The sequence below is a fragment of the Belnapia sp. genome (assembly GCF_059504005.1).
In genome coordinates this window covers 1-57,532 of record NZ_JCACHU010000118.1, presented here as the reverse complement: position 1 = coordinate 57,532, position 57,532 = coordinate 1, and the positions used below count along the sequence as shown (strand labels likewise).

The window sequence follows — 57,532 nt, the reverse complement described above, 5'->3', positions numbered from 1 at the left end:
ATCCGCACGATCAGCCCGCCGAGGATCGAGGGATCCACCTGCTCCGTAAGCTTGATGCCGGAATAGCCGGCTTCGGTCAGGCGAGCGGCGATCTGCGCCCGCTGCGTGTCGGTCAGCGCATGGGCGCTGGTGACCTCGGCCACCTGCTGGCCGCGGCGCGCGGAAAGCTGGGCACCGAAGGAGGCGGCGACCTGCGGCAGCAGGGCGAGGCGGCGGTTGCCGATCAGCACGCCGACCATGTTCCGCACCTCGGGCCCCGTCCCCGCGCGGTCGAGCACGGCGAAGGCGCCCTTGCGCTGGGCGACGGAATCGAGCCGCGGATCGGCGATGAAGCCGCGGAAATCCGCATCCTGGCTCCAGAGCGAAGCGAGGGCTTCCAGATCCGTGGCGATGCGGTCGAGCGTGCCGGGGTCGGTCGCACGCCGGTCATCGGCGAGACCGAGCAGCGCCAACGCGTAGCGCGCGGCGAGGCCGGTCGGGGTGGGCGCCTTGGGCGCGTCGGAGGCGATGGTCTCAGCAGAGGCCACGGGCGATCCCGGTCCTGTTCCTGGTGATGCGCAAGCGCGGGTCCGCAGGAGGGCTCCCCTTGCGGCGGGCGGGCTTTACCATGGGGTTTACAGCCCCGCAATCCGCGCTGGCGGGCCGAATTCACTCCATCGCACAGCATTTTACGGCAGCCCGGCGCCTGGTGCGAAGCCGTACGCCACCCTTCGCCCGGCGCATCGGCTGCGCGGGCGCCCGGCCTGCCGGGATGCGGCTGCCGTCAGGCGTAGCCGATGAGCATGGTCTTCGCCGCGATGGCCGCGAGCGCCGCGGCGACGGCCGCCGTCGTCACCCCGCGGGAGGCGAGGACGGCATAGGCCACGGCGCCGGCGATCAGGGCCCAGGCGGCGATCTCGGTGGCATCGAGGATGGGCATGGCGCAGTCCTCCCTGGGACGGATTACTTGAAGGTAATTCCGATACCATGTCCCGGCCATGCCGCGCGAGCGGAATTCAGAGGAAGCTCACCGGGTCGACATCGACCTGGACGCGGACGCTGTTCGGCACCGGGACGCGGGCGAGCCAGTCCCGCAGGATGGGCTGCACCGCGACCTCGCGCCGGGTCTTCAGCAGCAGCCGCCGGCGGTGCCGGCCGCGCAACAGGGCGAGCGGCGCCGGCGCCGGGCCGAGCACCTGCACCCCCTCCCCGCCCGGCGCGGCGAGGCCGAGGTCGCGGGCGGTGCGGTCCGCCTCCCGCTCGTCCTCGGAGCTGACGATCAGCGCGGCGAGGCGGCCGAAGGGCGGCCAATGGCCGGGCCGGCGGATCGCCGCCTCCTCCGACATGAAGGCGTCGAGGTCGCCGGAGATGAGCGCCCCCATCACCGGATGCTCCGGGCTGAAGCTCTGCAGCAGCACGCGGCCCGGCGCCTCGGCCCGGCCGGCGCGGCCCGCGACCTGATGAAGCAGCTGCACCGTCCGCTCCGCGGCGCGGAGATCGCCGCCGGCGAGGCCGAGATCGGCATCGACGACGCCGACCAGGGTAAGATGCGGGAAGTGCCAGCCCTTGGCGACGATCTGAGTGCCGATGATGAGATCCACCTCACGGTCCTGGATCTGCTGCGCCGCCATCCCGGCCGCGGCGGGGCCTGGCAGCGTGTCGCTCGCCATGACCAGGCGCCGCGCCTCTGGCCAATGCGCGGCGGCCTCCTCCAGCACCCGTTCCACGCCGGGGCCGACGGCGACCAGGCTGTTGGCGGTGCCACATTCCGGGCATTCGGCGGGGGGCGCTTCCTGATGCCCGCAATGGTGGCACTGGAGCTGGCGGCGGGCGCGGTGCTCGACCAGCCAAGCGGTGCAGTTGGGGCAGCGCATGCGGTGGCCGCAATGGCGGCAGAGCGTCAGCGGCGCATAGCCGCGGCGGTTGAGGAAGAGCATCGCCTGCTCGCCGCGCTCCAGCGTCGCGGTCACGGCCTCGATCAGCGGGGGCGAGAGGAAGCGGCCGCGCTCAGGCGGGGTGCGGCGGAGGTCGATCGTCTCCACCGCCGGCAGGCTGGCGCCGCCATGCCGCTCCGGCAGGTTCAGCGCCTCGTAGCGGCCGGTCTCGGCATTGGTCAGGGTCTCGAGCGAGGGCGTCGCCGAGACCAGCACGCAGGAGGCGCCTGCCAGCCGGGCGCGGACCACGGCCATGTCGCGGGCGTTGTAGACGACGCCGTCCTCCTGCTTGAAGGCGGTCTCGTGCTCCTCGTCGACGATGACCAGGCCGAGATCGGGGAAGGGCAGGAAGAGGGCGGAGCGGGCGCCGACCACGACCGGCGCCTCCCCCTCCGCCACGGCCCGCCAGGTGTCGCGGCGGGTGCGCGGCGTCACCTCGGAATGCCAGAGGGCGGGTGCGACGCCGAAGCGGGACTTGAACCGCTCCAGCCACTGGGCGGAGAGCGCGATCTCCGGCAGCAGGACCAGCGCCTGGCGGCCCTGGCGCAGGGCTTCCGCCACCGCATCTAGATAGACCTCGGTCTTGCCGGAGCCGGTGACGCCGGTCAGCAGCGTTACGCCGAAGCTCCGCGCGGCGACCTTGGCGACGAGGCGCGCCGCCGCCTCGGCCTGGGCGCCGCCGAGCTTCGGGCCGGGATGGTCCGGGTTGGGCCGGCTGAAGCGGCTGGCATGGGGCAGCAGCGCCGGCCGGATCAGCCCGTTATCCGCCATGCCGCGCAGCACGCCGAGCGAGACGCCGGCCGCCTCGGCGAGCGGCGCCCCGGCATAGACCCGGCCGGGCTGCATCTCGGACAGCACGCGCTGCCGCTCCGGCGTCATCCGCGGCTGGCGGTTGGAACCGGGGCCGGCCAGCGTCCAGCCGGCCTGCTGCGTCGGCGGCTCGAGCGCGGCGGTGGAGCCCATCGCCATGCGCAGCACGGCGCCAGGGGGGCTCAGCGTATAGGCCGACACCCAGTCGATGAAGCGGCGGAGGCTCGGCGTCATCGGCGGGGCGGGCATGACGCCGGTGATCGGCTTCAACCGATGGTCGGCCACGCCCGGCGCCTCACTCCCCTCGTCGGCATCCCAAACCACGCCGATCATCGGCCTGTGATTGAGTGAGGCAGTCACAAAATCGCCTGGATGGATATCCAACTCCGCCGGCACGCGGTAGTCGTAGGCTCCCGCGAGAGGGAGTGGCAAAAGAACCTTGACCCGTTGCACGGAAAACACAGGTAGCGTGTCCTTCATATCGCGCCGCTTCCCCGACCCGGCCTGCATCGGCTATCCTGATCCTAAGCAAATACGCAACGATTTCAGGTCCTTGAGTCCCTTCGGCCGGATCGGCCGAGCCCACATCCAACGCAGCCCCGCCTGGGGCCTGCCTGAGGGCCCATTCGCATGAAGTTCTTCGTCGACACTGCGGAGGTGAACGATATCCGCGCCCTGGCCGAGGCCGGGCTGGTGGATGGCGTGACCACCAATCCGAGCCTCATCGCCAAGTCCGGGCGCAGGATGGCGGAGGTGATCGCCGAGATCTGCGACATCACGCCGGGCCCGGTCTCCGCCGAGGTCACCGCGACCGACTTCGACACCATGCTGGCCGAGGGCCGCTTCCTCCGCAGCATCGCCAAGAACGTCGCGGTGAAGGTGCCGCTGACCGAGGCGGGGCTCAGCGTCTGCCGCAGCCTCGCGGACGAGGGCACGCCGGTCAACGTCACGCTCTGCTTCTCCCCGGCCCAGGCGTTGCTGGCCGCCAAGGCGGGCGCCAGCTACATCTCGCCCTTCGTCGGCCGTCTCGACGACATCGCCTATGATGGCATGCTCCTCATTGCGGACATCCTGAAGATCTACCGAAACTACTCCTATATTAAGACAGAAGTCCTGGTCGCGTCCATCCGCCACCCGGTCCATCTGGTCGAGGCGGCGAAGCTCGGCGCCCAGGTGGCGACGCTGCCGCCGAATGTCATCCGCCAGCTCTTCAAGCATCCGCTGACGGATCGCGGGCTGGATAGCTTCCTCGCCGATTGGCGCAAGACGGGCCAGAGCATCCTGTGAGCGCCAGCCCTATGCCCGGTGCCGAGCTGGTGCTGCTTCCGGCACCCGAAGCCGCCCCGCTGCCCGCCGCCCCGGAGGCGGTCATCGCCTTCCTCCAGGCCAACCCGGACTTCCTGGCGGAGCGGCCGGACCTGTTCCGCGCGCTCACGCCGCCGAAGCGCATCCATGGCGAGCGCCTGGCCGACCACATGGCGGCGATGCTGGCGGCCGAGCGCCGCCGCGTCCGCTCGCTGGAGGCGGAGGTGGATGCCGCCGTCACCGCCGGGCGGGCCGGGCATGGTCTCTCCATCCGCGTCCGCCTGGCCGTGCTGGCCTTGATGCGGGCGCAGGACGTGGTCGAGACGGTGACGGAGGAGCTGCCGGCGCTGCTCGGCGTCGAGAGCTGCACCCTGCTCGGCGAGACGCCGGACCGCCGCGGCGTGCCGAAGCTGCCGCGCGGCATGGTGGCGGCGTTGCTCGGCCCGGGGAAGGATGCGGTGGTGCGCCCGGCGCCGACCGATATCGAGCTGCTGCACCAGGAGGCCGCCTCCCTCGTCATGCGGGATGCGCTGGTGCGGGTGCCGGTCTGGACCGGGCACCCGACGCTGATGGCGCTCGGCGCGCGGGACCCGCAGGCCCTGCCGGTCCGGCAGGCGACGGCGACCCTCGCCTTCCTCGGCCGCGCTGTGGCGGCCGCCCTGGCGCGGTAGGCCCTTGGCGGAAGCCCGCGCCCTCGCCGCCTCCTATCTCGATTGGCTGGCGCGGGAGCGCCGGGCTGCCGCCAATACGGTCGAGGCCTATGGGCTCGACCTCCGCGACTTCCTCACCTTCCTCGCCGGGCATCTGGGGGAGGAGCCGGACCTCTCGGCGCTGGCCGCGCTGCGCCCGGCCGATATCCGCGCCTTCCTCGCCGCCCGGGCCAATGCCGGGGCGGGAAATGCCACGCGGGCGCGCCAGCTCGCGGGCATCCGTGGCTTCCTCCGCTACCTGGCGAAGACCCGCGGGCTGGCGCCGCTCGCCATCGCCAATATCCGTGGGCCGCGGGCGAGGCCGCCGGTGCCGCGGGCGCTGACGCCGGAGCAGGCGAAGGAGGTGGCGGCACGGACCGGCAGCATCCACCAGCCCGGCCATGCCGAGCGCCCGTCCGAGCAGGCGGCGCGGGATACCGCACTCTTCACCCTTCTCTATGGCTGCGGGCTGCGGATCAGCGAGGCGCTCGCCCTCGACGTGCGGGACGCCCCCCTGCCCGGCGGCCAAGCGGCGCTCCGCGTCCTCGGCAAGGGCGGCAAGGAGCGGCTGGTGCCGGTGCTGCCGGCGGTGCGGGAGGCCATCGCCGCCTATATGCGCGAGCGGGGCGACCCGCCGCCGGAGGCGCCGCTCTTCCGCGGGGCGCGCGGGGCGCGGCTCAGCCCCACCGTGGCGGAGCGCTGCATGCAGCATTACCGCCGCCTCGCCGGCCTGCCGGAGCATGCGACGCCGCATGCGCTGCGCCATTCCTTCGCCACCCACCTGCTCGGCGGCGGGGCCGACCTGCGCGCGATCCAGGAACTGCTCGGCCATGCCAGCCTTTCCACCACCCAACGCTATACCAAGGTGGATGCGGCGGCGCTGCTCGAGACCTGGCGACGGGCGCATCCCCGCGCGGGGTGACGTGACGCAGGGGCCGCCCGCGACTATGGTGCGGCCGACCTGCCTTCCCCGATGAGGAGCGCCGATGCGCGACGGCAAGATTACCCAGTACACCCCGAAGCTCGTCGAGGGCGTCACCCCCATCCAGAAGATCGAGGTGACGAGCCGCAAGGTGCCCTGCGACGGCGAAGTGGCGGGCCCCGGCCTCGGCCATCCGCGGGTCTGGCTGCCGATGAATCCGAACCAGGATCAGGTGACCTGCCCCTACTGCTCCATCACCTATGTATTGAAGGCGGGTGCGGGTGGCGACGACCATCACTAAGCCCGAGGGCACTAAGCCCGAGGGCACCGAGGACGCCGTCCCGGTCGCGGCGCCCGGGACCCGGCACCTCGTCCTCGTCGACGGCTCGGGCTACATCTTCCGCGCCTATCACGCCCTGCCGCCGATGACGCGGCCGGACGGCACGCCGGTCAATGCCGTCTTCGGCTTCACCCAGATGCTCTCGAGCTTCCTCGCCGAGCATCGCGGCAGCCACCTGGCGGTGGTCTTCGATGCCGCCCGCACGACCTTCCGCAACGAGATCTTCCCCAACTACAAGGCCCACCGGCCCGACCCGCCGGAGGAGCTGGTCCCGCAATTCGCCCTGATCCGCGAGGCGACCGAGGCCTTCGGCGTCGCCCGGGTGGAGCATCCGGGCTTCGAGGCGGACGACCTGATCGCCGCCTATGCCCGCGCCTTCCATGAGGCGGGCGGCGAGGTCACCATCGTCTCCTCCGACAAGGACCTGATGCAGCTGGTGCGGCCGGGCGTGCAGATGCTCGACCCGATCAAGCGGAAGCCGATCCGCGAGGCGGAGGTGGTCGAGAAATTCGGCGTGCCGCCGGGGAAGGTGATCGAGGTCCAGGCGCTGATCGGCGACCCGGTGGACAATGTCCCGGGCGTGCCGAAGATCGGCCCGAAGACCGCGGCCGAGCTGATCCTCGCCTATGGCGACCTCGAGACCGTGCTGGCCAACACCGCCCAAATCAAGCAGCCGATGCGGCGGCAGAATCTCGAGCAGTATGCCGAGCAGGCGCGGCTGTCGAAGCGGCTGGTGACGCTCGACGACCAGGCGCCGCTGACGGTGCCGATCGAGGCGCTGGCGGTCCGCCCGCCGGAGCCGGCGGCGCTCTCCAAATTCCTGGCCGACCAGGGCTTCCGCAGCGTCATCGCCCGGATGGGCCTCGGCGAGGCGGCGGGCGATGCGGCGACGCGGGCGCGGAACAGCGCCATCAGCGCCGCCCAGGCCGCGGCCGCGGCGCCTGCCGCCCCGGCGAATGCAGCAGCCATTCCCTTCGGCCCCTATGAGACGGTGACGACGCCCGAGGCGCTCGCCGCCTGGATCGCCGAGGCGCGCGCCGCCGGCATCGTCGGCCTCGACACCGAGACGGACAGCCTCGATGCGCTCAAGGCCAACCTCGTCGGCGTCTGCCTCGCCACGGCGCCGGGCCGGGCCTGCTACATCCCGCTGCGGCATGTCTCGCCGGGGACCCACCAGGGCGACATGCTGGCGGAGCCGGGGAAGGTCGAGGCGCCGCCCCAGCTCCCCTTCGCCGAGGCGATGGCAGCGCTGAAGCCGCTGCTGGAGGACCCGGCCGTGCTCAAGGTGCTGCAGCACGCCAAGTACGATCTCGAGGTGCTCGGCCGCGAGGAGAATGGCGGCATCGCCGTCGCCCCGGTCGACGACACCATGCTGATCTCCTACGCCATGGAGGCGGGGAAGCATGGGCATGGGATGGATGAGCTGTCCCGCCTCCATCTCGACCATGCGCCGGTCCCCTACGACCAGGTGACCGGCACCGGCCGCGGCCGGATCAGCTTCGCCGCCGTCCCCCTCGACAAGGCGACGGCCTATGCCGCCGAGGATGCGGACGTGACGCTCCGCCTCTGGCACGTGCTGCGGCCGCGCCTCAGGGAGGACGGCGCGCTCGCCGTCTACGAGCAGGTGGAGCGGCGGATGATCGCCGTGCTGCGCGACATGGAGGTGGAGGGCATCAAGGTCGACGGCGTCGAGCTGGCCCGCATCGGCGAGGATTTCGCGGCGCGCATGGTGGTGCTCGAGCAGGAGATCCACGGCCTCGCCGGCCGGCCCTTCGCCGTCGGCTCGCCGAAGCAGCTCGGCGAGATCCTGTTCGACGAGATGCAGCTGCCGGGCGGCCGCAAGGGCAAGTCCGGCGCCTGGGGCACCGATGCCGCGGTGCTGGAGGAACTCGCCGCCCAGGGCGTGCCGCTGGCCCGCAAGGTGCTCGACTGGCGGCAGCTCTCGAAGCTGAAGTCGACCTATGTGGACGGGCTGACGGCGCAGCTCGACCCGCGCACCGGGCGCGTCCACACCGACTTCTCCATGGCGAATACCAGCACCGGGCGGCTGGCCTCGACCGAGCCGAACCTGCAGAACATCCCCGTCCGCAGCGAGGAGGGCCAGCGCATCCGCCGCGCCTTCGTCGCCGATCCGGGCCATGTGCTGATGTCGGCCGACTACTCGCAGATCGAACTGCGCCTGCTCGCCCACATGGCCGACGTGCCGGCGCTGCGGGAGGCCTTCGAGACCGGGCAGGACATCCATTCCCGCACGGCGGCCGACATCTTCCGCCTCGCCCCGGAGGCGGTGGACCGCGAGGCGCGGCGGCGCGCCAAGACCATCAATTTCGGCATCATCTACGGCATGTCCGCCTTCGGCCTCGCCTCCCGCCTCGGCATCGGCGCCGGCGAGGCCAAGGGCATCATCGATGCCTATTTCAGCCAGTATCCCGGCATCCGCGCCGCCATGGAGCGGCTGAAGGAGGAGGCGCGGCTGCGCGGCTACGTCTCCACCTCCTTCGGGCGGAAGCTCTGGATCCAGGATATCGGCACCAAGGACCCGGTGCGCCGGGCCGGGGCCGAGCGCGCCGCGATCAACGCCCCCTTCCAGGGCGGGGCGGCGGAGATCATCAAGCGCGCCATGGTCCGCCTGCCGCGGGCGCTGCGCGAGGCAGGCCTCCGCGCCCGCCTGCTGCTGCAGGTGCATGACGAGCTGGTGCTCGAAGTACCGGAGGCGGAGGTGGAGGCCACCGGCACGCTGGTCCGCCAGGTGATGGAGGGCGTCGCCACCCTGCGGGTGCCCCTCGCCGTCGAGGTCGGCACCGGCCGCAGCTGGGCAGAGGCACATTGAATCTCTAGGTTACGAGACGATATCCCGGTAACGTGATATCACGCCTGGCATGCGGTACCGCGCAAGCCGAGGGTCGTTTCGGAGATCTGGTGATGAAGGACGCGGCCAGCCTGGCGCGGCGGTTCGGTCTGCCTGGACGGCTGCCGCTCTCGCTGCGGCTGCTGCTGGTGGCCTCCCTGGTCGTGCCGCTCGGCGTCCTGGGCGGGGTTTCCTGGTATGACCGCCACCGCCTCCATGGCGAGGCCTTTGCCGACCTCACCCGCCTCTCCGCTGTCGCCAAGGAGCAGGCGCAGAAGGTGGCCGAGACCAATGCCCTGGTGCTCGACCGCATGGAGGAGCACGTCCGCGGCCTGAGCTGGGACGAGATCGAGGCCCGCGGCGGGGAGATCCACCGTTGGCTGAAGGGCCTGGACGAGGGGCTGGCGCAGATCACCTCGCTGCATGTCGCCCGGCCCGATGGGCGGGTGGCCGGGATCAGCATCGCCTGGCCGACGCCGCCCCTCTCGGTCGAGGGGCGCGACTATTTCCGCCGCCTGCGCGAGGGGGAGCGCGGCCCCGTCTTCGGCGAGCCGGCGCTGGCGCGGCTGACCGGCATCGTCGCCTTCAGCGTCGCGCGGCGCCGGGAAGGGGCGGATGGGCGGTTCGACGGCGCCCTGATCGGTTCCATCCTGCCCGGCTATTTCCAGGCGCAATGGCATGCGATGGACCCGGACGGCCGGGCAAGCTTTGCCCTGCTGCGGACGGATGGGCAGGTGCTCGTCACCCACCCATCCGTGGGCGACGGCTTGTTCGGCCCGCCGGATCCCGACGCGGTGCCGGAGGCCGTCCGCCGCCCGAGCAATACCGGGCCGCTCATCGAGCGGTTCGGCGAGCGGGGGGAATGGCTGACCGCCTTCCGCCAGGTGGGCGAGTTTCCGCTGGTCGTCTCCGTCACGCTCTCGCTCGACGAGCTGCGGGCCCAATGGCTACGGGACACGGCCTGGACTGCGGCGATCTGCCTGGCCGTCGCCCTGGCGCTCGGCTTCACCACCCTGCTGGCGATCCGCGGCTGGCGGTCGGAACAGGCGGTGCTGCACCGGCTGAGCCGGAGCCGCGACGCCTTGCACGCCGAGATTGCCCGGCGGGAGGCGGCGGAGGCGGGGCTGCTGCAGGCGCAGCGGCTGGAGTCGCTCGGCCGGCTGACCGGGGGCGTGGCGCATGACTTCAACAACCTGCTGACGGCCATCCTCGGCACGGTTCACCTGCTGGAGCGGCATCTCGGCACCGGCGCGGATGAGCGGGTGCGGACCTATCTCGGCCTGGCGCGGGATGCGGTGCAGCGCGGCGCCCGGCTGAATGCCAGCCTCCTGGCCTTCGCCCGGCAGCAGAGGCTCCAGGCCGCGAGCCTCGACGCGAACGGGCTGGCGCGGGGCTTTGCCCCGCTGGTCCAGCGGGCGCTCGGCGAGGCGGTGACCCTCGCGCTGGAGCTCGACCCGGACCTGCCGCCCTGCCGGGCCGATGCCACGCAGCTCGAGGCGGCCCTGCTGAACCTCGCCATCAATGCGCGGGATGCGATGCCGCGGGGCGGCACGGTGACGCTCTCGACCCGCCCGGCCTGGCTGGAGGCGGAGCAGCTGGCCGGCAATGCGGATGCGCGGCCGGGGCTGCACGTCGCCATCACCCTCCGCGATGCCGGGACGGGCATGCCGCCCGAGGTGCGGGAACGGGCCTTCGAGCCCTTCTTCACGACGAAGGCGCCGGGCAAGGGCACGGGGCTCGGCCTGTCGCAGGTCTTCGGCTTCGTGCGGCAGCTAGGCGGGCATGTGGCGATCGACAGCGCGCCGGGCGAGGGCACGGCGGTGACGCTCTTCCTGCCCGCGGCGGCCGAGGCGCCGGCGCAGGCGCCTCATCAGCCTGGCCGGGTGCCGGAGCGCATGGACGCCGGCCCCCGCGCGAGGGTGCTGGTCGTAGAGGATGACGAGCAGATTCGCGGGATCACCGCCGAAACGCTGCGCGACGCCGGCTTCCATGCGACCGTGGCGCAGGACGGGCAGGAGGCGATGACCCTTCTGGCCCGCCGCGAACCCGTCGACCTGCTGTTCAGCGATATCGTCATGCCGGGCGGCATGACGGGAACCGAGCTGGCGCAGGCGGCGAGGCGCCTCCGCCCGGGCCTGCCGGTGCTGCTGACGACGGGCTATGCCGGACCGGTCGAAGGCTTGGCCGATCATGGCTTCGAGGTCCTGGCGAAGCCCTATGATCAGGCCGCCCTGGCGTGCCGCATCGCCGAATTGGTGATGGAGCGGCGGCGGGCCGCGTGAGGGCGTTGCGCTCCGCGCCGCGGCCGATTATAGGGCTGCGCTCGACCGGGAGAGGTGGCGGAGTGGTCGATCGCATCGGTCTCGAAAACCGAAGTACTCGCAAGGGTACCGTGGGTTCGAATCCCACCCTCTCCGCCAGTACCTGGCTCCCCGATTGTTCCGCCTTGTCCCCTGAAGAGTAGATTGGCCTTTCGGTATCAGCGGTTTCTGCCACTGAATGACGCTCTGCTTGTCCCCACACGTCCCCCGACGTATGCTCCCGTTTCATGAGCACGCGTGGGACCAAACGTGGGGCCAGCCCCTAGACGCCACGCTGATGTGGGGACGGGCAGCATGGCGGGCCGGACGGAAGGCCTCACGGCAGCCGGCGTGAAGCACGCCGGCCCCGGCGTGTACGGCGATGGCGGCGGCCTCTATCTACGGGTCAAGCCTGATGGTCGGGCATCTTGGACCCTCCGCTACCAAATCGCGGGCGTGCGACGCGACCTCGGCCTCGGCCGGGCACGGGGGCCGGGGGCCGTCAGCTTGGCGGACGCTCGCGGCAAGGCCGCGGAGGCGCGCCGGCTGCTGGCTGCTGGGCGCGACCCGCTGGCCGTGCGAGAAGCCGACGAGGCGGCACGCCGGGACGTCGAGGCGGTCCGCGCACGGCAGGCCCGGAGCAGCTTCCGTGACGTGGCTGCCGCCTGCATCGCAGCGCGCGAGCCGGAGTGGCGCAACGCCAAGCACGCGGCGCAGTGGGGAGCGACGCTCGCCACCTATGCCCACCCGGTCATCGGAGACACGGCGGTCGACACCCTTAGCGTTCCAGACGTGCTGCGGGTGCTGCAACCCATTTGGACGACCAAGCCCGAGACGGCCGCGCGGGTGCGCGGGCGGATCGAGGCAGTGCTGTCCTACGCCGCCGCCACCGGATTGCGACCTCGGGGCTTCAACCCGGCGAGTTGGCGCGGCAACCTCGATGCCATCCTGCCGGCCGCAGCCAAGGTCAAGCGCCGGGTCCGTGAGGCTAACGGCCAAGCCGAGCACCACGCCGCCCTCCCATGGCGGCAATTGCCGGCCTTCATGCGAGCGTTAGCGGCGCGCGACGGTGCCGCCGCGCTTGCGCTACGCTTCGCCATCCTCACGGCCGCCCGCACTGGGGAGGTCGTAGGCGCGGGATGGCGGGAGATGGACATAGACGGCGCTGTGTGGACGGTGCCGGCCGGCCGTATGAAGGGCGAGCGGGAACACCGCGTCCCGCTCTCCCCGGCCGCGCTAGACGTGCTGCGCGAGGTGGCGGAACGCACCGGCGGTTGCCAAGGCGCCGTGTTCCAAGCGGTCGGCAAGCCGCTGTCAAACATGGCGTTACTGATGGCGTTGCGGCGGATGAACGCCACAAGGCCGGGAGAGCCGGCCCGGTGGGCGGACGCTGACGGGCGACCCGTCACGCCGCACGGCTTCCGTAGCGCCTTCCGTGACTGGGCCGGCGACTGCACCAACGCACCGCGCGAGGTAACCGAGGCCGCATTGGCGCACACGGTGGGCAACAAAGTGGAACTGGCCTACCGGCGCGGAGACGCCTTGGACAAACGACGGGCCCTCATGGACGCATGGGCCGAGTGGTGCGCCGGGCGTGGAGAGGTCGCAGAGAATGTCGTGCCGCAGGACGTCAGCTTGGCGGCCACGTGAACAGGGCCATCCCGCCACTGCTAATACCAACCGGCCTGGTGAATGAACGGTCACTACCGATTCTGCTGAAAAAGGCGCTGTTCGGACCTGCCGGATCGAGGCCCCGCGACCGTGGCAGATGAAGACTGCCGCCCCCGGCGTTCAGCCAGCGGGCGCTGGCGTTGGTAGCGGGATCAGCTTGGCCAGCTTGCGGAGGTTCTGGGCCGCCGCCGCCAAATGGAACTCGTCGCGGGCACCGTTCGGGCCCCGCAGTCGCAGGCGGGCCAGACCACGGATGCGCTTGAGGTGGGCGAATAGCATCTCGACCTTCTTTTGCGGCCGCCTCGAGACCGCGTAGGCCTCGATCTCGGCGATGTCGCGCGCCATGTCGCGGGCGCCTTCGTGGATGGAGCGCAGGATCTTGCGGGCTGGCCGGTTCGGACGGCAGCGGGGCTTCAGCGCGCAGGCGCCGCAGTCGTGCTTGGTGGCACGATACCGCATGAGGCCGTCGGCATCGACGCCGAGACGGGGCCGCGCGACCTGGCGCCGGTCGTGCAGCAGCTCCTTGCCGGCCGGGCAGATAGCGAGGTCGCGCTTGCGGTCATAGGTGAAGCCGGAGCGGCTGAAGGTGCCGTCCTTGCGCTCCGACTTGTCGAACACCGGGATGTGCGGCTCGATGCCCTGCTCGTGGACCAGCCAGCCCAGCATGGCCGCCGAGCCGTAGCCGGTATTGGCGATCAGGCGCTCGGGCCAGAGGCCGAAGGTCTCGGCGGTGCGGTTCAGCATGGTTTGCGCGGCACCGACCTCGAGCTGGCGCACCGCTGTGGTGGCCTCGACGTCGACGATCACGGCGTGCTCGACGTCGATCAGATAGTTGTCGCAGGAGGCGTAGCAGGCCGGGCCAACGGCCGCTGCCGTCCAGCGCGCGGCCGGGTCGATGGGCGAGACGAACTTCGGCGGCACCTCGGTCGCCGTACCGAAAGCGGTGTCGTCGAGCACGGCCAGGTACTCGTCCACAGCGCGGCTGGCGTCCGCTGTGTTCAGCTCCTCGCGGCGGGCAACGCCCTTCTGCCGGTTCGCGTCCGCCCGGATCATGCTGGCATCCACCACGAAGTCCTGGCCGGCAACAATGCCCTTTGCCATGCAGCGGCGCACCGTTGCCTCGAACGACTGGAGCAGCAGGTTGCTGTCGCGGAAGCGGCCATGCCGGTTCTTGGAAACGGTGGAGGGGTCCGGGACGGCGCCGTCCAGGCCAAGGCGGCAGAACCAGCGATAGGCGAGGTTCAAATGAACCGCTTCGCACAGCCGCCGCTCGGACCGGATGCCGCAGCGGTAGCCGATCAGCAGCATGCGGGCCATCAGCTCGGGGTCGACCGAGGGACGGCCGATTGCGCTGTAGTAGGGCTCGAGCTGCCGACGGATGTCGCTCAGCGCAACGAAGCGGTCGATCGAGCGCAGTAGGTGATCGGTGGGGACGTGCTCCTCCAGGCTGAAGCCGTAAACAGCGCCTCCTGCCGGACCTGCCGCTCGCCCATCATGGCCGTACCCTCCGCCACCAGGAGGACTGAACAGCGGCAGCGCAGCGCCTCAACCGACTTTTTCAACAGAATCGACCCTCAACGGACATTCGCACCGGACTCTTGCATTGGGTGAACCCTTCACCCGCTGGCCCCCGATGTCAGTACCAAAATCCTAAGTTCTGGAGGCGGGCTGGGCTGGGTGGCACTCCTAATCAACGGAAGCGGCAACTCCTATGATTGTCGCTCCTTCGTCTGGGATGATAAGGCGAGGACTTGAAACAGCGCAGGTCTACTCTCACCAAGAGAATAATTCTGATTATGTAAGAAAATCGCGCGGAAGTTCCGCAAGTAGGGAGTTCTAACATGGTTGATCCCATTCAACTTGCGACAGCTACGTCAGCGCTGACTGTTCTCGGCCACGAATGCCTCAAGGGCATCGCCTCCGAAGCAACCAAGGAAGTCTGGCGCAAGGTAAAAGAGTTGTTTGATTGGACGAGCGAGCCTAAGCAAGCCGAACTCGCGCAAGGGATCGCTACGAAACTGAACGATGATCCGGCGCTGATGAGCGAGTTAATCAAGCTCCTTCAGACTCATACCGGGGCGGGCGACACCATTAGCTTTGCCGGTTCCTTAGTCGCCAATTTAAAGGCAAAAAACGCAGTCGTCAGCACCCATGTTAATGTAATTAACATGGGAAGGAATGAATAACATGCCTGCTCCCCGTAGAGGCAGAAGACCCACACCACTGGCTGAAGCCATCGACGCACAGAATGTGGTGGTTGCGAAGAATATAGAACACCTATTTGTCGGACATTGGAAGCAAAATGAAAAAGATGTGGCTTCGCAGATCATAATGAGGCTGGAAGACAAAAGAGCCTTGTTTAATGACTATGCGTTTGAAGTACCTGAACATGTTGTCAGATCTATACTGGATATTCGCCAATTCCTGACCGACAAGTTGCTGGAGGTTAGCAATGAGGAGGGTCTCGCGAAACACATTCGCGCGATGCGAGCCGCATGCCGAAAATTCTTAGATAGCTCTGCACAGTTCTCTGGCGGTTCAGTAATCAGTACGTCTCATTTCTCTGGGCCGGATGCGTGGAAATTTCTCACAGCGCTCGGAGAATTACGGTCAATGTTCGGCGTATGCCTGGCCGTGATTATGAGCAAGTACAGCTTAACTTGTGAATCCGATCTGGCGCGCATCCTTCCCGCCGACCCATCCCGGGATGAGTAGAAGCACACTGGAGGGAAGGTTTAGCAGCTCCGCCTACTGCTTACCGACTAGACCCAAGTTGCCCGGCACCTTTGCAAAGGTTTTGATCTCCGCGCCACTCTGCGGTGGCTCTATAGGTCTGCTTTCCGCCCTGAGCGGTCATTCATCAGGGCGGTTGGTATAAACCTGCGAAGGCTGCTAAAGCACAGCATCGGCGCATGGTCCTGCATGCTAAAGCTTCCGGTGGAAGTTGCGGATGTACTGGAGGACAGCCGGATGAGGCCCCTCCAGCGCCGTCCGCAGCGGGTAGGTTTACGTCGGCGGGGCGGGGCCAGCCAGATCGCGCGGACCTCCGGACGCGCAGCCCCACCGCTTCCTCACCGGAGAGCGCGGAGGCGCCTGCGTGAAGCCCGCAGACGAAAACAGCGAAAGTGGATCTGCGTCTGACACCGGAGAGCCGCAACACGTCACCCGTACCTACTACCGCTCGAACGCCTTGATGTTCGTTGGGGAGAGCGCGGCGCGTCGCCAGTTCCACCATACCGTAGCCCAGATGGCAGCCGCGGAGTTCAAGGTGACAGGCAATCCGGTATTTGCCTGGGGTGCGGTTCAGGCTTGCCTTGCGCCCGATATCGAACCGTTGCCCCTACCTCCGAATGTGCAGCTTTACCTCTATGATGCGGCCACGAAGATCGTCGACGCGGCGACTGAGCACCACGAGGCCTTCGCAGCCTCTGCCCTCAAGGCACTCGCCTTCGCCGGCAGGCAAGGCGCATCGCGTGCGAGGGAGTACGCCAAGCTGCAAGGCCAAGAGATCCTTATCGGTGTCTACAACGCCCTCAAGGAGCGGCATGGATCGGCGCGGGCCGAACACATGATCGCTGAAACCGTTCGCATCACCCCCGATCGTGTGCGCGCGAGGTTGGGCGAAGCGCGACGCACTCGCGTGAGGGTCAGAAAGGAGGCGTTCGGAGACCCCGGCACACAGTACCCCTTAGGTGCGCAGGTATCCCCAGAGCTACCCGATGCTCTGCTGCTAAATCTCGCGTCGGGGCTGCCCGATCTGTTCTGGAAACGGCATCAGCGGCCGGAGCGGGCGGAACCTCGGCCGAAGTAGCGCCCGGTCGCAACTTCACCCCGAACTTCCGTTATCTGAGCACGGCGAGGAAGCATGTAATTGGTTTGCCCCACGGGGCGTACTGGGCGCCCCCGAACACCAGGGGCTCAGATGAAACACCTCATCTCCAACACGCCGGAGCCGATCCGCGGTGCTGGTCTTAACGCATTGCACCCAATGCGGCCGACCGCCACCGCAGCGCCGGCCGAGGCAGGCACTATTGCCGACACTCGCGCGCGCTTTGGCATCCCGCGCAGCACGCTCTACCGGCTGGCCGCAGCCGGGCACGTCCGCATGGTTAAGCTCGGCCGCACGACGCTGGTGGACTTCGTCAGCGTGCGTTCCTTCCTCGCCAGCGCGCCAACAGCGGCGCTGCGCACCCCCCACCGCCTGAACGAAACAACCCCGCGCGGCTAAGGGCCAGCGGGGCTGCGGGGAAGCTGTGTGATGGCTGAACATCATTCACATAGCGTGACCCCTGCGCTTCCGCCAGCACTGATGCCGCGCCTCCAGCACTGGAGGCGGCATGCAATCCGACGTCCAAACCGGCCATCCCTGCATGTTAATGATCCTGCTGCTCGACGCATCGAACACGGGCGGCGAACCGCGAGCCGTGGTGCAGCGACTTGACCTGCCGCCGCTGGCATTTGCCAGCGTGAGTGAGGCGGTGGCCGCGACAAGCGGGCGGCAGGCACGACGATGACCAGCGCCTCAGAGTTTGCGGCCCGGCACGGACTTCGCCGCGTCGCGGGGAGATCCGAGTGGCGTGGCGAGTGCCCCGCCTGCCACTACGCCGCTGGCTTCGTGGTCAAGGAGCGCAACGGCCGCACAGTGTGGTGGTGCGCGAGTTGCGCCGACGACCGGGACGCATTGACGGTCGCAGTCATCGGCCGCCATGCCGACACTGAGCTGCGTGACGCGACCCGCCAACGGTCGAAGGACGATGTAGAAGGCAGCCGCGGCGCCCTCACGCTCTGGCATCACGGCGTTCCCGTCACTGGCACCCTAGACGCCAGTTACCTCGCCACGCGCGGAGTGCTGGACGCGCTGGGCCACTTCCCGGCACACCCTTCGGGGCCAGCGCTGCGGTTCCTGCCCGACGCCAAGCACATGGACGGCAGTGCGCGGCCCGTTCTCCTGGCGCTGGTCCGGCGCAGCACCACCGCCGAGCCGGTCGCGGTGCACCGGACTTTCCTCGCTGCGGACGGCGCGACGAAGGCCGGCGACCCACCGCGAGCCAGCAAAGGGCCGGTGAAGGGCGGCGCAGTCCTGCTGCACGCCCCGGACCCGGCACGCGGCTTAGCGGTGGCGGAGGGAATCGAGACTGCAACCAGCGCTTCCGGCCTGCTGGGCCTGTCCGCCTGGGCATGCGTCTCCGCTGGCGGGCTGGCCGCCTTCGCGCCGCCACAGGGCTTGGCCGCGCTAACCGTGGCGGCGGATGCGGACGAGCCGGGCCAGAGGGCGGCCTGGGCGTGCGCCCGGCGGCTGCGCGCAGCCGGGCTGCGAGTGCGTGTCGCAACTCCGGACGCGCCCGGCGCCGACTTCAACGACCTCCTGCTAAGGCGCAAACATGTGGACGGGGTGGCGCATGGCTGACGGGTTCACAATGCGCGACGCCGATCTTGGCGCGCCGCCCGACCTCGACGGCACGCCGCTGCCGCTTCGCCGTGAGGTCGGCCCTCCCCTGCCGTTCCCGGCGCGCGCCCTCGGCCCGCTGCTGCCTGCCGCCGAGGCGGTGCACACCTTGACCCAAGCCCCATTTGGAATGTGCGCGCAGTCGGTGCTGGCCGCTGTCAGCCTCGCCACTCAGGGTCACGCCGACGTGGCGCTACCCTACGGCGCCGGCGCGCGGGCGCCGCTCACCCTGTTCCTCGTCACCATCGCCAGCACCGGCGAGCGCAAGAGCGGCGTCGACCGGCTCACAACCACGGCGGTGGCGGAGCGCGAGGCCGAGCTGCGGGAGCAGCACCAGCACGATCTCCGCACCTTCACCGCGGACCACCGGGCTTGGAAGGCGGCCAGCGCCGAGGCAGAACGCAAGGGCAAGGGCAACCGCGAAACCCTCGCCGCAATCCTCCGGGGTATGGTGGAACCGGCACCGCCGGCCGATCCGATGATCCTCTGCGATGACGTGACGCCCGAAGGGTTGGTGAAGCAGCTCGTCCGCGGGCAGGCCTGCCTGGGGCTGTTCGCGCCGGAGGGCGGAACGTTCGCAGGCGGGAGGGCGATGGATGATGAGAACCGCCTTCGAACCGCTGCGACACTGAATAAGCTGTGGGGCGCCGAGCCTGTGCGGCAGACGCGCGCCGGCGAGGGCGCGGTGCACGCAGAAGGCTACCGGCTAGCGATGCACCTCATGGTGCACCCCGGCGTGGCCGCGATGATGCTTGGCAAGCCGGAACTGGGTGACACGGGACTGACGGCGCGTTTCCTCTTGTGTGCGCCGCCCAGCACGGCCGGAACACGCATGTTCCGTGCACCCGACGCCGAGGCGGAATGCAGCCTCGCCGCGTTCGGAAATCGCCTTATCATCTTATTGCGCGGTATACCGAAGCCGGGACCGAACGGCGGCGGGCTCGTGCTGCCGGCGCTCGACATGGACGCGCGGGCGCAGGCCGTGTGGGTGGCGTTCCACAACCATGCGGAACGCAGCCTGGGCGACGGTGGCCTATGGGCGCCCATCCGAGGCTTTGCGAACAAGGCGGCCGAACACGCGGCGCGCTTGGCGGGCGTGTTGTCCGTGTGGACCGGCGCGGGAGCGGTCACGGGTGAGGCGATGGCGTGTGGGGTGGAACTCACGCAGCACTACGCGGCTGAAGCGCTACGGCTCCACACAGACGGCGCCGCCGATCCCGCCATCCTCGAAGCCGAACGCCTGCTGACGTGGGTGCGCGGCCTCCCCGCAACGTGCGGCGATGTGCTGGTGAGCCTGCCCACCGTGTATCAACGCGGCCCTGGCGGGCTGCGCGATAAAGCCAGTGCGGAGCGCGCGGTAAAGCTGCTGACGGCGCACCGGCACCTCTTGCGCGTGGAAGGCGGCGCCGAGGTGATGGAGGTCCCGGGCAAGCCGCCGGTGAGGCGCAAGGAGGTCTGGCGTCTCAACCCGGAGAGCGTGTCGTGAGCGGTGCGGCCGATGTCTTCGACGCCTTCGCCTTCCTTGCCATGCTCGGCGAGGTGGCCGAGGCCCCGCTTGGCGCCTGCCCCGCTCCGGTCGAGTTTGGCGATCCTAGCGGCTTGCGCTCGGACCCGAGGGGGCCGGAATCGACACCCGACCAGGGGTTTCGCGACTTTAGCAGAATTAGCCTTAGCAGGGGCGTGCAGCCCGTCTCGGAACCCAGGAACCCACCGCTGGCTTGGCGTTGTCTGCCCTTCGGTCCCGAACGCGGCGCGGCCTTCGCCCTCGCCCGGCAGCAGCCTGACGCCTGCCGCACATGCGCGGGCCATCGGTGGTGGCGGCACCCTGACGGCACGCCCTGCTGCGAGATCTGTCACCCGTCCCCCACCTGCCACACAACGTGATGAGGCTGGACCCATGACAAAGGAGAGCCGCGCCGTGCCCACCAGCAAGAGCACCGTGCCAACACCCACGCCGGCATCGGACATCGTAGACATGAGGACGCCCGACCAGTGGGCGGGCACGCTCCGTAGTCTCGGTGGGTCCCGCAATGACCGCTTTAACAACGTGCTCGTGAACACGGCCGCACGCACGCTCTGGCACCACCGGGATGAAGCGCCCGAGGCGCGTTCCGACAAGCTCACCATGGTGGCCGTGGCACTCAAGGGTTTCGCACCGCAGGACGAGGTGGAAGGAATGCTAGCGGCGCAGGCGGTGGGGCTGCACGCCGCCACGATGGAGTGCCTGCGACGGGCCATGATCCCGGACCAGCCAGGCGAGTTCGCGTCCAAGCTGCGACGCGACGCGGTCAACTGCGCGCGCGCCATGGCCGAGACGTGCGCGGCCTTGGACCGGCGCCGAGGCAAAGAGCAGCAAACGGTGCGGGTGGAGCACGTGACGGTGCAACCCGGTGGGCAGGCTATTGTGGGTGCCGTGACCTCAGTCGCGCCGGCCACCCCGGGGGGTGGGGAGTGACGCGAGACCGCGGGGACGACCTCATGCGCCGCGGACCGCTGCGGAACGGAAACCCCGCCGGCCACCCGGACAGCGCCGCCCGGTGCTGCGCCAGGACGCGCGGCGGCGGCACGTGCCAGGGGCCGGCCATGCTGAACGGGCGTTGTCGGATGCACGGTGGCGCCAGCACCGGGCCGCGGACGGTCGAAGGCTTGGCCCGGATGCGAGTCGCCAAAACCAAGCACGGGCACTACACGGCCGAGGCGGTTGCATTCCGGCGCTGGGTGACGGAGATGCTGCGGGCTACGCGGCGGGAGCAGGGCGGATGAGCCGATAGGATGCGTTAGACCTTGTAGACGGGATGCAAAATTAGATATGTTTCGCATGGATAAGGACTAGAAGGACGCTACCGATTGTGCGTTACGAAATTTTAGCTCAAGGGGGCAAGCCGCGTCTTTCGACAGCAGCGGCGATCAAGGCGCACGTTCGACATGAACCGTTTGACCATGTCGATGTCGCAGCGGCTTATGCTACCTCACAGGGCATAAGGGCTTTCCTTAGAATTTTAGGGGCAGCACCTGTCCGGTCTCGTTGGATTATCGGCTTAGATGATGCCATAACTCAGCCAGAAGCAATCGACGAACTTAAGGAATTGCCCGGAGCTAAAGTCCGAGTTGCAAGACTATCTCCAGTCCGGCGCTTTCACCCCAAAGTTTATCTATTCAGGCGATCTAGCCAAACCGATCAAGCGATGCTCGTCGTCAGCTCTGGAAATCTTACCGAACGTGGCCTGCATGAGAATGCGGAAGGCACAGTGCTGTTGCATTCGGAAAGTGCCGCTGAAGTTTCCGAAATGCAGGCTATGTTTCAGTCTCTCTGGGCATTGGGCCACCAGCCTTCGAAGCAGGAGCTACAAGAGTATTCCGCCAGCTATAAAATAGCAAAGGTACAGCGGAAGGTCGTCGAAGACCGCGGCAATGCACCTAACGAGCCCGCTCCAGCAGCAACGGTCAGCCACGATATCAGTGGCAAGAACACATCTGAAGCTGTCATTGCCTTAGCAGTCACTCGCATCGCAGCGGCACAGCCGGATAGCGTTTGCAGTTTGGATTTAGCACGCGACCTACTGCCAAAAATGGTGCCGCTTACTGCCTTAGATTTTCAACCATACAAAAACCAAAATGACCCTCGTTGGGTTCAAATACTCCGCAACATCAAGAGCAACTCGAACAAGCCGGGGCCAGGAAGCAGAAACTTCATAGTGAACGGTTATCTTGAAGGAGTTGGCGAAGGTTACAGAATAACTGACCTTGGACGCCGGATGTTGGCTGAAGAAAATCAATAAATATTTCAGGGGCACTCTAATCCTACAAGTTCTGTTGGCAGCGACATATTAGTCTTCACACGCGCCCCATCCCTTTTGCAGTTAACAATATAAAGGTACTCTGTATTTTTCAGATGCCCAACCTGGCCCACTTTCTCGCCAGAGGGATTATATATTCCGATTTTAGCCCCCACATATCGGTCATGAATAATCTCTAGCACCGTTAGCTCGCCGCGCCCGAGTAGCAAAGCCTCCATTTGTGCGCGAGAAATATATGCCTCATTGTTGAACGAGACGACCAACGACTTTGCTTCAAGATTATCTAATACCTTTCGCATCGCCTCAAAGATCGCTCGCTTGCCGTTGAAAGCACTTTTCCGCGTTCTGCAATCCTCTCTTTTGCAAGCAATCCCATATACCGCCGGCTTATCCCATAAAACTAAGCTTTCCCAAATGTGGTAATTTCCCAAGTAGGAGTGCTGGTTGTAAGGGGGGTCGAGGTAAACGACGTCAGCCTTGATATGTGCAGAGATCTCTTCAGCGTCCGCCTTGGTGGCTCGGCATTCGCCACCAACGCTCGGAAGGACCGCTGGCATCCTGAGTTCAATATCATTGTACGCGCGAGCCGCCCATTGCTTAAGATAGGCCATCTGCACGCCGGTAGTAGAGTCCACCCTATCGGCGGCCTCCATCAGCGAAACTAAGACGATTGCTTTGAGATCGGGCTCAAGCCCCATCTCTTCGATCCGATCGCGCATAGCATCAATGCGCGCACCATTCTTTGGCTGAAAATAGCGCGATTTTTCGCAGAACGTTTCCGTAAAATAGCCAAGCTTACCCGGCAACGCACTTAGTTCCTTTATTATCTTCCTGGCGCCGGCTTCCCAAATTTCTCTGTCGGCCTGCACGTAGCAGGTCGCAAGAGTATGCGCATAAGCGTTCTGGTCGTTAGCCCAAACGCGGTGTCCCATCGACTTAAGCGCATGGCCCACCCGCGAAGTGCCAGAAAACAGATCAACAGCCAGCCCACCTTGAGGCAATAGCCCGTCGATCACACCCGTGATGTGAGTCAAAAGGGCTCGTTTCGAACCAATGTATTTAATCAAAACCACACCCCTAGAGACTCGACTACAGAGTCTATACGTTCCTTTGCAACACAGCCAAGCTGCACCTGACGCACGCTAACCCTTCACAGGGAAGCGTGGGTGAGGCGGTGGAGCCCCTCTCCATACGCCCAAGCGGAGATCATGCAGGGTTCGAAGGAATGTGTAGTCGATCAGCAAGCCGCAGAGCGGTGCTGCGTTGAGCAAGGCGTCAAACGAACGACGGCGCTTCGGTCCACCATCTTGTGCAACAATACGAGGCATCCGCTCAAACTTGAGTGCTTCGTATGCCGCGAAATCGGCAGCTTGCAGCGGCAGAACGTGCCTTGCACCAGAAGCGCTGTCGCACGTCACCTTAATCGTTTGGCTCACATCATCCGCATAAAAGCTGCCCGCATACTCGATAGCGATCTCCACCTTCGAGCGGCACCGTTTCATACGGTCGATGCGAAGCTCGACCAACTGATCAGGGTTGTGCATGTAGATCGCGTTCATACACCAGTAGATTGCCAGCGGCATCGGCTCCAGCCCCGCCCCGGTCTCGGCGTTGAACTGGGCGAGGTCGTCCAGCCGCACCACCGCCCCGATGCCGTACAGGCCCGCCTCTCCGATAACTTGGCAAAGATCGCCCAAGAATGCTTGCCGGCGCGGTTCGTTGCCTTTCCACGAAGCAAACTCGCCCCTGAAATTGGCAAAGTCCGTCATGTGCAGTTCGGAGACGCCTTCGCGGTCAAGAACCTGCTTCCATTGCGGCTCGAAAACCTCCCACCCGCTGACCGGCGCGATATACCCAGCCAAGGCAATGGCTTTGTGCTGAGCCGTATCCGTCTCGTCCCCGCTGTCATCAAGGTACGCTTTCAAAACAGCCATCAGTGAATGACCCGGCGGCGGGTTGAGTGCGGAGAGACGAGCAAGCGGAACACACCCTTCTCTTTTAGCGGCTTATCGGCTGGGTACGCAAAGTGTAATATTTAGTCGTTGTCCTTAAAGACAGACTGCCGACTGACACTGCCGCCCTAGCGGGTGCCCGAGCCAGCCTGACTCGCTCTATTCAGTGCCTGACTGCTTGGCCTTCGGCTGGCGCACCGGGAGCGGAAGAGGAGCGTCAGCACCGCCATTCGGGGTAGCTGGCTTGCAGTGTGGGGCCAGATGTGGGAACAACCTTGTGGAAGCTACCAAATTCCCTCAGGCGCGGTAAGTTCAGGCGGACACCCTCTCCGCCATGCCTTCGACCGGCGATACCTGCGGCATGCCGATCTCCCGGCGGACCGCCAATCTTCAGCGCCTGGTGTCCTGAGGCCGCATCCGCTCCGACCTGGAGGATCCTCCAGCGGAAGCGCCGGGTAGGGGCGAACATGTCGTCTAGGAGCGGGTCTGGCGGCAGCGCATCCCCAAGTCCATGCGTCCGCAGCCCTGGAGCGAGGTCCTTTCGACCTGGCTCCCGGAACGCGCTGCAGCCTGTTGTCTGATCGAGCCAACCGCCTCGATCGGATCATCGCCTCCGATCGGCGCCCGCACCAGTCCGGCGGAGTGCTCGAGCGGTGTCCGGCCGCGCTGCCTCAGGGACCCTGCCGCTGGGCCGGCCGGCGCGGCCGCGTGGCAGGCGGGGGCGTGGCCGGGGCCGCCGCCTCGCCGCGGCCCGGCGTGGCGGGAGCGGCATTGCGGCCGAGGCGACGGCGGGTTTGCTCATCCCAGGAGCGGACATCGGCCCAGAAATCGCCCGGCTCCACGGAGAGCGGCGGCTGGCCGTTCTGCAACGGGGCAGGCCGTGGTTGCGGCTGGGCGGCGGCCGGCACCGTGATCAGCAGGCCGAGCAGCGTCCACGTTCGTATCATCGCCCCCCCTTCCCTCTTGATCGGCGCGGCCTTGTGGGCTGAAGGGGCGATGCGGCGCAAGGGGGCTGCGGGAAGCGGCACGGCCCTCCGGGCCAAAGGCCACAGGGCTTCGAAGCCCTTAAATTCTTCGCCCGCGCTATCGAGCGGCCCCGTGATGGCCGCACCGCCTCACTGCATCGGCCGCGCCCCGCACCAGTCGGCGATGAAGGCGGCAATGGCGAGCGTCGTCTGCCTCAGGTGATCGAGGTCGGTGCGTTCGTCGAAGGCATGCGCCCCCTCCCCCTTCGGCCCGTAGCAGAGGCCCGGGATGCCGAAATAGAGGCCGTAGAAGCGGGTGTCGTTCACCGCCGTGGTGATGCGCGCCGGCATCTCGGCGCCGAAGACCTGGGCATGGGCGGCGGCCAGCATCGCCTCCGCCTCGCTGCCGGGCTGCAGGACATAGCCGTCGGCGAGGAAGCCGTGCCACTCGACCGAGGGCGGGTTGTTGGCAAGGAAGTGGTCGCCGCGGGCGGCTTCCGCGATGCAGAGCTCGACGCCGCGCTGGACCTCGGCGACATCCGCATCGGGGAGAAGGCCGATGCGGCAGTCGACCTCGCACCAGGCGGGGGTGGAGCTGGCCCAGTCGCCGCCGCGGATGATGCCCGGGTTGAACTTCAGCGGGCTCTCGATGCCGTTGTACCATTCGTGGTGGCGCGCGGCCTCGTTCAGCGTGGCGGTATGGGCCTGGAGCGCCTGGATCAGGTGATAGGCAGAGAGGATGGCGTTGCTGCCGCTCTGCGCCACCGCGACATGGACCGGGATGCCGCGGACCTTGATGCGGAACCAGAGCGTGCCGGTATGGGCGCGGGTGATGGTGCCGCCAGTCGGCTCCGGCACCAGCGCGGCCTCGGCGCGGTAGCCGCGCAGCAGGGTGGCCAGCGCCCCGTTGCCGGTGCTCTCCTCCTCGGTGACGGTCTGGAGGTGGACATCGGCCGCCGGCTCGAGCCCGGCCGCCTTCAGCGCGTCCATGGCGAAGACCATGGCGGCGACGCCCGACTTCATGTCATGCGCGCCGCGGCCATACATCCAGCCATCCCGGATGGTGGCGCTGTAGGGCGGGTAGGTCCACATCTCGGCCGGGCCCTCCGGCACCACGTCGATATGGCCCTGCAGGATCAGGCTGCGGCCGGTCGGCTTCTCGGCCCGGTGGGTGGCGACGACCTGGACGGAGCGGGCGGGATCGGCCTCCACCATCGGGCTCGCCTTCGGGTGGCTGGCGAGCGGGACGTCGGCGAGGGTGAAGCGGTCCACCGCATAGCCGCGGGCGGCGAGCTGGCGGGCCATCCAGTCCTGCAGCGGCGCCTCATTGCCGCGGGTGGAAGGGAAGCGGACGAGATCGGCGAGGAAGGCGGTCTCGCGCTCGAAATTCGCATCCACCGCGGCGGCGAGGCGGGCGAGCAGGGCGGCATCGGGCATGCGGGGCGTCTCCGCGGCAGGGGCGATGCCGCAGCATGCGCCGGGTCGCGCGGGTGCGCTACTGCACGGGCCTGGCGTGTTGCGCCGCCGTGTGGTTCACCGGGCTCGGGTCGTAAATCACCTTGTCGCGCCGCCCGGCCCAGACATTGCGGAGGAAGATGATCGGCAGCACGCCCTTGTCGTCGAGCAGGGCCTGCGCCGCCTGCTGCGTCAGAATCTCGCGCCGCTCCGGGTCCATGGTGGTCAGCGCCTCGGCGAGCGGCGCGTCCATGGCCGGGTTCGAGTAGCGCTGGCGGTTGAAGGGGCCGTGGCCGAGCTCCGGGTTCCGCGTCATCACCACCTGGCGCATCGGGTTGATGGTCAGGTAGCTGCTGAAATAGGTCATGAAGAGCGAGAATTCGCGGTTGGTGGCGCGGGTGAAGAGCGTCGCCGGCGGCAGCGTCTCGACCGAGGTCTCGACGCCGATGCGGGTGAAGGACTGGGCGATGGCCTGCAGCAGCCCGTCATCCCCGGGGAAGAAGCCGTTGGGCCCGTGGATCGTCAGGCGGAAGCCCCCGGGGTAGCCGGCCTCGGCCAGCAGGGCGCGGGCGCGGGCCGGCTCGTGGGGCAAGGGCGGCAGGTTGGGCAGGCGGTGCGCGGCGATCGGGGCGGCGAACTGGTCCGCGGCGCGGGCCTGGCCGTGATAGAGCCGCTCCGCGATCGCCTCGCGCGGGATGGCGAGGGAGAGCGCCTCCCGCACCCGCCGGTCGGCGAGCGGGTTGCGCGGCAGCGGCTTGCCCTGGCGGTCGAAGGCATGGGGCGTCGTCTCCCGCATCGCATCCGGGGCGAGGTAGACGAAGGTCACGCTGTCGACGCTGAAGAGGGCAAAGCGCGGGTCGCGCTCGAGCCGCGGCAGGTCCTGCATGGGGACGTAGTCGATCAGGTCCGCCTCGCCGGTCAGCAGCGCCGCCATGCGGGAGCCGCCCTGCGGGATGTAGCGGAAGGTCACGCGGTCCCAGGGCTCGGCGGGGCCCCAGTAGTCGGCGTTGCGCGTCACCTCGAGCCGCTCGTTCGGCAGGTAGCTGGCGTAGCGGTAGGGGCCGGTGCCGATGGCCAGCCGCCCGGTGTTGAAGTCGGAGGTGGCCGGGCTCGGGCCATGGACCTTGCGGGAGAGGATGGCCGGCGCCGCCAGGTCGATCTGCATCAGCGGATTCGGCTCCCGCGTGTGGAGGATGACGGTCTCCGGGTCCTTGATCTCGACCGCGCTGATGGTCCTGACGGCCGGGGTGAAGAGGGCCGGGCTGTTCGGCACGGTGGGGACGCGGGCGAAGGTGTAGGCGATGTCCTCTGCTTCGAAGGGCGTACCGTCATGGAAGCGGACGCCGGCCCGGAGCTTCACCTCCCAGGTCAGCGGATCGATCAGGCGGAGGCTCTCGGCCAGGCGCGGCTGCGGCCGGGCCTGGTTGTCGAGCTCGAAGAGCGGCTCGTAGATCTGCCGCAGCACCATGTTGTTGTTGGTGGTGTTGTGGAAATGCGGATCGAGCGCGCTGGGCGGCGTCTGCGCCGCGATCACCAGACTGCGTTGCGCCGCCGCGGGCGCGGCGAGGCAGAGCGCCAGCGCCGCCGCCACGATGCCGTGGTGCATGGAAGCCTCCCGTCGCGCCGGTCTGCTGCCGGCTCCGCGGGCAAGCCTCCGTCGCGGGCGAGGCCCGCGTCAAGCAAACTCCGCCCTTTCAACGAATGGGCGGCGCGTATTGCAGCCCGCCCTGGGTCCAGAGCCCGTTGATGCCGCGCGGGATGCCGAGCGGGGTGATGTTGCGCTCCCACACCTCGCCGAGATTGCCGACCTGGCGGATGATCCTCACCGCCCAGTCGTTGTCGAGGCCCATGGCCTTGCCGAACTCCCCGCTGCGGCCGAGCAGGCGCTGCACGTCGGGGTTCGGGCTCCCCATGAAGCTGTCGATGTTCTGGCTGGTGATGCCGAGCTCCTCGGCCGAGACCATGGCGAAGTGGGACCAGCGGACGATGTCGAAGAAGCGCCAGTCGCCCTTGCGCACCACGGCGCCCAGCGGCTCCTTCGAGATGATCTCGGGCAGCATGACGAACTGCTCGCCGGCCGCGCCCTGGCTGGCGCGGAAGGAGGCGAGGGAGGAGGCGTCGTTGGTATAGGCGTCGCACCGGCCGTTGACGAAGGCGGCGCGGATCTCCTCCACCTGCTCGATGATGACCGGGGTGAAGCGCATGTTGTGGGTGCGGAACCAGTCGGCCAGGTTCAGCTCCGTCGTCGTGCCGGGCTGGACGCAGATGGTGGCGCCGTCGAGCTGCCGGGCGGAGCTGACGCCCGAGGACTGCTTCACCATGAAGCCCTGGCCGTCGTAGAAATTGATGCTGGCGAAGGCGAGGCCGAGCTGCGCCTCGCGGCCGAGGCTCCAGGTGGTGTTGCGGACGAGGAGGTCGACCTCGCCCGACTGCAGGGCGGTGAAGCGCACCTGCGTGGTCGTGGGCACGAAGCGGACCTTGCCGGCATCGCCCAAGATGGCGGCGGCGACGGAGCGGCAGGCATCGACGTCCAGGCCGCGGAAGGTCCCGCGCGCATCCGGCATGGCGAAGCCGATGGCATTGACCGAGACGCCGCAGGTCACGAAGCCGCGCGCCTTGATGGCGGCCAGCGTGTCGGCGCTGGGCTGGGCCCTGGCCGGGCTCAAGGCGGCGAGGCCGAGGCAGAGACCGAGAAGCAGCGTACGCATCATGCTCATCCCCCGTTGCGGCAGGCGAAGCTTCGCCGGGGGATGGCGGGCAGCGCAAGCAATTCCCTGAGCCCTCGGTTTGCCCTAGTCTTGGCGGCAACGGGGCCGAAGCCCCCGGATCGAGGGAGAAGCCGCCATGAGCCTCACCATCCGTCCCGCCAACCCGGCCCGCCCCGACTTCGTCGGCGAGGTCTCCGGCATCGACCTCCGCCAGCCGATCGGCGCCGCCGAGGCCGCGGCGATCGAGGAGGGGATGGACCGCTTCGCCGTGCTGGTCTTCCGCGACCAGCCGATCGACGATCAGCAGCAGATCGCCTTCAGTCGGCATTTCGGCGAGCTGGAGCTGGCGACGGGCGACCTGGCCCAGGGCCAGGCGCGGCGGCTCTCGATGGAGATCAACGACATCTCCAACCTCGAGCGCGACGGAAGCGTGATGGCGCGGGACAACCGCAAGCGGCTGTTCGGCCTCGGCAACATGCTCTGGCACAGCGACAGCAGCTTCAAGCCGACGCCGGCCAAGTATTCCCTGCTCTCGGCCCGCGTGATCCCGGGCGGCGGCGGCAACACGGAATTCGCCGACATGCGGGCGGCCTGGGATGCGCTCGACGCCGAAACCAAGGTGATGGTCCGCGACCTCGTCTGCGAGCACAGCCAGATCTACTCCCGCGGAGTGCTCGGCTTCACCGACTTCACGCCGGAGGAGCTGGAGAAGTGGCGACCGGTGCCGCAGCGGCTGGTGCGGCGGCATCCGAGGACGGGGCGGCTCTCGCTCTTCCTTTCCGCCCATGCCGGGGCGATCCAGGGCTGGCCGGTGCCGGAGGCGCGGGCCCTGCTGCGCGACCTCAACGAGCATGCGACGCAGCGGGAATTCGTCCACGCCCATGTCTGGCGGCCGCATGACCTGGTGATGTGGGACAACCGGGCGACCATGCACCGGGCGCGGCGGTACGATTCGACCAAGGTGCGGGACCTCCATCGCACCACGGTCGCCGATGTGGCGCCGACGCTGGAGCAGGCCGCCTAGGCGCTACCTCCGAACCCGTCCTCCTGCCCGAGCCTCCAGGGCCCAGCCGGCCCCGCCCCGGGGCCTACCCCCGCAATCGGGGACAATCCCCTGGGCCGGAATGTGAAAGGCCTGCGCCCGGGCTAGCCGTAGCGCCGCCGCGCAGGTCGCGGCGCCACCTCTTATTTTCCGAGTTAGAAACTATTTCGTATGTCATATGATTGTTCCGTCTACGATCCAGATCCGCCAGGCGGAAGGCCAAAGACGGACGCATGAACACCGCCCTGCTGCACTCCCTCCCCGACGCCGCGCCGGTCAGCCTGGCCGGCCCCCTGCCGCACCTCGCCACGCCGCTGCCGAGCCACGGGCCGGCCAGGTCCCGCGCCGCCGCCGTGGCCGAGGCGGTCGCCGCCGCCTCGCGCGATGCCGCCTTCCGCAGCCTCGTCGTCGAGGCGGATGCGATGCGCGATCAGCGGCAATGGGGCAAGGCCGAGCATCTCTACTGCCGAGCCCTCGGCCTGCATCCGCTGCATCCCGGCTATCGCGTGCAATATGGCCATGCGCTGAAGGAACAGCGCAAATGCGCCGATGCGGAGGTTGCCTACCGCTCCGCCTGGGCGCTCGGCGAGGCGGGGGAGGATCTCCGCCAGCACATCCTGCATGTTGTCGCGGCGCAGGGTGATGCGGCGCTGGGCGATGCAGCGCCGTTTCTGCCGGCGCCCCGCCTCGCCCCGGCCCACCCCCTCGATGAGAGGCCTTGGCAGGGAGATGTGGAGCTCGGCTGCGCCCTACTGCTGCACCGCGCCCCGGACCTGATGGCGGATACGCTGCCCCTGCTGCGCGGGGCGCCGACGCGCCGGGCCATGCTGCTCACGCTGGCACAGCGGCCGGAGGCGGCCACCGCCAACCGCGACCTTATGCTGCTGCTGGCCGAAGAGGGTTGAGCCGGATGGACCGTCCCAGCATCAGCATCGTCATCAACACCTGCGACCGCGCGGCCCATCTGCGCAGCGCGCTGCACGGGTTGCGCGGCCTGCGCTACCCACGCTTCGAGGTGATCGTGGTCGAGGGGCCCTCGGCCGATGGCACGGCCACCGTGCTGGCAGCCTGGGAGGGGCGGATCAAGCGCCGCCATTGCCCGGATCGGAACCTCGCCGTCTCGCGGAACATCGGCATCGCCGCAGCGGCCGGGGAGATCGTCGCCTTCATCGACGATGACGGCGTGCCGCATCCCGACTGGCTGGAGCAGCTGGCAGCGGCCTACCGGGACCCGGCGGTGGGCGCGGTCGGCGGCTTCACCGTCGACAACACCGGCACGCGCTGGCAGGCGCGGAAGACCGTCTGCGACCGCTTCGGCAATGCGCACATGGTCTCCGACTTCTTCGACGAGCGGCCGCTCAACCGGCCCGGCTCACCCTTCTATCCAAGCCTGCTGGGCACGAATTGCAGCGTGCGGATGGCTGCCCTGCGCGCGGTCGGCGGCTTCGACCACGCCTATGCCTACCTGCTGGACGAGACCGATCTCTGCCTGCGCCTGGTCGATGCCGGCTGGCACGTCCTCTACGAGCCGCGGGCGATCATCTTCCACCAATTCGCGCCGAGCGGCATCCGCAACGCGGCGCGCATCGCCCGCACGCTCTACCCCTCGGCGGTGAGCAAGGCCTATTTCATCCACCGCCACGGTGCGCCGCAGAACCATGCGCGTGTCGCCGGCGAGGTCGAGCGCTACCGGGGCGACCTCGCCGCCAGCAATGCCTGGTTCGAGGCGCAGCGGCAGATCGGGGTCGAGCACCGGATGTCGCTCGACCAGGACCTGGCGCTCGGCCTCCGCGACGGCGACGCCCTGGCGCGGCGGATGGGGGACAGGGCGCGGGCCGACCTCGTGCCGGAGGCGGAGGCGCCGGCCTTCCGGCCCTTCGCCACCGCCGATGGGCTGCGCATCTGCCTGGTCAGCCAGGGCTTCCCGCCGGGCAACGATGCCGGCATCGCCCGCTGGACGGCGATGGTGGCGGGCGAGCTGCTGAGGCGCGGCCATGTGGTGCATGTCATCACCCGTGCCGCAGCGGAGGAGAGCGTGCGCCTGGTGGACGGCCTCTGGCTGCACGCGCTGCTGCCGGAGGCGGAGGGCGCCGAGCCGCTGATGCTGGAGCTCGGCCTGCCGCCCAATATCGCCGCCTGGAACCGCCGGGTGCAGCGCGAGGTGGAGGCGCTGAAGAATTTCGGCCTCGACGTGCTGTCCTTCCCGATCTGGGACCTTGAGGCGCTGGCCTGCCTGCACGACCCCGGGATCGGCGTGGCGATGAGCCTGCATACCAGCTACGCCCTCGCCCGGCCCTTCAAGCCGGAATGGGAGGCGCGGCCCCTCTACGAGCATTTCATGGTGCGGAAGATGATCGCCGCGGAAGCGAAGGCGCTGGCGACGGCGCCGCTGCTGCTGGCCAACTCGCGCGCCGTCGTCGCCGACCTCGAAGCGGCCTATGGTCTGAGCCTGCCCCAGAGCCGGCTGGTGCTCGCCCCGCACGGGACGGAGGACCTGCTGGCAGGCGCGCCGCCATCGGCACCGGGCGAGGGCTACTGCATCCTCTTCGTCGGCCGCTTCGAGCCGCGCAAGGGCTTCGACCTCGCCGCCGAGGCGGCGCTCGCGGTGCTGGAGGCGATGCCGGAGGCGGAGTTCACCTTCGCCGGCGGCGAGTATGACGCGGCGGCGATGGCCGCCCTTCCCGCCCCGCTGGCCGGGGCGCTGCGGCAGCATCCGCGCATCCGCTGGCCCGGCGTGCTGGACCGGCCGGCGCTGGAGGCGGCCTATCGCGCCGCGGATGTCGTGCTGGTGCCGAGCCGCTACGAATCCTTCGGCCTGGTGGCGATCGAGGCGATGTCGGCCGGCAAGCCGGTGGTCGCGCTAGCGGTCGGCGGCCTGGCGGAGGTGGTGACGCATGGCGTGGACGGGCTGCTCGTCCCGGAGGGACCGGCGGCGGCCACGGAGATCGCCGCGGCGCTGCGCGAGATCAGCGGGGATGCGGGGCTGCGCGCCCGTCTCGCTGCGGGCGCGCGGGAGAGTTTCCTCGCCCATTACACGGTGGCGGCGATGGTGGACCGGCTGGAGCCAGCCTATCGACACTTGGCCGTCGCGGCACGCGCGCGGCGGGAGGCGGCCTGACATGCAGCTCGATGCAGATGCCGTGGAGCGGCTGCTGGCGATGCTGGAGCCGGAGCCGCCTTCGCCGGAGGAGGCGGGTCGCCTGGCCGCGCTGACCGGCTCCTGGCCCGAGATGCTGGCGCATCTGCTGCTGCGCCGCCGCAGCCTCGAGCCTGGGATCGAGGCTGCGCTGCGCGCAGGCCGAGCAGTTCCGTGGCGGGCCGATCGGCCGGCGCCCCTCGCAGCGCCCCGGCAGCCTCGACCTGGGGCGGCAGGCGCAGAGCGAGCGGGCGTTGGAGCAGGCGCTGGCCGCCGTGCTGGCCGCCGAGCGCGAGCGGGCGGAAGCCATGGCCGCCGCCGAGGCGGCACTCCGCGAGCACACGCTCGCCCATCCGCGTCATGGCTTCGACCTGCATCGCCGCATCGGGCGCGAGCCTGGCTGACATTCCGGACATCATCTCATGACCATGATCGAAGGCCGGCTGATCGGCCCTGCCGCCGGAGCGGCCGCATCCGCCCTCCGCGAAATGACCTGGCGGGCCGGTGGCCGGTGGCGCCCCTGAACCAGCCCCTATACGGGGCGGGCGACCTTTTACACCGAGACGGCGGGCGACTGGCTGGAACTGCCCCTGCCCCAGGGCCGCTGGCGGCTGATGCTGACGCGGCATGACTGGTCCGGCCAGGTGCTGGTGCGCGATGCCGGGCAATACGCCATCCACGAGCTGTATGCGCCTAAGGGCGAGGGCGGCATCCTCGAGATCCCGGTCGATTCACCCGGCGAGGCGCAGCCGGTGCGGATCGAGGCGACGGGCATGCGCCATCCGGATTCGCGCGCGGCGCAGCTCTGGTTCCTTGGGCTACGCAGCGGCGCGGGCAGCTTCCACCCGGAGCTCGGCCAGCCGCTCGGGCCGGATTGCCGGCTGATCGAGGCGAAGCACGGCCGCTTCCTCGCCCTCCGCACCGATACCGGCGTCGCCGACCATATCGCGCTGCATGGCGAATGGGGGCCGGCGACGGTGCGGCTGTTCGAGCGCCATGCCGCGGGCGCGCGCGTCGCCATCGATGCCGGGGCGCATATCGGCCACCATGCCGTGACGCTCTCGCGGCTGCTGCCCGCCGGCCGGGTGCTGGCCTTCGAGCCGCAGGCGGCGCTGCACAAGCTGCTTGCCGCCAATCTCGCGCTGAACGGCTGCGCCAACGCGCTGCCCTTCCGCCTGGCGCTCGGCGCGCGGCCGGCGCGGCTGCGGATGTATCCCGTGCAGTATGAGGGATTCGGCAATTTCGGCTCGCTCGGCATCCAGCCCGACGGCGCGGCGGAGGGCGAGGCGGTGCCGGTGCAGCGGCTCGACGCGGTGCTGGAGGAGGAGGGCATCGCGCCGGCCAGCGTCGACTTCCTGAAGATGGACGTCCAGTCCTACGAGCTGCATGTGCTGCACGGCGCGGAGCGGGTGCTGCGCGAGGGCCGGCCGGCGATCCATTGCGAGGTGGCGCCGCGCGAGATGCGTCGCCTCGGCTACGACTACCGCGACATCTACCGGCTGCTCGACGAGCTGGGCTACGGCTTCCTCGACGAGACCGGGACGCCGCACGAGCCGCCGCACTGGGACGGCGCGAGCGGCGAGGAATGGAACATCCTGGCCCTGCCCGGCCGGCAGCGGGTGCCGCTCGTCATCGGCACCGCGCCGCTGCCCGAGCCGGCGCCGGAGGTGCCGCGGCAGGAGGCGGCGCGGGCGGTGGCCGCCATCGGCGATGCTCCCGGCGCCCCCTCGGCCTGGCCCTCGGCGGATGGCTTCGTGCTGTCCCGCCGCATCAGCGACCTGCCGCGCTTCACCACAGCAGCGGAGCCGCGGATCGACGCGGCGGAGGCCGGGCCTGGGCCTTCATCTGCCGCGACGAGGCGCTGCTCGGCCGCGTCGCCGCCTAGTTCGGGCAGGCGCCGGCAGGGCTCACCGTGAAGGTCTGGCAGTACCCGTATCAGGGCGACGACCTGCATGCGGTGAACTGGGGCCGCTACTTCAACCTGGCGCATGAGCCCGATCTCGACACCCGCAGTCAGGGCTGCCTGCTGCAATCGCTGAAGGCGCAGAATTTCGCCGCCCAGTCGGGGCTGGCGCCGCGCATCCACGGCCTCTTCCTGCTGGAGGGGCCCTGCGGCACGCTGCATCCGGCCGTGCTCACCGAGGATGCGCGCAGCCTCGCCCGCGATGCGGAGCCGCTGCTGCCGGAGGACCTGCATGGCCGCGTCGCCGGGTTCTGCGCCCGGCATGGGCTGCACCCGCCCTTCGGCGACCTGGCGACCGCGGGCAATCACGGCATGGGCGTCTGGGTTGACTGGCAGTTCTCCTATCCCACCGAGGCGCATGCCGACTTCCTCCGCGCGCACTACCTGCGACATACGCAGTTCGGCGAGTCGAAGTACCAGACGGCACCGGGCCTCGGCGTCGGCGAGGGCATCCGCGACTCGCAGCGGAGGGTCCGCGACCTTGGGCTGGACGGCATCGATTTCGGCGGCGCGACCGTCATCGACATCGGCTGCAACGGCGGGCAGTTCCTGAACTACGCTGCGGCGCGCGGGGCGCGCTACGGGCTCGGCCTCGACTGGCCGGAGACGGCGCGGGCGGCGGCCTTCGCCTCCAACCATCTCGGCCATTTCAACCTCGACTACCGCGGCGCCGCGCTGCATGAGGGCTTGCCGGCGGATCGGCCGGGCCCGGCGGAATTCGACGTGGTGCTCTACCTCGCCATGGTGACCCATCTCGGGGTGCCGGACTGGCTGCACGGCCTCGGCCGGCGCCTGGTGATCGAGATCAACCATGCGCATCAGGTGGAGGAGGCGCTGGCCGCGCTGGCGCCGCACTGGTGGCTGCGCTTCGCCGGCAAGGCGAGCGACCATGGCGACCGGGCGATCTATCACGGCTTCAGCCGACGGCATTTCGGGCGGGAGCCGGAGTAGCCAAGGCTTAACCTTTCGCCCCCATGCGGCCGCCCGGTGGCAGGGGGACCAGTCGATGCTTCGTCGGGACCGGCAGCAGGCGAAGCCGGGGCAGAAGTGAGCGGCACCGCGGTGCTGCGGCGACGGCCCATCTGCTGTCGCGGGAGAGGCGGCGCCGCCACGTGCTGGACGTCGCGGCGCGCGACCGCGAGGCGACCTTCCGCCTGATCGCCGAGCCGATGATCGGGCCCTACAGGCCGTAAATGACCCGTTTCGAATTGCCGCGGCGCAGGTTGCGCAGCCGCGCCAGGGCCCAGAGCGGGAAGAGCCGCGCATAGCCGTGGTAGCGGAGGTAGAAGACGCGCGGGAAGCCCGTGCCCGTGTAGTCCTCCTCCGGCCAGGCGCCGTCGGGGCCCTGGTTGCGCATCAGCCAGAGGGCGCCGCGATCGACCGAGGGATCCTCCACCGCGCCGGCCGCCATCAGCGCCAGCAGCGCCCAGGCGGTCTGGCTGGCGCTGCTCGGGCCCATGCGGCGATCCGGGTCGGCGCGGGTGCCGCCGCGGCGGGGATAGGTCAGCCCGTCCTCGCCCCAGCCGCCATCCGAATTCTGCACCGATTTCAGCCAGGTGACGGCCTTGCGCATGGCCGGATGCCAGGGCGGCAGCCCCGCGGCATTCAGGGCCGTCACCGCAGACCAGGTGCCATAGACGTAGTTGACGCCCCAGCGGCCGTACCAGGCACCGTCCGGCTCCTGCTCGCCGAGCAGGTAGTCGATGGCGCGGCGCATCACCGGGCTGTCCGGCGCATGGCCGAGCTGGGCCAGCATGGCGAGGCAGCGGCCGGAGACATCCGCCGTCGGCGGGTCGAGCAGCGCGCCATGGTCGGCGAAGGGGATGCTGTTCAGGTACTGGTGGGTATTGTCGGCATCGAAGGCGCCCCAGCCGCCGCCCCTCGACTGCATGCCCACCACCCACTCCGTGGCGCGGGCGATGGCCGCGTCGGTGCGGTCCCCGGTCTCGTCGCCCGGCAGCGCGCTGGACTGCTTGCGGGCGCGGTCGAGGGCGAGGACGACGGCGGCGGTGTCGTCCACATCGGGGTAGTGCGGGTTGGCATACTGGAAGGCCCAGCCGCCGGGCGGAATGCCGGGGCGGGTTTCGACCCAGTCGCCTTCGAGATCCGTCACCTGCCGCTCGAGCAGCCAGGCGAGGCCGCGGGCGGCCGCGGCCTCGGCCTCGTCCCCGCCCGCCTCCAGCAGCGCATGGGAGACGAGCGCCGTGTCCCAGATCGGCGACAGGCAGGGCTGGACATAGGTCTCGTCCCGCTCGGGCCGGTCCATGACCAGCTTCTCGATCGCCGCCCAGGCGGTGACGAGGCGCGGGTCGCTCTCCGGCACGCCGAGGCAGTGGTACATCCAGATGGCATTGGCCATGGCCGGGTAGATGGCGCCCAGCCCGTCCTCGCCGTTCAGCCGCTCGGTGACGAAGGCCTCCGCCCGGGCCTCGGCGCGGGCGCGGAGCGTCTCGGGGATCAGGCCGTGGGCGCGCTGCAGCACCGCGTCCATCTGGCGGAACAGGGTGCGCCAGGGCTCGGCCGCATGGGCGCCGCCCGGCCAGTGCTTCACCTGCGAGGGCGGGGTGCGGAAGAGCTCCGCCAGCGAGACGCCGAGCGGCGCCAGGGGCTGCGGCCGGTGCGCCATCACCACCGTCAGCGGCACCAGCACGGTGCGGGCCCAGTAGCTGATCTTCGAGAGGTGGAAGGGGAACCAGCGGGGCAGCAGCACGATCTCGGGCGGCATCACCGGCACCGCCGTCCAGGGCACCTGGCCGAAGAGCGCGAGCGTCGCCCGGGTGAAGACGTTGCTCCGCTCCGCCCCGCCGGCGGCGAGGATGGCGGCGCGGGCGCGCTGCATGTGCGGGGCATCCGCCGGGTCGCCGATCAGGCGGAGGGCGAAATAGGCCTTCACCGAGCAGGAGATGTCGAGCGGCCCGCCATGGAAGAGCGGCCAGCCGCCGTCGCAATTGGCGTCCTGCTGCGCCTGCAGGCGGCGGAGGTAGCGGCCGACCCGCGCCTCGCGTGCCGGGTCGCGGCGGCCGAAGAAGCGGCAGAGCATGAGGTACTCGGCGGGGATGGTGGCATCCGCCTCCAGCTCGAAGACCCAATGCCCGTCGGCCTGCTGGCAAGCGAGAAGATGCGCCGCGGCGCTGTCGATCGCGGCATCCAGCGGCCCCGGCACCAGCGGGCCACTCGGTCCGGCCAGCGCCAGGTCCGACCGCAGCGCCGCCGCGGCGAGATCCTGAATCGTGGACAAGGCGAACAATCCCCCAAGGGCCGGACGTGACGCCAGCCGATCAAACTATGCGAATACGGCCCTTTACCGCGCTTGCGAAGAGGAACTTCGCCAGATGAGTACGGATTAATCCGACCCTGTGGCTCGATCCGCGCGCGGACCAGCCTCGCCCTTCCACATGCCTCCCCGGCCGCGCCATTCGGCGAGGGCCGAATCGAGGGTGAAGGCCATGTAGGCTGCGGCGACCACAGGCAGGGCAAGGCCGCGCAGCGGGGAGAGGCCGAAGCGCCGGAGGGTGGGCGCGAAGGCAAGGGCCATGGCCGCCCAGGCGGCGAGGCCGAGCCAGCGCGCCGCGCCGCCTGCCAGGACCGCGAGCAGCGGCGGGGCAAGGAAGACGAGGGCGAGCGCCGCGATCATCCCGATGAGCGCCGAGACATTGTACCCGAGCTGGGCATAGGCCGTGCGCGCCACCATGCGGCGGATGGCGCCTGCCCCCTCATAGGGGCGAAGGCTTTCCACCCGCTCGGTGAGGCCCGTCCAGATCGGGCCGGCGCGCTTCATCCGCCGCGCCAGGGCGCAGTCGTCGATGATGGCGCCGCGCATGGGGGCGAGGCCGCCCGCCCGCTCGAAGGCGGCGCGGTCGAGCAGCACGCAGCCGCCCGCCGCGGCCGCCGTCCGCGCCCGCGGGTCGTTTGACCAGCGGAAGGGGTAGAGCATCTGGAAGAAGAAGATGAAGGCCGGGATCAGCCAGCGCTCGGCGGCGCTGGAGCAGCGCAGCCGGGCCATCAGCGAGACCAGGACGAGGCCGCCGGCCTCCGCCCGCTGCACCAGGCGGCGGAGGCTGTCCGGCGCGTGGCGGATGTCGGCATCGGTGAAGAGCAGGCGCTCGGGCGGCTCGCGCAGCGCCTCGGCGAGGCCCTGCTCCAGCGCCCAGAGCTTGCCGGTCCAGCCGGGCGGGCGGGCGCGGCCCTGGATCACGGTGAGCCGCGGGTCGCCCGCGGCGGCGGCGCGGGCGACATCGCCAGTGCCGTCGGTGCTGCGGTCATCGACCACGACCAGGCGAAAGGGGTCGGGATAGTCCTGCGCCAGCAGGCCGCGCACCGTCTCGCCGATGCTGTCCGCCTCGTCCCGCGCCGGGATGACGGCGGTGACGCCGGGCCAGCGCGGCGGGTTAGGCAGGCGGGCGGCGTCGCCGTCGTCGTCCCGCGCCAGCCAGAAGAAGCCGCGGCCGAGCAGCAGCACCGCCCAGGCGAGGCAAGCCGCGAGCGCCAGCCAGATCACCGCCTGAGCATCCCCTGTTCGCGGAACCAGGCGATGGCCTCGGCCACCGCCTCCTGCCAGGGGCGGGCGCGGTGGCCGAGCACCTGCTCCGCCTTGGCGGCGCTGAAATACATCGGCCGGGCGGCCATGCGGAGGCCGTCGAGGGTCAGCATCGGCTCCTGCCCGGTCAGCCGGGCCAGGCCTTCCGAGGCGATGGCGGCGGGCCAGAGCGGCGCCCGCGGCAGGCGCACCGGGCGGCGGCGGCCGAAGATCGCCGAGATGCGGGTCAGCAGCTCGCCGAGCGAGACGTCCTGCCCGCCCAGGATGTGCCGTTCCCCGACCTCGCCCCGGGTCAGCGCCGCGACGCAGCCGGCGGCCACGTCGTCGACATGGACGAGGTTGAGGCCGGTCGAGACATAGGCCGGCATCCGCCCGCGCGCCGCCTCGAGGATGATGCGGCCGGTCGGCGTCGGCCGGCGGTCGCGGGGGCCGATCGGGGTGGAAGGGTTGACGATGACGGCGGGCAGGCCGGACACGGCCACCAGCCGCTCGACCAGGCGCTCCGCCTCGGTCTTGCTGCGCTTGTAGGGGCCGATGGCCTGGGACGGGGTGGCGGCGTCCGCCTCGGTCGCCGGCTTGCCGTCGCGGCGGGGCTTCAGCGTGGCGACGGAAGAGACATGGACGACGCGGCGGCAACCCTCGGCCAGGGCCGCGCGCATCACCGCCTCGGTGCCGGCGACGTTGACCGCCCACATCCGCTCGGGGTCGGGGACGAAGATGCGGTAGTCGGCGGCGCAATGGATGGCGGCATCGCAGCCGCGCATGGCCTCGGCGATGGAGGCCGGGTCGGTGAGGTCGCCCGTGATGAACGCCACCGGCAGCCCGTCGAGCACTGCACGCGGCGTCTCCGGCCGGACCAGGGCGCGGACCCCGTGCCCGGCGCGGTGCAGCGCAAGGGCGATGGCCGAGCCGAGGAAGCCCGTTGCCCCGGTCAGCATCACGGTCCCGGTCATGGCTGACGGCGGCTCCGGCCGGGTGGAGGGGCAGGCAACCCCACCGGCAAGGCCGCTGCGATCGCGGCCCCCTGGACCATCTGTGTCGGCAATGTGAATCCGTTCCGTGCTGCGGCGCGAGGCGCATGGATAGGTCATCCGGGGCGGCACGGCCAGCACCCCGGCCCGTCCGAAGCAGGGGGCGGATGGCGCTCGCCGTCATCCGCCGATCAGCAGGCCGGTCGGGCTTGGCGCGCAGCCAGAAATCCCCGCCCGAAGCCGGCCAGGCGCCTTGGCCGTGCATCGGACCGTGGCGCGTGGTTCCCTGATTCGGTCTCCCCGACGGTCGGTCGGCGGCTGCGACGCCGCGTCGCCCCATGGGCCTTGCGGAAGCGCTGCAACGCCAACCCTTGGCCGGCATCGCGCCAGCGCGGAGCAAGCCAGGCCGCGCGCTAGCGATACGGCACGGGCGATGCCGCAAGCGTGCGAGCCTACCGGCAGGACAGGGCGCCGGGCTCAAGACGGCCATGGCGCCCGCAGCGGCGGCGAAGGGTGCCGCGCCGAGGCAGGCGCCGAGCACAGGCTTGAGCAGCAGCCGAGTACAGAGACGTTCAGTCCGGCTTGGCGAATGTCAGGCGCGGCTGCTGCTCTCGATGGCTAAATGAAGGCCCGCCTACAGGGCATGCGAGGGATACCGCGCCTCGCCGAAGGCGGGATGGCCCATCTGGTTGGCGCGGGCCATGGCAGCGGGCCTATCGACGATCGCCCGCGGTCCTTCAGGGACCGCCGCCGGAGCTTCTGCCAGCCCGGCCACCACGCTGAAAGTCGGGATCGCCCCCGGTGTAGTAGGGCGCGTTGAGGCTCCGCGGGTTCTGGTTCTGGACGACGCCAGGATCGGCGGAACTTCTGGGAGCAGGATTGCTGCAAGCGGCAGCCGCCAGAAGCAATCCGCCCAACGACAACAAGCGAGTGATGGTCATGGGAACTCCTCGCCAATGTGCCGGTGCCGTTCACCGCCACACCGGCACCCTGCACATCATTCCGGTGCGCCTCAACAAGATTTAACGTTTCGGTACTGTGCGGTGGCGGTGCGGCCCGACCGGCACGGGGCCTCCTTGGAACCCGGCCGAGGGTTGCCCAGGTCAGGTTTTCTGGCGAAGGAGGTAAAGCCAGCGCCAACCGCTGCGTCCAATAAGGCCGCACTCCGGAACGTTGGTGCCGGATGAGGGGCTTTAACCTCGACCTTCTAACTACAAATCAGCGAAACGGTGCCGCCACACTTGGCATTGAAGTGCCAGGCTCAGGACTCAGTGTTCGAGCCAGAATATGACGATGGCGGCCAGCGTGATGCGCCGAAGAAGGTGGTGGCGCATCAGTCGTAGCGGGTCGTGATGCGGCACGAGGCCGACATAGGCGACTATCTTGATCGCCAGCGCTGTGCCGAGCACCGCGCCTGCGTCGGCGCCGGCGATCTCGTAGGCCAGCAGCCCGAGCGCGACCGTCGCCAACCCCGTGCCGAGCAGCGACAGCATCTGCGCTGCGAAGAGGTGCCGGTCGGTTCGGTCGGCAGCGGCGAGAGCACGGCGGGCAGCGTGGTCCGTGCGCATGTCCCTCCCCCTTGGTATCATGGGCGATGTGGTCGAGCCCGAGGAGGATCAGCAGCGCGAGGGCGAGCGCGCCGCCCGCAGCCGCCAGCGCGCAGCGCCGTGCGCTCCCGTGCCAGCCAGTCGAGGAGCGACAGCAGCACGCCGAGCGACAGCAGCGCGGCGGCGTAGTGCGGGAAGTGCTGGCTACCGCCGCTCAGAATGCCGAGGCCGAGGGAGAGCAGCACGCTCCAGCCGAGGTAGCGACCGAGCCCGACGCCGGGCCCTTCCAGCCCCGCCGCATGGCTGCGGCGCGCGTCGGCGACGGAGGCGATGATGAAGATCAGCACGCCGACGCCGTCGATTAGCAGGCAGCGCGGCGGGTCGAGCGGGAGGTGCACCACTGATCCGGCGGTGAGGGCGAAGCCGAGGTAGAGGGCAACGAGAAGGACGTAGGGCTTCGGCACCTCGAGCATGGCGTAGGCGGGAGTCCCGGCGGTGGTGTAGGTCAGAGGTACTTTGTGATCGCCTGGAACTCATCGATCAGCCCGCGCTCGGCGGGCGGGACGGCGCCGACGACGCAATCGAGGCAGCGGTCCAGGTGGTCGTAGATAAGCGTGCGCTTGACGTTCGCAATCGCCGCCTCCACCGCGTGGAGCTGCTAAGCCATGTCGAGGCAGGGTCGGCCAGCGTCGATCATCTCGACGACGCCCTGGAGATGGCCGGCGGCGGCGAGCTTCAACGCCGCCTCCGCCCTTTCGCGGCCCAACGGCTGCCGGCCCGGATGCTTGCCCTTGGCCCGAGCCGCGGCGATGCCGTCGCGGGTGCGCTCGGCGATCAGTTGGCGCTCAAAGCGCGCGATGGCGCCGAACACGTGGAACACCAGCTCGCCGCCCTCCGACGAGATGCCGATCTTCTCCCCCAGGCTGAGAAGCGCGACGCCGCGCTCCTTCGGCATGGCGACAGTGACCAGCGGCTCGGCGAGAGACCGGGCGAGCCAGTCCAGCCGCACCACGGCCAGCGTATTGCCGCGCCGTGCGTAGTCGAGGAGCGCAACAGGACCGGGGCGGCCCATGAAGCGGCCGGAGCGGACGTCGATGGACACCCGGATGGCGCCGGTCCCGTGCAGCCGCAATTCCTGCGCGGCGGCATCCTGATCGCCGCTGGAGATCCGCGCGTAGCCCGGGACATCGCCCATGGCGTCCCCGAACCGTCCGGTTCCTGGACGGCCCGCGCGCCGCCGCGCGACACCGGCCGAACGCGTTCACTGGCTACGTCTCCCAAATCCGACCTGTCCACGATCATCATGGGCGTTTCCGGACGGGGACGAGAACGGGCCTTGGCGCGACGAGAATTGCTGACCGGCGAGGAGCGCCGGGCGCTGTTCGGCATCCCCGCAAATCGGGACGGCCTGGCCCGGCGCTTCACCCTGTCGCGCGCCGGGGCGACTCCAGCCGGCTCGGCTACGCCGTGCAGCTCGCGCTGCTGCTCCAGCTGGGCACGACGCTCGCCAACCTTGGCCAGTCAGTCGAGAGCTTGCTAGCCTGGACGGCACGGCGGTTGGAGATCCAGTGGGAGGCCTTCGCCCACTACGCGCGCCGCCCCTAAACCATGACCGACCACACGTGTGAGCTCGCTGCCGCCCTCGGCCTACGGCCCGCGACGGGGGCCAACCTGCCGCTCATGGTCGAGGCCGCCGCGGAGTCTGCCAGCGGCACGGACGCAGGCGCACCGATCGCGGCTGCCGTCGTGGAGGCGCTGCGCAGGGAGTCCGTCATCCTGCCGGCCGCGGCGGTGATTGAGCACGCCGGCATCGCCGGGCACACCCGGGCACGCAACGCTGCCCGCCGCCATTAACGTTCAGGCAGGGTCGCGTCGCCGACCGCGGCCGCGACGCCCGGCGGCGCTTCGGTAAGCGCGCAGTCTTGCGTGCCAGTCTGCAAGCTTGGGGCAGTTTGCCGCCGGCAGCATGTCCTTCCCTCGCTGGTCTTTCTCGACATCTATCTGTCTCGGCGCAGCAGCTCGAGGTGCTGGCCTGGCCCAAGGGCCATGCGGCGCTGTGCAGCACGCCCGTCGTGGTGCCGACCCCGTCGAGGCGGCGCTCGGATGGCAAAGCCGCTTATCGCCTGAGCGCCAACGGTTACGCGGCGAAGCCGGTCGCGCAGGACGGGCTGCGGAACCTGCGGAGGATGCTCGACCTGTGCTGGTTGCTCCTGTTCGAGCTGCCGGGCGTCTTCGTGCTGCGGGCGTGCGACCTCGGCCGCCTTGACGGGTCGGTCAAACCTGCCGAGATCGCTGACCCAATGCTCCCCGGCGCAACCTATCTCCGTCGTTGAAAGTGTCTGCCAACTCGTGATGAAACTGTGACCTTCTGGGTCCGACAGTCTGATTGCGAGAGCAAAGTCCTGTTTGGTAACAAGACGGTACGTTGCGGTTAGCGGAAAGAGTAGACGTGAACGGTTTCAATACGACCGGACCCAGGTTTCGTTCATCCTCTCTCGCCCTGCCGATCTGGGCCCATCTTGCCATCTTCGCCGTCTGCATTGTCATCCCGCTCTGGGGCCTGTCCGGCTTCGCGGCCTGGATGTCGGTCCAGCGGGAAAGCAGCGACTACCAGCAGCAGACGAAGATGGTGGCGCGGAACCTGGCCTTCGAACTGGGGCGCGAGCTCTCGAGCGTCAGCGGCGTGCTCAAGGTTCTAGCGACCTCGCCCGCCATCGAGGACGGCGACCTACGTCGGTTTCATCAGCAAGCCAGGCAGGTGGCGCCTCCCGGCGGGGCCATCGTTATGCGGGACCGGTCCGGTCAGCAGATCGTCAACACCCTGTTCCCGTTCGGGACCCCCCTGCCCGTAACCACGGCTCCGGCTGTTCTGGCGGCAGACGAATGCGTCTTCCGCACCCAGGAGGTTTGCGCCTCGGACCTCTACGTCGGCACGACCGATCGGCAGCCCTACGTCCTGCTCAATGCTCCGGTGTTCCTCAACGGCGAGGTCGCTTTCGCTCTCAACGTGGCGGTGCGGGCGCAGCATCTGGCCTCGCTGCTCTCGGGACACCGGATGCCGCCGGGATGGGTGGTCTCCATCCTCGACCGGCAGGACAGGATCGTCGCTCGGTCGGAGGAGCATGACCGCTTCGTGGGCCAGCTCGCCAACGCGGCCCTACGGGCGAACACCGAGGGGGCGGAGGGCAGCGTCCGCAGCGTGAACGTCGCCGGCGTGCCGGTCTGGGGGGCGTACGTGCGCCTACCGGAATGGGATTGGCGCGTCGCCATCGGCGTGCCGGAAGCGGTTCTTGGCCCACCGCTCCGCCAGTCCATGCTGTATCTCGGCGGGGTGGGCGTTCTGGCCATTGGCCTGTCCATCGCCGCCGCCCTGCTCTACGGCCGGCGCCTTGCCCGCTCCGTCGGGGTCCTGAGCCGCCTAGCCGCCCAGGTGGGCCGCAGCCCGGCGCTTCCGCCGATCTCGTCCTCGGTCCGCGAGGTCGACCAGGTCGGCGCGGCGCTCATCGAAGCCTCGGCCAAGCTGCAAGCCTCGGTGGCCCAGCGGGACCGGGCGCAGGCCGACCTCCGGCGCCTGAACGAGGAGCTCGAGGCCCGGGTCGAGGCCGAGGTCCTGGCGCGGGAGGAGGCGCAGGCGAAGGCCGTGCATGCGCAGCGGATCCAGGCCCTCGGCCAGCTCGCCGGGGGCATCGCGCACGACTTCAACAACGTGCTCCAGGCCACGAGGGGCTGCGCGGCCACGATCGAGAAGCGTGCCAACGACCCCGACGCCGTGCGCCGCTTCGCCCAGCTCATCCTGACCGCCTCCGCGCGCGGCACCTCGGTCACGCGCCGGTTGCTGGCCTTCGCGCAGCAAGGCGACCTCCGGGCCGAGTTCGTGAACCTGCCGGACCTCCTCGCCGGGCTGCAGGAGATCTTGTCGCACACGCTGGGCTCGCATATCGCCGTCCAGGTTGCCCTGCCGCCGCAGCTCCCGCACCTGTTCGCGGACAAGGGCCAGCTCGAGACGGTGCTGGTCAACCTGGCGACCAACGCGCGAGACGCCATGCGGGACGGCGGAAGCCTGACCTTCTCCGCCAGCGCGGAGGGGGTGACCGGCAAGGCCACGGCACCCGCTGGGCTCAGGCCGGGCAGGTACCTGCGCCTGGCCGTCGCGGATACCGGGACCGGCATGGATGCCGCGACCCTCGCCCGTGCCAGCGAACCCTTCTTCACGACCAAGGCGCGGGGCGCGGGCACCGGGCTCGGCCTGGCGATGGCGCGCGGCTTCGCCGAGCAGTCCGGCGGTGCCCTGGCGATCGAGAGCAGGCTGGGCTTCGGCACCACCGTCCATCTCTGGCTTCCCGCCATGGAGCAGCAGGCATCCGCTGAAGCGCCTCTTGCCACCGCTCCCGGCCACGCCCGCCCTGTCACCAGGCCGCGCGTGCTGCTGGTCGAGGACGAGGACATCGTGCGGGAGGTGGTGGCCGCCCAGCTCACGGACGAGGGCTACGAGGTGCTGGCCGCCTCCGATGCCGAGGCGGCGCTCGCCATCCTGGACCGGGCGGGCAAGGTGGATGCCCTGGTGACGGACCTCAACATGCCGGGCATGAACGGGGTCGAGCTCATCCGCATCGTCCGGACCCGCGGCCTCTCGATCCCCGCGGTCCTGCTGACCGGCAATGCAGAGGACGGCACGCCGCTCGCGCTCGAGGGAGCGATGACGCAGAACTTCTCCATGCTGCGCAAACCGGTGCTGGGCTCGGACCTCGCCGACCGGCTTGTAGCCCTCACGTTGGCAAAGTAACCGCACACGCTGGTCCTGCCCATCGGAACTGGTCCATCCAAGGCGCAAGATCTTCCGGCGCTTGAGGTGCTTGGCTTTGGTGGTCCAGGTTCAGCGTTAGCCCCCATCGGCCATCGAACCACATGACCGGCGGACCCTTCCTAACGGGCAAGTCAGTCTTTTCAATTCCGAGCTGCCACCGGATCAAGGAAGTGCGACGGATGAAGGCTTGGATAGGTGGTCGCGGCCTCTCGTTGAGCTTGTTCGGGACGCTCCTGCTTCTCGGGATGGTGGCCGGGGGCACGATCATTGCCCAAAAGGGGGTGGGGCGGTCGGCGACGCTCGTTCAGGAAGCCTATGCAACAATCGGCCAAGCTGAGGCGCTGCTTTCGGCGCTGAAGGATGCCGAGACGGGACAGCGCGGGTACCTCCTAACGGGCGAGGAGCGCTATCTCTCGCCCTACCGAATGGCCGAGCGCACTGCCGCCGATCACCTCGCGTCGCTTCGGCAGCTCCTCGGGGAACGAGATGCGCAGGAGCCGCGGTTGCAGACGATTGCGGGACTCGTTGCGACGAAGCGCGCAGAACTTGACCGCACTGTCCGGCTGGCCGCTGAGGGCGATGTAGCGGGAGCTCTTCGCGTCGTGCGGGACGGCGAGGGCCTGGCGCTGATGGATGCATTGCGCGAGCAGGTCATGGCCCTTGTCGACGAGGAGCAGCGGCGGTTGGCGGAGCGCCGGCAGTCGCTGGAGCGGGCCGATCACCGCGCGATTGCCGTGGCCGTCGCCGCAGGTCTGTTGGCGGTGGTTGCCGCCCTTACAGCGGCTCTTCTCTTTCGGGAACGGGGTACGGCGACCCAGCGCCAACTTGCGGAGACGAGGGTGGAGCTCGCTGACCAAGTCGCCCAGTTGCAGGGCGTGTACAACGTCGCTCCCGTCGGCCTGGCCTTCGTGGACCGCGAGCGGCGCTTCGTGGCCCTCAACGAGCGCCTTGCCGCGATCAACGGGCGGACGGTCGAGGCCCATCTTGGCCGAACAGTCGAGGAGGTTGTGCCAGGAATCGCGCCGTCGGTGCTGTCCCTTTACGACCGTGTGCTCTCGCAGGGAGAGGCAGCCATCGGCGTTGACATCAGAACACCCCCGGGGCCCGGCGAGGCGCGACCGCGGGACTACCTCGGCAACTACCTCCCGGTGCGGGACGGCTCGGGCGCGGTGATCGGCCTGAACATCGTCATCATCGACGTGACCGAGCAGCGCGAGGCCGAAAGGCAGCTCGCCGAGAGCGAAGCAAGGCTCCGGGCCGTCTACGAAGCGGTACCCGTCGGGATCATAACGGCGGAGTTGCCGTCGGGGCGCCTGACCGGTGGGAATGCCGCGGTCGAGCAGATCACGGGTCACCCCATCCTTCTCTCCGCCGACGTCGACTCCTACGGCGAGTGGGTAAGCTATCACCCCGACGGCCGTCGCGTGACGTCCAGCGAGTACCCGGTTGCCCGCATGGCGGCAACGGGCGAGGAGGCCCCGGAGATAGAAGTCCTCTACGGTCGCGGTGGGGAGCGGCGCTGGACCCGCATCAGCGCCCGACCCATCCGGAGCGCGGACGGTGCGATCACCGGCGCGGTGGTGGCCCTCGTCGACATCGACCACCTGAAGCGCGCGGAGGAGCACCTTGTCCGCGAGGTCGCGGCGCGAACGGCCGACCTTACCGCTGCAAACGCCCAACTCGAGGCCTTCGCCTACACGGTGAGCCACGACTTGCGGGCGCCGCTGCGCGGGATGGAAGGCTTTGCGCGCATCCTTCTCGACGACTTTGCCGAGGCGCTCGGGCCCCGTGGCGCCCGGTATGCCGAGCGGATTGTCGGTGCAGCCGAACGGATGGATGGCCTGATCGAGGATCTACTCACCTTTAGCCGTCTCCAGCGTGCGGAGGTGCGGCTCCAGGCCATGGACCCGGGTCTCATCGTGCGAGCGGCAATCGAGGACGCCCGCGCCGCGGCTGGGACAGACGCGGACATCGCCGCCGAGGAAGGGCTGCCCACCGTACTCGCCGAGCCGGTCGTGCTGCGTCATGTCCTTGGCAACCTCCTAACCAATGCGGTGAAGTTTCGAAAACCGGATGAGCGGGCACGCGTTCGGCTCCGAGCCGAGTATCGTGGGAGCAGGGTCCAGATGATCGTCGAGGACGAGGGAATCGGCATCGCCCCCGAGCATCACGGGCGTGTTTTCGGGGTGTTCGAACGATTGCACGGCCAGGAGGCCTATCCGGGGACCGGAATTGGCTTGGCAATTGTCGCAGCCGGAGTTGCCCGGATGGGTGGTACTGTTGGCGTCGAGTCCGAGGCGGGCCGTGGCGCCCGATTTTGGATCGAACTGGAGGCCGCTGAGCCGACCAGAACGGAGGATACGACGCACCGTGCATGAGCTGTCGACGGTCCTCCTTGTGGAGGACAACCCCGACGATGCGGATCTGATTGCCTACGCCTTTGAGAAGGCAGGCATCGTCAACCCCCTCGTGATCCTTGGCGACGGCGACGCGGCGGTCGCCTACTTTGCGGGTACCGGTGCCTACTCCGACCGGCATCGGCATCCGTTACCCGGCCTTGTACTCCTCGATCTGAAGCTGCCCAAACGCTCGGGGTTCGAGGTGCTTCGGGCCATCCGTGCGGACGCTACGGCAAAGCACACGCCCGTCGTCGTCCTTACTTCCTCGAATCAGGATGCCGACATCGAGCGTGCCTATGCGCTCCATGCAAACTCCTACCTCGTCAAACCGGTCCGGCGCGATGCACTCCTGGCAATGGTGGCGACCCTGGACGCCTACTGGATAAGGCTCAATCGGTCCGCCCCGGTCTGAGGCGCGCAATGCGAGTCCTCGCCATCGACGACAATCCGGACGACCGCGAGATCGTCCGTCGGGAGCTGGAGGCCCTCTATCCTGACGTAGAGGTGGTGGAACTCGCCACCCGCGACGACCTCCTCAGCGCGCTCGCGGGAGCGCCGCCGGACCTCGTCGTGACCGACCTCGACCTGAAATGGGGTTCGGGCCGGGAGGTGTTCGCCCGTACCCGCGAGTTATACCCGAGCTGTCCGGTCGTTATGTTCACGAACTCCGGTGACGAGACGACGGCGGTCGAACTCATGAAGGCTGGCCTTGACGACTACGTCGTGAAGTCGGCGCGCCAGCTGCCCCGCCTGCGTGCCTCGCTGCGGCTTGCCGTCGAGGGCGCACACAGCCGGTCAGCCCTCGGCAAGCGGGAGCGGCAGCTAGCGGCAGCGTTAGAACGCGAGCGGGTAATCGTGCGCGAGCTCCACCACCGCGTGAAGAACAACCTGCAGACGGTCACGAGCCTGCTTCTCTTGAGGGCACGAGACGTGGGTGGGGAGGCGGCGGCCCACCTCGAGGATCTTGCAGGCCGCATGCGAGCCCTCGGCACCGTACAGTCGCGCATCTATAAAACCGAGACGCTCGACGAGGTGGACTTTCGTGCGGTACTCGCCGACCTGGCCGAGGGCCTCGCAGCAGTGCACGGCAACGGTAGCGTAGCGCTCACCCTGGCTCTCGACGGTCCACTTGAACTCGACGTCGCCCGCGCGATGCCCCTCGGTCTGCTCTGCTACGAGCTGCTGCTAAACGCCTTCAAGCACGCCTGGCCTGCAGGGCAGCAAGGTCGAATATCGGTGGAGTTGCGGGCCAAAAATCTCACCCAGGAGGTGCGGATCCGCGACGACGGTGTTGGCTACGTCGTGGGCGATGTGAGGCGTGGCCTGGGTACTCGGCTGGCTCATGCACTGGCGAAAGAGGCACGTGTCGAATTGGAGGTAAGTACCTATCCCGGAAGTGGTGTCGCGGTTACGATCCAGCTCGCGGGCAAGGAGGGCGTGCATGCTTGAGCTCATTGGCGGCTCGCTCGTCATTATTACATGAGATATGCCTTAGAGCCGATCCTCTTTTTGCTATTATTTGCGTAAGCTCAAGCGTTGTCCATCGATTTATTCGATATGATTGTTTCTTTTGTTACCGTGAGATACGGCTATCGGTCATCACAAGTTTCCATGTCGACCCTTATCCAACATCTGTTGGAGCAACGTATGCGCAGCAAGATTGAGCCGCTTCGAAGGGCAAAAGGGATGCCTCTGCAGGGTAAAGGGCCCTCGCTCCGACTAACCTACCCAGTGCCATCCAGATGGGCGACCGATGCAACAAGGTAATCCGAAGCGCAAGAACTCGTGCAAATAGGAATAGCTCATACTCTTGTATAGTTACGGCGCCAGTAGCCGCAGCAAAGCGGGGTCACGTTTAACTCGATTAGCCGGGCCGCTTAGCGCTACCGTGCCTCGGTCGATAACATAAGCCGCCTGTGCGACCGTCAGGGCGAGTTCGACATGCTGCTCGACGAGGATCACGCTCATGCGCCGCGACAGATCGACAAGGCGCTCGGCGATCTCGTCGATGACGCCAATCCACACTCCTTCGGTCGGCTCATCAAGCATCAGCACGCGAGGCTTACCGAGTAGGGCGCGGCCAATGGCTAACATCTTACGCTCGCCACCGGAAAGGGTCGCGGCCGTTTGACTGAGGCGGACGCCAAGCTTGGGAAAAAACTCCAATACCTCCTCAATCGCCCGCCGGTCGGCACGCGGCCCGGCGCCGAGCATCAGGTTCTCTCGCACCGACATCCGGGCAAAGATCGCATGCTCCTGCGGCACATGGCCGATGCCGAGGCGCGCGCGGCGCTCCGCCGGCGCCGCGGTCATGTCCTCGCCGGCGAGGCGGATACTGCCGGAGACGGGCCGGATCTCCCCCGCCAGGGTCTTCAGCAGCGTGGTCTTGCCCGCGCCGTTGCGGCCGAGGATGGCCACCGCGCCGGTCGGCGGCACGCTGAGGGACAGGCCGAACAGCACCTGGCTCCGGCCATAGCCAGCTTCGAGGTTCGATACCTCCAGCAGTGGGGACGTCGCGGGATCAGACACGGCGGGTATAGATCTCCTGCACGCGTGCATCCCTCTCGATTTCGGCCACGCTGCCGGTCCCAAGGACGCGGCCCTGGTCGAGCACGGTGAGGCGGTCGCAGATGTTCTTGATGAAGTCGAGGTCATGCTCGACGATCACCAGCGCACAATGGCGCCGGATCGGCGACAGCAACTCACCGGTGACACGGCGCTCCTCCGGGCTCATGCCGCCGGTCGGCTCGTCCAGCAGCAGCAGCTTCGGACGCGGGGCCAGCGCCATGGCGATCTCCAGCCATTGCTGCTCGCCATGGCTCAGCTCCCCGGCGAGGTCGTCGGTGCGGTCAGCGAGGCGGAACCGCTCCAGCGCCTCCATCACCTCGCCATCAAGCCGCTCGCGCGACCGGCTGCGGAACAGCGCGCCGTAGCCCTCCATCGCCTGTAGCGCGAGCAGGACGTTGTCGTAGACCGACAGCTCGGTCAGCACTGAGGTGATCTGAAATTTCAGGCTGAGCCCGCGGCGCGCGCGCTGGTAGGGCGGCATGGCAGTGATGTCGCCGCCGTCGAACAGGATGCGTCCCATGGTCGGGAAGTGGGCGCCGGCGATCGCCTTCAGCAGGGTGCTCTTGCCCGACCCGTTCGGGCCGATGAGGCCGTGGAAGCTGCCGGCCTCGATCTCTAGGTCAACGCCGTCGAGCGCCTTCAGCGGACCATAGGTCTTGGTGACGCCCGACACCTGCAGCAAGGCCATCAGCGTGCCGCCCTCCGCGCGCCATAGGTGCCGATACGCTCCCGCGCCGAGACGGCGAGGCCGAGCAAGCCGGTTGGCTGGAAGGTCACCACCAGCAGCAGCATCAGGCCGAGCAGCACTGGCCAGAACTGCCGGATCGCATCGATATCAGCCAGCACGTAGCTCAGTACCTCGATCGCTACAGTTCCGATGACCGGCCCGATGAGCGTGCCGTTGCCGCCGAAGAGGCAGTAGATCACCGCAGTGGTGGAGAGGCCGGGCCCCAGGTTGCTCGGGCCGGTGAAGCCTTGGTGGTAGCTGTAGAGGGCGCCGGAAAGCCCCGCCACCATGCCGGCGAGGCTGAAGACCAGCGCCTTGAACACCTGCACACGGTAGCCGAAGAAGGCCAGCCGCTCCTCGTTTTGCCGGATGCCGGCCAGCACTAGGCCGAGCTGCGACTGCACAAGGTACCGGCTGACGGCGTAGATCAGCACCAACGCCGTCAGCGCAACGGCGTAGAAGTCGAGGCCTTCAACGAACTCGTACTCGCCGAAGGCCATCAGCTTGATCGCCGAAAGGCCGTTGCCGGCGCCGACATACTGCCAGCCCGCCACCAGCCGCTCCGCCGCATAGGCGCCGGTCAGGGTGCCGAAGGCGACGAAGATGGAGGTCGGCGCCTTCCGGCCGAGCAGCAGGAAGGCCGCTAGGAGGGCCGCGAGGGCGCCGCCGGCCAGCATAGCCAGCGGCAGCGTCGCCCAGAGCTGGCTGAACTCCAGGTCCCGTCCAACCAGCGCCACCCCGTAGCCGGCGACGCCGAAGAACAGCGCCTGGCCAAAGGACATGATTCCGGAGAAGCCCCAGCAGAGATCGAAGCTGAGGGCCAGCAGCGACAGGATGACCACGTTGGTGAGCAGCGTGATCAGCTCCGGCCTGTCGGCCAGGAAGAACGGCACCACGAGCAGCAAGGCGAGCACCGCCAGCTCGATCGCCGGCAGGATGCGGAAGGCGCCGCGTCGGGCGGGGGCAGGCGGGGCCGCCTCGGTGGTCGCGGTCATCGCCTCAGCACTCCCGGGGATCGACCATGTCTGCCCGGTCCACCACCTCGTAACGTGTCCGGCCGGCGTCGTTGCGGCAGACGGCGATGTACATGTTCATCTTCGCGTGGAACTTGCCGGGCACCATCTGCGCGCCGCCACCCGGCCCTTCCGTCAGCACCGCATTGTCCAACGCCGCCGCGACCTCCTCGCGCCCTAGCTTGCCGCCAGTCGCCTTCACCGCCGCCTCGTAGAGTTTGATGCCGCGATACATCCCCGTCGAGGCGGAGCCGGCGGTGAACAGGTACTTCGTGCCGGGGAAGCGTTTCGCATAGGCCTCTTGCAGCGCCTTGCTGAACGGGTCGTCCACTGCCTGGAAGTAGTCGAGGCAGGAGACCAGCCCCTCCATCTCCTGCGCCGGGTGGTAGTTCAGCAGGTTCTCGTCGTAGTAGACGCAGCTGACCACGCCGCCGGCCTTCTGGAAGCCACTTTCGTAGAGCTGCTTCATGAAGGGCTGCAGGCCTGGGGCGATGATGGTGCTGAAGACGCAGTCCACCCGCCCGTCGCGGATCTTGCTGATGGTGGCGGAATATTCCGCCTGGTCGAGCGGGTAGTACTCCTCGAAGACCACCTCACCGCCATTAGCCTCGATCACCTTGCGGGCATACTTGTTGAGCAGTTGTGGCCAGACGTAGTTGGCCGAGGGCATGGCGAAGCGCTTCTTGCCCTGGGTCTTGACGAGGTAGGGGATCAGCCGGTCGCATTGCTGCGCTGGGCTCGGGCCGGTGTTGAACAGGAAGCGGGTGCATTCCTGCCCCTCATAGAGCTGCGGGTAGATGTAGAGCGTGCGTCCGCGGTTCACGATCGGGTCCTTGATCGCCTGCCGCATCGCGCTGGTGATGCCGCCGAGCACGACATTGACCCGCCGCTCCTGAATCAACTTGCGGACATTGCCCACCGCGATCTTCGGATCGGAGGCGGTGTCCTCCAGATGGAGCTCGATGGGCTGGCCCTGGATGCCGCCCGCCTTGTTGATCTCTTCGACCACAAACTGGGCGACCTGCCAGTTGGCGTTGCCGGAGGGCGCGATGGGGCCGGTGATGTCGGTGGCGATGCCCATCTTGATCGGGCCTGCGGCATGCGCCCAGCCCGGGCGCAGCACGAAGCCGCCCGTGAGCGAGCCGAGCCATCCGGCAGCGGTGAGGGCGCTAGCCCCACCAAGGAAGCGACGCCTGTTCATGGTCATTGCCGTTTCTCCTTGTTGCTACAGGCGCCCGACCGCGATGAAGCCCTGCGGCCGCACCCGGACGATGGCGAGCGCGATGAGGAAGACGAGCGGGTCCGCGAGCACCGGCGTCACCACCCAGGGCAACCAGGCGGCGAGCCCGCCGACGGCCGCCGCCCCCAGCACGGGTCCCTCGAAGCTGCCCACGCCTCCCAGCATGACCGAAAGGAAGGCCTGCACAAGGAAGCGGATGCCGATATCGGCCGAGAGCTGATAGAGCGGCACGATGAGCGCGCCCGCCAGCCCCGCCAGCGCCGCGCCAAAGGTGAAGGTCAACGCGTAGAGGCGGCTGGTGGAGATGCCGCAGGCGCGCGCCAACATCGGGTTCTCCAGCGCGCCGCGGACCCTGAGTCCGATCGAGCTGTGGGCCAGCAGCAGGTAGGTCGCGCCGATGACGACGAGGGTCGTGGCGATGATGATGCTGCGCCAGACCGAGAATTCGATGCCGCCGAGGCTGAAGGCGCCGCCTACCGGCTCCGGGATCGACTTGTAGTGGCCGCCCAGCAGGCCACGCACGATCTCCCGGATGATGAGGCCGATCGCATAGGTGCCGAGCATGGCGATGATGGGCGTCCGGTAGAAGCGTCGGATGATGGTGCGCTCCAGCCCGAAGCCGACCAGCCCCACCACCACCGGGGCGGCGATAAGGCCAGGCCAGGTGCCGAGCCCGGCCTCGCTGCTGAGATAGACCGTGTAGGCGCCCAGCAGGACGAGCTCACCATGGGCGAAGTTGAAGATGCCCATCATGCTGGCGATCACGCCGAGGCCGAGCACGATCAGCACCATCACCGACGTGAAGGCGAGCATGTCGAAACCGAATTTCGCGGCGAACTCCATCACGCTGCCAGCCCGGGGGCCCGCCGGTGGCGGGTCGCCGCCTCGTAGTCATGGGCGAGGGCCAGCAGCAGCGCCTCGCTCCACATGCGGCCGACGAAGATGAGGCAGAAGGGGGCGCCCGAGGCATGGAAGCCGGCCGGCACCGTGACGCCCGGCAGGCCTGCGATGTTGATCTCGCTCACGGTCGTCTCCTGGATCAGCCCGTCGCCAAGCAGCGGCGGCGGCGCCCCGCGCATCTGCGGGAAGACCAGCGCATCCAGCCCCTGGCTCTCCATCACACCGTCGAAGATGCGGCGATAGGTGGCGCGGGCGGCGATGAATTCCGGCATGGGCGGCGGGACGAGTGGATCGGCCAGCGCCGCGTCGAAGCCGGGCAGCCGGTGCAGATAGTGCAGCATGCCGCCCACCGCGAAGGCATCCTCCGCCGCGGTCGCCCTGGCGAATTCGGCGAAACCTCGGATCGCGGCCTCGGGCCCCATGCGCCCCAAGTACTGGTGCATGTCGTAGGGCGCCGATTCCAGCCCCCTCGCGTCGAAGGGATAATCCTCCGAGACGGGCTGGCGCAGATCGGCGAAGCCGCTGGCCGCGAATGGGTCGGCGACCAGCGTCGCGCCACGCGCACGGATTTCGTCCTGCGCCCGGGCATAGAGCGCCTTGGTCTCGGCCGAGAGCGGCTGGTTTCGCCAGCCCGGACCGTAGAGCCCGAGGCGTCGGCCGGCGAGCGCCGTCTCCGAAAGCAGGGAGGCATAGCCCCCTTCGGGGATGTTGCCGACGCCAGCTACCGTCTTCGGGTCTTCCATGGTGAAGCCCGCCAGCACGTCGAGCGTGAGCGCCGCGTCGCGCACGCAGCGCGCGATCGGCCCTACCACGTCGCGCTGGCTGGCGAGCGGCATGACGCCGGCATTCGGCACCAGGCCGAAGCTCGGCTTGATGCCGACGAGCCCTTGCGCAGCGGCGGGGTTCTGGATGGAGCCGCCGGTCTCCTCCGCCAGGCCGAGAACGGCCATGGAGGCGGCGACGGCGGTGGCGGTGCCGGCGGAGCTGCCGCCGGGGACGAGATCCGGCGCCGCCGCGTTCAGCGTCGGCCCGGCCCAGCTGTTGTTGGCATGCGTGCCGCTGGCGCTGAGGATGGGCACGTTGGTCTTGCCGAGGATGATGGCGCCCGCGGCCCGCATCCGGGCCACGACGGGGGAGTCGGTGCCTGGCATCAGGTCGGTGCCGCCATGCTTCGAGGTCAGCAGCGACCAGCCCCCCGTGCTCGGGAAACCCACCATGTCCATGGTGTCCTTCACCACCACGGGAATGCCGGCCAGTGGCCCCAGCGCCTCGCCGGCGGCACGCCGAGCATCCATCGCCCGCGCATCCTCGATCGCCGCCTCGTTGAGGAAAATAATGGCGTTCAGCCGCGGGTTGTCGCGGGCGATGCGAGCGAGGAAGGCCGATGTCAACGCCTCAACGGTGAAGGCTCCGCGCGTGAGCCCGTCCTGCACTTGCGCAATGGTCAGCTCGGTGACGTCGATATCCTGGGGCATCGTCCCTGCCTCGCCTGCCGTGGTCAGAGATACTGCTTGGCGAGCAGCATATGCACGCCCTTGTTGCCGTCGACCGTCTGCGTCACCCG

At 68.9% G+C, this 57,532-nt stretch carries 49 protein-coding genes, 1 tRNA gene and 3 pseudogenes (1 of these 53 cut by a window edge); 30 read left to right on the top strand and 23 right to left on the bottom strand.

Going from position 1 to position 57,532, the window contains the following annotated elements:
* The 3 genes from atpH to AC5JJ1_RS15590 form a co-directional block, all read right to left on the bottom strand.
* A protein-coding gene (gene atpH, locus AC5JJ1_RS15600; protein WP_495786018.1) for an ATP synthase F1 subunit delta crosses the window boundary here: on the bottom strand, positions 1-527 show its 5' portion. It extends 76 nt beyond the left edge of the window; 527 of the gene's 603 nt are visible here — the first part of the coding sequence; the start codon lies at positions 525-527; the stop codon falls past the left edge of the window.
* A gap of 236 nt (positions 528-763) precedes the next feature.
* Entirely contained in the window at positions 764-919 is a 156-nt protein-coding gene (locus AC5JJ1_RS15595; RefSeq protein ID WP_495786017.1) for a hypothetical protein, read from the bottom strand.
* A gap of 76 nt (positions 920-995) precedes the next feature.
* Positions 996-3,203 (bottom strand): primosomal protein N', encoded by a 2,208-nt coding sequence (locus tag AC5JJ1_RS15590; protein WP_495786016.1) that lies wholly within the window; start codon positions 3,201-3,203, stop codon positions 996-998.
* A 150-nt stretch (positions 3,204-3,353) separates the two neighbouring features.
* On the opposite strand from AC5JJ1_RS15590, the gene fsa reads away from it, so the two are divergent.
* The 8 genes from fsa to AC5JJ1_RS15550 all read left to right on the top strand — a co-directional run bounded on the left by fsa (position 3,354) and on the right by AC5JJ1_RS15550 (position 12,777).
* Positions 3,354-4,010 (top strand): fructose-6-phosphate aldolase, encoded by a 657-nt coding sequence (gene fsa, locus AC5JJ1_RS15585; RefSeq protein WP_495786015.1) that lies wholly within the window; start codon positions 3,354-3,356, stop codon positions 4,008-4,010.
* A complete protein-coding gene (locus AC5JJ1_RS15580; RefSeq protein WP_495786014.1) occupies positions 4,007-4,699 on the top strand; it encodes a DUF484 family protein in 693 nt (230 codons plus the stop codon). The genes fsa and AC5JJ1_RS15580 overlap by 4 nt, the downstream gene beginning before the upstream one ends.
* A gap of 4 nt (positions 4,700-4,703) precedes the next feature.
* On the top strand, positions 4,704-5,639 hold the full coding sequence (locus tag AC5JJ1_RS15575) for a tyrosine recombinase XerC (RefSeq protein ID WP_495786013.1): 936 nt from the start codon (positions 4,704-4,706) through the stop codon (positions 5,637-5,639).
* A gap of 64 nt (positions 5,640-5,703) precedes the next feature.
* Positions 5,704-5,940, top strand: a complete 237-nt coding sequence (locus AC5JJ1_RS15570) for a zinc-finger domain-containing protein (protein ID WP_495786012.1) — start codon at positions 5,704-5,706, stop codon at positions 5,938-5,940.
* Between the two features lie 94 nt (positions 5,941-6,034).
* A complete protein-coding gene (gene polA, locus AC5JJ1_RS15565) occupies positions 6,035-8,809 on the top strand; it encodes a DNA polymerase I (protein ID WP_495786062.1) in 2,775 nt (924 codons plus the stop codon).
* A 92-nt stretch (positions 8,810-8,901) separates the two neighbouring features.
* Positions 8,902-11,109 carry an ATP-binding protein gene (locus tag AC5JJ1_RS15560; protein WP_495786011.1) on the top strand — a complete coding sequence of 736 codons (2,208 nt, stop codon included), beginning with the start codon at positions 8,902-8,904 and terminating at the stop codon, positions 11,107-11,109.
* Between the two features lie 48 nt (positions 11,110-11,157).
* Positions 11,158-11,247: transfer RNA gene (locus AC5JJ1_RS15555), tRNA-Ser, on the top strand.
* A gap of 195 nt (positions 11,248-11,442) precedes the next feature.
* The gene (locus AC5JJ1_RS15550) at positions 11,443-12,777 is read left to right on the top strand and encodes a tyrosine-type recombinase/integrase (RefSeq protein ID WP_495786010.1); all 1,335 of its coding nucleotides are present in this window, start codon (positions 11,443-11,445) and stop codon (positions 12,775-12,777) included.
* A 141-nt stretch (positions 12,778-12,918) separates the two neighbouring features.
* On the opposite strand, the pseudogene AC5JJ1_RS15545 reads toward AC5JJ1_RS15550, so the two are convergent.
* Positions 12,919-14,294: pseudogene (locus AC5JJ1_RS15545) on the bottom strand (IS1182 family transposase).
* A 345-nt stretch (positions 14,295-14,639) separates the two neighbouring features.
* Between AC5JJ1_RS15545 and AC5JJ1_RS15540 the strand changes: the two are divergent.
* The 10 genes and pseudogenes from AC5JJ1_RS15540 to AC5JJ1_RS15495 all read left to right on the top strand — a co-directional run bounded on the left by AC5JJ1_RS15540 (position 14,640) and on the right by AC5JJ1_RS15495 (position 22,023).
* The gene (locus AC5JJ1_RS15540; RefSeq protein WP_495786009.1) at positions 14,640-14,984 is read left to right on the top strand and encodes a hypothetical protein; all 345 of its coding nucleotides are present in this window, start codon (positions 14,640-14,642) and stop codon (positions 14,982-14,984) included.
* Between the two features lies 1 nt (position 14,985).
* Complete coding sequence (locus AC5JJ1_RS15535) at positions 14,986-15,513, top strand: DUF6650 family protein (protein ID WP_495786008.1); 528 nt, start codon at positions 14,986-14,988, stop codon at positions 15,511-15,513.
* A 382-nt stretch (positions 15,514-15,895) separates the two neighbouring features.
* Entirely contained in the window at positions 15,896-16,609 is a 714-nt protein-coding gene (locus AC5JJ1_RS15530; protein ID WP_495786007.1) for a hypothetical protein, read from the top strand.
* A gap of 111 nt (positions 16,610-16,720) precedes the next feature.
* Positions 16,721-17,026 (top strand): helix-turn-helix domain-containing protein, encoded by a 306-nt coding sequence (locus AC5JJ1_RS15525; RefSeq protein WP_495786006.1) that lies wholly within the window; start codon positions 16,721-16,723, stop codon positions 17,024-17,026.
* Between the two features lie 109 nt (positions 17,027-17,135).
* Positions 17,136-17,312, top strand: coding sequence for a hypothetical protein (locus AC5JJ1_RS15520; RefSeq protein ID WP_495786005.1), 177 nt, complete (start codon positions 17,136-17,138; stop codon positions 17,310-17,312).
* Between the two features lie 101 nt (positions 17,313-17,413).
* A complete protein-coding gene (locus AC5JJ1_RS15515) occupies positions 17,414-18,205 on the top strand; it encodes a toprim domain-containing protein (RefSeq protein WP_495786004.1) in 792 nt (263 codons plus the stop codon).
* A gap of 10 nt (positions 18,206-18,215) precedes the next feature.
* Positions 18,216-19,730 (top strand): YfjI family protein, encoded by a 1,515-nt coding sequence (locus AC5JJ1_RS15510; protein ID WP_495786003.1) that lies wholly within the window; start codon positions 18,216-18,218, stop codon positions 19,728-19,730.
* Positions 19,731-20,141: 411 nt separating this feature from the next.
* Complete coding sequence (locus AC5JJ1_RS15505) at positions 20,142-20,699, top strand: hypothetical protein (RefSeq protein WP_495786002.1); 558 nt, start codon at positions 20,142-20,144, stop codon at positions 20,697-20,699.
* 23 nt (positions 20,700-20,722) lie between these two features.
* Positions 20,723-20,878 (top strand): annotated as a pseudogene (locus tag AC5JJ1_RS15500) (HGGxSTG domain-containing protein); the annotation flags it as partial.
* A gap of 215 nt (positions 20,879-21,093) precedes the next feature.
* Positions 21,094-22,023, top strand: coding sequence for a phospholipase D-like domain-containing protein (locus tag AC5JJ1_RS15495; RefSeq protein ID WP_495786001.1), 930 nt, complete (start codon positions 21,094-21,096; stop codon positions 22,021-22,023).
* A 5-nt stretch (positions 22,024-22,028) separates the two neighbouring features.
* On the opposite strand, the gene AC5JJ1_RS15490 is transcribed toward AC5JJ1_RS15495, so the two are convergent.
* The 6 genes from AC5JJ1_RS15490 to AC5JJ1_RS15465 form a co-directional block, all read right to left on the bottom strand.
* On the bottom strand, positions 22,029-23,114 hold the full coding sequence (locus tag AC5JJ1_RS15490; protein WP_495786000.1) for a DNA adenine methylase: 1,086 nt from the start codon (positions 23,112-23,114) through the stop codon (positions 22,029-22,031).
* A 69-nt stretch (positions 23,115-23,183) separates the two neighbouring features.
* Positions 23,184-23,975 carry a hypothetical protein gene (locus tag AC5JJ1_RS15485; protein WP_495785999.1) on the bottom strand — a complete coding sequence of 264 codons (792 nt, stop codon included), beginning with the start codon at positions 23,973-23,975 and terminating at the stop codon, positions 23,184-23,186.
* A 689-nt stretch (positions 23,976-24,664) separates the two neighbouring features.
* Positions 24,665-24,940, bottom strand: coding sequence for a hypothetical protein (locus AC5JJ1_RS15480; protein ID WP_495785998.1), 276 nt, complete (start codon positions 24,938-24,940; stop codon positions 24,665-24,667).
* Between the two features lie 168 nt (positions 24,941-25,108).
* Entirely contained in the window at positions 25,109-26,395 is a 1,287-nt protein-coding gene (locus AC5JJ1_RS15475) for an ArgE/DapE family deacylase (RefSeq protein ID WP_495785997.1), read from the bottom strand.
* A gap of 58 nt (positions 26,396-26,453) precedes the next feature.
* Positions 26,454-28,019, bottom strand: coding sequence for an ABC transporter substrate-binding protein (locus tag AC5JJ1_RS15470; RefSeq protein ID WP_495785996.1), 1,566 nt, complete (start codon positions 28,017-28,019; stop codon positions 26,454-26,456).
* Between the two features lie 88 nt (positions 28,020-28,107).
* Positions 28,108-29,124, bottom strand: a complete 1,017-nt coding sequence (locus AC5JJ1_RS15465; RefSeq protein WP_495785995.1) for an amino acid ABC transporter substrate-binding protein — start codon at positions 29,122-29,124, stop codon at positions 28,108-28,110.
* A 133-nt stretch (positions 29,125-29,257) separates the two neighbouring features.
* Between AC5JJ1_RS15465 and AC5JJ1_RS15460 the strand changes: the two genes are divergently transcribed.
* From AC5JJ1_RS15460 to AC5JJ1_RS15435, 6 genes are all read left to right on the top strand, one after another.
* Positions 29,258-30,145 carry a TauD/TfdA dioxygenase family protein gene (locus tag AC5JJ1_RS15460; protein ID WP_495785994.1) on the top strand — a complete coding sequence of 296 codons (888 nt, stop codon included), beginning with the start codon at positions 29,258-29,260 and terminating at the stop codon, positions 30,143-30,145.
* 251 nt (positions 30,146-30,396) lie between these two features.
* Complete coding sequence (locus AC5JJ1_RS15455) at positions 30,397-31,068, top strand: hypothetical protein (protein WP_495785993.1); 672 nt, start codon at positions 30,397-30,399, stop codon at positions 31,066-31,068.
* 5 nt (positions 31,069-31,073) lie between these two features.
* The gene (locus AC5JJ1_RS15450; protein ID WP_495785992.1) at positions 31,074-33,281 is read left to right on the top strand and encodes a glycosyltransferase; all 2,208 of its coding nucleotides are present in this window, start codon (positions 31,074-31,076) and stop codon (positions 33,279-33,281) included.
* Between the two features lie 272 nt (positions 33,282-33,553).
* Positions 33,554-33,703 carry a hypothetical protein gene (locus tag AC5JJ1_RS15445; RefSeq protein ID WP_495785991.1) on the top strand — a complete coding sequence of 50 codons (150 nt, stop codon included), beginning with the start codon at positions 33,554-33,556 and terminating at the stop codon, positions 33,701-33,703.
* Between the two features lie 210 nt (positions 33,704-33,913).
* Positions 33,914-35,215: an FkbM family methyltransferase gene (locus AC5JJ1_RS15440; protein WP_495785990.1), complete on the top strand. Its 1,302-nt coding sequence runs from the start codon at positions 33,914-33,916 to the stop codon at positions 35,213-35,215.
* Positions 35,212-36,213, top strand: a complete 1,002-nt coding sequence (locus AC5JJ1_RS15435) for a class I SAM-dependent methyltransferase (RefSeq protein WP_495785989.1) — start codon at positions 35,212-35,214, stop codon at positions 36,211-36,213. The genes AC5JJ1_RS15440 and AC5JJ1_RS15435 overlap by 4 nt, the downstream gene beginning before the upstream one ends.
* A gap of 229 nt (positions 36,214-36,442) precedes the next feature.
* Here the strand turns inward: AC5JJ1_RS15435 and shc are convergent, their stop codons facing one another.
* The 7 genes from shc to AC5JJ1_RS15400 all read right to left on the bottom strand — a co-directional run bounded on the left by shc (position 36,443) and on the right by AC5JJ1_RS15400 (position 43,512).
* On the bottom strand, positions 36,443-38,500 hold the full coding sequence (shc, locus tag AC5JJ1_RS15430; protein ID WP_495785988.1) for a squalene--hopene cyclase: 2,058 nt from the start codon (positions 38,498-38,500) through the stop codon (positions 36,443-36,445).
* A 105-nt stretch (positions 38,501-38,605) separates the two neighbouring features.
* The gene (locus tag AC5JJ1_RS15425; RefSeq protein ID WP_495785987.1) at positions 38,606-39,760 is read right to left on the bottom strand and encodes a glycosyltransferase; all 1,155 of its coding nucleotides are present in this window, start codon (positions 39,758-39,760) and stop codon (positions 38,606-38,608) included.
* Positions 39,757-40,752: a hopanoid-associated sugar epimerase gene (gene hpnA / locus AC5JJ1_RS15420; RefSeq protein WP_495785986.1), complete on the bottom strand. Its 996-nt coding sequence runs from the start codon at positions 40,750-40,752 to the stop codon at positions 39,757-39,759. The genes AC5JJ1_RS15425 and hpnA overlap by 4 nt, the downstream gene beginning before the upstream one ends.
* A gap of 1,286 nt (positions 40,753-42,038) precedes the next feature.
* Entirely contained in the window at positions 42,039-42,338 is a 300-nt protein-coding gene (locus AC5JJ1_RS15415; protein ID WP_495785985.1) for a hypothetical protein, read from the bottom strand.
* Positions 42,339-42,355: 17 nt separating this feature from the next.
* On the bottom strand, positions 42,356-42,790 hold the full coding sequence (locus AC5JJ1_RS15410) for a hypothetical protein (RefSeq protein WP_495785984.1): 435 nt from the start codon (positions 42,788-42,790) through the stop codon (positions 42,356-42,358).
* Positions 42,791-42,822: 32 nt separating this feature from the next.
* Complete coding sequence (locus AC5JJ1_RS15405; protein ID WP_495785983.1) at positions 42,823-42,963, bottom strand: metal-sensitive transcriptional regulator; 141 nt, start codon at positions 42,961-42,963, stop codon at positions 42,823-42,825.
* A gap of 12 nt (positions 42,964-42,975) precedes the next feature.
* On the bottom strand, positions 42,976-43,512 hold the full coding sequence (locus tag AC5JJ1_RS15400; RefSeq protein ID WP_495785982.1) for a recombinase family protein: 537 nt from the start codon (positions 43,510-43,512) through the stop codon (positions 42,976-42,978).
* Here AC5JJ1_RS15400 and AC5JJ1_RS15395 point away from each other — a divergent pair.
* The 6 genes and pseudogenes from AC5JJ1_RS15395 to AC5JJ1_RS15370 all read left to right on the top strand — a co-directional run bounded on the left by AC5JJ1_RS15395 (position 43,449) and on the right by AC5JJ1_RS15370 (position 50,969).
* Positions 43,449-44,171: pseudogene (locus tag AC5JJ1_RS15395) on the top strand (DUF4158 domain-containing protein). The gene AC5JJ1_RS15400 and the pseudogene AC5JJ1_RS15395 sit on opposite strands and share 64 nt — an antisense overlap.
* A 170-nt stretch (positions 44,172-44,341) precedes the next feature.
* Positions 44,342-44,650, top strand: coding sequence for a response regulator (locus AC5JJ1_RS15390; RefSeq protein ID WP_495785981.1), 309 nt, complete (start codon positions 44,342-44,344; stop codon positions 44,648-44,650).
* 116 nt (positions 44,651-44,766) lie between these two features.
* Entirely contained in the window at positions 44,767-47,100 is a 2,334-nt protein-coding gene (locus AC5JJ1_RS15385) for a hybrid sensor histidine kinase/response regulator (protein WP_495785980.1), read from the top strand.
* A gap of 122 nt (positions 47,101-47,222) precedes the next feature.
* Positions 47,223-49,499, top strand: coding sequence for a sensor histidine kinase (locus tag AC5JJ1_RS15380; protein ID WP_495785979.1), 2,277 nt, complete (start codon positions 47,223-47,225; stop codon positions 49,497-49,499).
* The gene (locus AC5JJ1_RS15375) at positions 49,492-49,932 is read left to right on the top strand and encodes a response regulator (protein ID WP_495785978.1); all 441 of its coding nucleotides are present in this window, start codon (positions 49,492-49,494) and stop codon (positions 49,930-49,932) included. Before AC5JJ1_RS15380 ends, AC5JJ1_RS15375 begins: the two co-directional genes overlap by 8 nt.
* Positions 49,933-49,940: 8 nt before the next feature.
* Positions 49,941-50,969, top strand: a complete 1,029-nt coding sequence (locus tag AC5JJ1_RS15370) for a sensor histidine kinase (protein ID WP_495785977.1) — start codon at positions 49,941-49,943, stop codon at positions 50,967-50,969.
* A 369-nt stretch (positions 50,970-51,338) separates the two neighbouring features.
* Here the strand turns inward: AC5JJ1_RS15370 and AC5JJ1_RS15365 are convergent, their stop codons facing one another.
* From AC5JJ1_RS15365 to AC5JJ1_RS15340, 6 genes are read right to left on the bottom strand one after another with little or no spacing between them, the layout of a single operon-like run.
* Positions 51,339-52,049, bottom strand: coding sequence for an ABC transporter ATP-binding protein (locus AC5JJ1_RS15365; RefSeq protein ID WP_495785976.1), 711 nt, complete (start codon positions 52,047-52,049; stop codon positions 51,339-51,341).
* Positions 52,042-52,776: an ABC transporter ATP-binding protein gene (locus AC5JJ1_RS15360; RefSeq protein ID WP_495785975.1), complete on the bottom strand. Its 735-nt coding sequence runs from the start codon at positions 52,774-52,776 to the stop codon at positions 52,042-52,044. Before AC5JJ1_RS15360 ends, AC5JJ1_RS15365 begins: the two co-directional genes overlap by 8 nt.
* Positions 52,776-53,810 carry a branched-chain amino acid ABC transporter permease gene (locus AC5JJ1_RS15355; RefSeq protein ID WP_495785974.1) on the bottom strand — a complete coding sequence of 345 codons (1,035 nt, stop codon included), beginning with the start codon at positions 53,808-53,810 and terminating at the stop codon, positions 52,776-52,778. Before AC5JJ1_RS15355 ends, AC5JJ1_RS15360 begins: the two co-directional genes overlap by 1 nt.
* Before the next feature lie 4 nt (positions 53,811-53,814).
* Positions 53,815-55,035, bottom strand: a complete 1,221-nt coding sequence (locus AC5JJ1_RS15350) for a substrate-binding protein (RefSeq protein WP_495785973.1) — start codon at positions 55,033-55,035, stop codon at positions 53,815-53,817.
* Positions 55,036-55,053: 18 nt separating this feature from the next.
* On the bottom strand, positions 55,054-55,911 hold the full coding sequence (locus AC5JJ1_RS15345) for a branched-chain amino acid ABC transporter permease (protein ID WP_495786061.1): 858 nt from the start codon (positions 55,909-55,911) through the stop codon (positions 55,054-55,056).
* Positions 55,911-57,443, bottom strand: a complete 1,533-nt coding sequence (locus AC5JJ1_RS15340; RefSeq protein ID WP_495785972.1) for an amidase — start codon at positions 57,441-57,443, stop codon at positions 55,911-55,913. The genes AC5JJ1_RS15345 and AC5JJ1_RS15340 overlap by 1 nt, the downstream gene beginning before the upstream one ends.
* Positions 57,444-57,532: the final 89 nt, after the last annotated feature.

Bases quoted from the DNA above. Each gene is read 5' to 3' on its own strand.
- AC5JJ1_RS15480 (WP_495785998.1), bottom strand. From the start codon at position 24,940: ATGATACGAACGTGGACGCTGCTCGGCCTGCTGATCACGGTGCCGGCC.
- AC5JJ1_RS15465 (WP_495785995.1), bottom strand. From the start codon at position 29,124: ATGATGCGTACGCTGCTTCTCGGTCTCTGCCTCGGCCTCGCCGCCTTG.
- AC5JJ1_RS15520 (WP_495786005.1), top strand. From the start codon at position 17,136: ATGCAATCCGACGTCCAAACCGGCCATCCCTGCATGTTAATGATCCTG.
- AC5JJ1_RS15345 (WP_495786061.1), bottom strand. From the start codon at position 55,911: ATGGAGTTCGCCGCGAAATTCGGTTTCGACATGCTCGCCTTCACGTCG.
- AC5JJ1_RS15410 (WP_495785984.1), bottom strand. From the start codon at position 42,790: ATGCTCGAGGTGCCGAAGCCCTACGTCCTTCTCGTTGCCCTCTACCTC.
- hpnA (WP_495785986.1), bottom strand. From the start codon at position 40,752: ATGACCGGGACCGTGATGCTGACCGGGGCAACGGGCTTCCTCGGCTCG.
- AC5JJ1_RS15535 (WP_495786008.1), top strand. From the start codon at position 14,986: ATGCCTGCTCCCCGTAGAGGCAGAAGACCCACACCACTGGCTGAAGCC.
- AC5JJ1_RS15360 (WP_495785975.1), bottom strand. From the start codon at position 52,776: ATGGCCTTGCTGCAGGTGTCGGGCGTCACCAAGACCTATGGTCCGCTG.
- AC5JJ1_RS15470 (WP_495785996.1), bottom strand. From the start codon at position 28,019: ATGCACCACGGCATCGTGGCGGCGGCGCTGGCGCTCTGCCTCGCCGCG.
- AC5JJ1_RS15505 (WP_495786002.1), top strand. From the start codon at position 20,142: ATGACAAAGGAGAGCCGCGCCGTGCCCACCAGCAAGAGCACCGTGCCA.
- AC5JJ1_RS15590 (WP_495786016.1), bottom strand. From the start codon at position 3,203: ATGAAGGACACGCTACCTGTGTTTTCCGTGCAACGGGTCAAGGTTCTT.
- AC5JJ1_RS15350 (WP_495785973.1), bottom strand. From the start codon at position 55,035: ATGACCATGAACAGGCGTCGCTTCCTTGGTGGGGCTAGCGCCCTCACC.
- AC5JJ1_RS15380 (WP_495785979.1), top strand. From the start codon at position 47,223: ATGACCGGCGGACCCTTCCTAACGGGCAAGTCAGTCTTTTCAATTCCG.
- AC5JJ1_RS15370 (WP_495785977.1), top strand. From the start codon at position 49,941: ATGCGAGTCCTCGCCATCGACGACAATCCGGACGACCGCGAGATCGTC.
- fsa (WP_495786015.1), top strand. From the start codon at position 3,354: ATGAAGTTCTTCGTCGACACTGCGGAGGTGAACGATATCCGCGCCCTG.
- AC5JJ1_RS15340 (WP_495785972.1), bottom strand. From the start codon at position 57,443: ATGCCCCAGGATATCGACGTCACCGAGCTGACCATTGCGCAAGTGCAG.
- AC5JJ1_RS15560 (WP_495786011.1), top strand. From the start codon at position 8,902: ATGAAGGACGCGGCCAGCCTGGCGCGGCGGTTCGGTCTGCCTGGACGG.
- AC5JJ1_RS15525 (WP_495786006.1), top strand. From the start codon at position 16,721: ATGAAACACCTCATCTCCAACACGCCGGAGCCGATCCGCGGTGCTGGT.
- AC5JJ1_RS15510 (WP_495786003.1), top strand. From the start codon at position 18,216: ATGCGCGACGCCGATCTTGGCGCGCCGCCCGACCTCGACGGCACGCCG.
- AC5JJ1_RS15485 (WP_495785999.1), bottom strand. From the start codon at position 23,975: ATGGCTGTTTTGAAAGCGTACCTTGATGACAGCGGGGACGAGACGGAT.
- AC5JJ1_RS15415 (WP_495785985.1), bottom strand. From the start codon at position 42,338: ATGCGCACGGACCACGCTGCCCGCCGTGCTCTCGCCGCTGCCGACCGA.
- AC5JJ1_RS15455 (WP_495785993.1), top strand. From the start codon at position 30,397: ATGAACACCGCCCTGCTGCACTCCCTCCCCGACGCCGCGCCGGTCAGC.
- AC5JJ1_RS15540 (WP_495786009.1), top strand. From the start codon at position 14,640: ATGGTTGATCCCATTCAACTTGCGACAGCTACGTCAGCGCTGACTGTT.
- AC5JJ1_RS15440 (WP_495785990.1), top strand. From the start codon at position 33,914: ATGCTGACGCGGCATGACTGGTCCGGCCAGGTGCTGGTGCGCGATGCC.
- AC5JJ1_RS15355 (WP_495785974.1), bottom strand. From the start codon at position 53,810: ATGACCGCGACCACCGAGGCGGCCCCGCCTGCCCCCGCCCGACGCGGC.
- AC5JJ1_RS15450 (WP_495785992.1), top strand. From the start codon at position 31,074: ATGGACCGTCCCAGCATCAGCATCGTCATCAACACCTGCGACCGCGCG.
- AC5JJ1_RS15475 (WP_495785997.1), bottom strand. From the start codon at position 26,395: ATGCCCGATGCCGCCCTGCTCGCCCGCCTCGCCGCCGCGGTGGATGCG.
- AC5JJ1_RS15595 (WP_495786017.1), bottom strand. From the start codon at position 919: ATGCCCATCCTCGATGCCACCGAGATCGCCGCCTGGGCCCTGATCGCC.
- AC5JJ1_RS15460 (WP_495785994.1), top strand. From the start codon at position 29,258: ATGAGCCTCACCATCCGTCCCGCCAACCCGGCCCGCCCCGACTTCGTC.
- AC5JJ1_RS15400 (WP_495785982.1), bottom strand. From the start codon at position 43,512: ATGGGCGATGTCCCGGGCTACGCGCGGATCTCCAGCGGCGATCAGGAT.
- AC5JJ1_RS15550 (WP_495786010.1), top strand. From the start codon at position 11,443: ATGGCGGGCCGGACGGAAGGCCTCACGGCAGCCGGCGTGAAGCACGCC.
- AC5JJ1_RS15570 (WP_495786012.1), top strand. From the start codon at position 5,704: ATGCGCGACGGCAAGATTACCCAGTACACCCCGAAGCTCGTCGAGGGC.